Source organism: Pseudoduganella sp. jia 12 (assembly GCF_055502675.1).
In genome coordinates this window covers 398,476-443,264 of the sequence record NZ_JBUXKP010000007.1, presented here as the reverse complement: position 1 = coordinate 443,264, position 44,789 = coordinate 398,476, and the positions used below count along the sequence as shown (strand labels likewise).

Sequence of the window (44,789 nt, the reverse complement as noted above, 5' to 3'; positions counted from 1 at the left end):
GCCTACGACCAGATCGACGCTGCTCCGGAAGAAAAAGCACGCGGCATCACGATCAACACCGCGCACGTCGAGTACGAAACCGCTGCCCGTCACTACGCGCACGTTGACTGCCCAGGCCACGCCGACTACATCAAGAACATGATCACCGGCGCAGCGCAGATGGACGGCGCGATCCTGGTGTGCTCCGCAGCCGACGGCCCGATGCCGCAGACCCGCGAACACATCCTGCTGGCCCGTCAGGTTGGCGTGCCTTACATCATCGTGTTCCTGAACAAGTGCGACCTGGTCGACGACGCGGAGCTGCTGGAACTGGTGGAAATGGAAGTGCGCGAGCTGCTGTCCAAGTACGAGTTCCCTGGCGACGACCTGCCGATCATCAAAGGTTCGGCACGTATGGCCCTGGAAGGTGCAGCTGGCGAGATGGGCGAAGAGTGCATCATCCGCCTGGCCGACGCACTGGACACCTACATCCCGACGCCTGAGCGCGCTGTGGACGGCGCCTTCCTGATGCCTGTGGAAGACGTGTTCTCGATCTCCGGCCGCGGTACCGTGGTGACCGGCCGTGTCGAACGCGGCATCATCAAGGTCGGCGAAGAAATCGAAATCGTCGGCATCATCGACACCGTGAAGACGACCTGCACCGGCGTGGAAATGTTCCGCAAGCTGCTGGACCAGGGTCAAGCTGGCGACAACGTCGGCCTGCTGCTGCGCGGCACCAAGCGTGAAGACGTGCAGCGTGGCCAGGTTCTGGCCAAGCCGGGCTCGATCAAGCCGCACAACCACTTCACCGGCGAGATCTACGTGCTGTCGAAGGATGAGGGCGGCCGTCACACCCCGTTCTTCAACAACTACCGCCCTCAGTTCTACTTCCGTACGACGGACGTGACCGGCTCGATCGAGCTGCCAGCGGACAAAGAGATGGTCATGCCGGGCGACAACGTGTCGATCACCGTCAAGCTGATCTCCCCGATCGCCATGGAAGAAGGCCTGCGCTTTGCAATCCGTGAAGGCGGCCGTACCGTCGGCGCGGGTGTCGTAGCCAAGATCCTGGGCTAATCGGTTTAGCAGTTAGCAGTAAAGAGTCCGCCAAGTAATGCTGGCACCCAACATAGTTGGGTGCTAGAATTACGGATTCCATGTAAGTTTACGTAGGGGCGTAGCTCAATTGGCAGAGCGTCGGTCTCCAAAACCGAAGGTTGGGGGTTCGATGCCCTCCGCCCCTGCCACCGAATTCTGGTGCAGGGCACCGAAAGTAAAAACGAATGTCTAATCAATCCGTGCAAACCGTTGGCACGAGCGGCGACAAGCTGAAAGTCGTGCTCGCGGTGGTTGCAGCGATTGCAGGCGTAGTCGGGTTTTTCTACCTGGCAGGTCAACCAACCCTGGTGCGGGCAGCCGCGCTTGTGGTTGGTTTGCTTATTTCCGTCGGCATTGCCTACACCTCCACTTCTGGTCGTGACTTCATCAATTTCTCGAAAGAAGCTGTTCGCGAAACCAAGAAAGTCGTCTGGCCTACGCGCAAGGAAGCAACGCAGATCACACTGATCGTGTTTGCCTTCGTGGTGGTAATGGCGATGTTCCTGTGGGGAACGGATAAGTTGCTTGAGTTCGTATTGTACGACTTGATTCTGGGCTGGAAAAATTAAATGAGCGATAACGTGCAAGACGATGCAACCGATACTCCTGTGCCAGGCGACGCGCCGGCGCAGGAAGCGGCTGCTCCTGTCAGCGTGCCAGTCAGCAACAAGCGCTGGTATGTTGTGCATGCTTACTCCGGCATGGAAAAAAGCGTGCAGCGTGCACTGACCGAGCGCGTCGAGCGCGCCGGCATGCAAGACCAGTTCGGCCAGATCCTGGTGCCGACCGAAGAAGTTGTCGAAGTAAAGAACGGTCAGAAATCCGTGACCGAACGCCGTTTCTTCCCGGGCTACGTGCTGGTGGAAATGGAAATGACGGATGAAACGTGGCACCTGGTGAAGAACACTGCCAAGGTCACCGGTTTCATCGGCGGCAAGTCGAACAAGCCGACGCCGATTCCTGCGCGCGAGATCGAAAAGATCATGACGCAGATGCAGGAAGGTGTCGAAAAGCCGCGGCCGAAAGTGCTGTACGAAGTGGGCGAACAAGTCCGCATCAAGGATGGTCCGTTCACCGACTTCAACGGCAACGTCGAGGAAGTCAACTACGAGAAGTCCAAAGTGCGCGTTTCGGTCACCATCTTCGGCCGAGCCACCCCCGTCGAACTCGAATTCGGGCAGGTCGAGAAAGTCTGACCTGCTTCCCGCCTAACGGAGCGTTCAATCCGTACGAGGAGCCCTGCCAGTCAGTATCGGCGGGGCGCTACCACTCAAATCCAACGATAGGATAGCCATCATGGCAAAGAAAATCATTGGCTTTATCAAGCTGCAAGTACCAGCTGGTAAGGCAAACCCGTCTCCTCCGATCGGCCCGGCACTGGGTCAGCGCGGCCTGAACATCATGGAATTCTGCAAGGCGTTCAACGCCCAGACGCAAGGCCTCGAGCCAGGCATGCCGATTCCGGTGGTGATCACCGCCTTCGCCGACAAGTCCTTCACCTTCGTGATGAAGACCCCGCCGGCAACCTTCCTGATCAAGAAGCACTCGGGCGTGCAAAAAGGCTCTCCGAAGCCGCACACCGACAAGGTCGGCACGCTGACCCGCGCTCAAGCGGAAGAAATCGCAAAACTGAAGACCCCGGATCTGACCGCCGCCGACATGGAAGCCGCTGTGCGCACCATCGCTGGCTCGGCACGTTCGATGGGCATCACCGTTGAGGGCTTCTAATCATGGCAAAACTGTCCAAGCGCGCACAAGCCATCAAGGCTAAAGTAGACCGCACCAAAGTGTACCCGTTCGACAACGCCGTATCGCTGATCAAGGAACTGGCAACGGCCAAGTTCAATGAATCGATCGACGTGTCCGTCCAGCTGGGCGTGGATCCGAAGAAGTCGGACCAGGTCGTTCGCGGCTCCGTCGTGCTGCCAGCAGGCACCGGCAAGACCGTTCGCGTGGCCGTGTTCGCTTCCGGCGACAAGGCTGAAGCTGCCAAGGCAGCCGGCGCAGACGTGGTCGGCATGGAAGACCTGGCAGAACGCGTGAAGGCCGGCGACATGCCGTTCGACATCGTGATCGCCTCGCCGGACACCATGCGTATCGTCGGTACCCTGGGCCAGATCCTGGGCCCGCGCGGCCTGATGCCGAACCCGAAAGTCGGCACCGTGACGCCTGACGTCGCTACCGCCGTCAAGAACGCCAAAGCTGGTCAAGTGCAATACCGTACCGACAAGGCCGGTATCATCCACGCGACCATCGGCCGTAAATCGTTCAGCGATGCCGATCTGAAGACCAACCTGGTCGCTCTGATCGAAGCCCTGAACAAGGCCAAGCCGGCCTCGTCGAAAGGCGTGTACCTGCGCAAGGTCTCGCTGTCGTCGACGATGGGCGCAGGCGTCCGTGTTGATCACGGCACGCTGGCTGCTTAAGTCAAGTATTAAGTCCTCGTGCCGAGAGGCATGAGGCAGATCTTTGGGCTGTCCGGTGTGAACACGCCGGGCAGGCAATCAAAGACCGTTGGGCTGGAAGCAGCAGGCAGGTTTCCGGTTAATGATCAGTGATGATCCCCAACGCAGATGGTGTACCCGAACAAGTTTTGCAGTCCATTGGACTCCTAACCTCGGACGCCGTTGTTCGAAACCGATGTAGAAATTTTTCTGCATCTTTTAAGGAGATTGACCGTGGGTCTCAATCTGAATGACAAAAAGGCCGTTGTCGCCGAAGTTTCCGCAAAAGTAGCATCTGCGCAAACGATCGTCGTGGCTGAGTACCGTGGCATCCAGGTTGCTCACTTGACGAAACTCCGTGCAGCCGCACGTGCCCAGGGCGTGTACCTGCGTGTTCTGAAGAACACGCTGGCTCGTCGCGCTGTCGAAGGCACGCCGTTCGCCAACCTGTCCGACGCAATGACCGGTCCGCTGATCTACTCGATCTCGGATGATGCCGTGGCCGCCGCAAAAGTCATTTCCGACTTCGCGAAAACCAACGACAAACTGGTCATCAAGGCAGGTAACTTTGCAGGCAAACAGCTCGACGTAGCTGGCGTGTCCGCACTGGCGAACATTCCGAGCCGTGAAGTCCTGCTGGCCCAGCTGGCTGGCGTCTGGCTGGCTCCGGTTTCCGGCTTTGCACGTGGTCTGGCTGCTCTGGCAGCCAAGAACAGCGAGGGCACTGAAGCCCCTGCTGCTGAAGCTGCTCCTGCAGAAGAAGCACCGGCCGCTTAATAGCAGCCAGCTGTTCTTAGTCAAGTAATCAATCTGTAAGCATACAAATCAATTAGGAGTTTCAAATGGCAATTAGCAAAGAAGACATCCTGGAAGCGGTTGGCAACCTGACCGTCCTGGAACTGAATGACCTGGTCAAGGCTTTCGAAGAGAAGTTCGGCGTGTCGGCAGCTGCCCTGTCGGCTCCTGCAGCTGGCGGCGGCGCTGCTGCTGCTGCTGTTGAAGAGCAGACCGAGTTCAACCTGGTGCTGACCGAAGTCGGCGCGAACAAAGTCGGCGTCATCAAGGCAGTTCGTGAAATCACCGGTCTGGGCCTGAAAGAAGCCAAGGACGTGGTTGACGGTGCACCGAAGACCGTGAAAGAAGCCCTGTCGAAAGCTGACGCAGAAGCCGGCAAGAAGAAGCTGGAAGATGCTGGCGCCAAGGCCGACCTGAAGTAATCTAGTATCATAGGCGCCGGTACTACTTAGCGCCCGAGCCAAAGCCAAGGCCCTCCCTCTTGAAGGGGAAGGGCCGGCTTTGGCTCCTTTGTCGTCCCTGCTGTATTTAGCAATATACGTTTTAGCAATACATTTTTTAGCAATACATGTTTTGGCAATACATGTTTCAGCAATACCAGTTCCAGCAGCACCGTTTTAGAAACACTTTTAGCAGCATCCTCGTCCCAGTACCTAGTCCCGACACGAGATGGTAGTGCCTTGAGGTTTCGCCTGAATACCTGCTCCAGTCGCCGCTGATTGCAAGCATACAAGCCGAAACCTGAATTTTCTACCCTTTCCTGTCACTCACGGAGTGTCCATGCACTACTCATTTACTGAGAAGAAGCGCATCCGCAAATCATTCGCGAAGCGCGCCAACGTCCACAACGTTCCGTTCCTGCTGGCGACCCAGCTCGAGTCGTACGAAAACTTCTTGCAAGAGCACACTCCGGTGGCAAGCCGCAAGAACGAAGGCCTGCAATCGGCCTTTACTTCCATCTTCCCGATCGTTTCGCACAACGGCTTTGCACGCCTGGAGTTCCTGTCCTACGTGCTGGGCGATCCCGCCTTCGACGTGAAAGAGTGCCAGCTCCGTGGCCTGACCTTCGCTTCCCCGCTGCGCGCCAAGGTGCGCCTGGTGATCCTGGACAAGGAATCGCCGACCAAGCCGGTCGTGAAGGAAATGAAGGAGCAGGAAGTCTACATGGGCGAGCTGCCCCTGATGACGACCACCGGTTCTTTCGTGATCAACGGCACCGAGCGTGTCATCGTGTCGCAGCTGCACCGTTCCCCGGGCGTGTTCTTCGAACACGACCGCGGCAAAACGCACTCGTCCGGCAAGCTGCTGTTCTCGGCTCGTATCATTCCTTACCGCGGCTCGTGGCTGGACTTCGAGTTCGATCCGAAGGATATCCTGTACTTCCGCGTCGACCGCCGCCGCAAGATGCCGGTGTCGATCCTGCTGAAGGCCATCGGCATGACGCCGGAACAGATCCTGGCGAACTTCTTCGTGTTCGACAACTTCAACCTGCGCTCCGAAGGCGGCGAACTCGAGTTCGTGGCCGAACGCCTGCGCGGTGAAGTCGCGCGCTTCGATATCGTCAACCCGAAGGACGGCAAGACGATCGTCACGAAGGACAAGCGCATCAATGCCAAGCACGTGCGTGAAATCGAAGCCGCCGGTATCGCTCACATCTCCGTGCCGGAAGACTACCTGCTGGGCCGCGTGCTGGCCAAGAACATCGTCGATCCGGAAACGGGCGAAGTGGTCGCATCGGCCAACGACGAGCTGACCGAAGAGCTGCTGAACCGCCTGCGCGATGCCAACATCGCCGCGATCCAGACGCTGTACACCAACGACCTGGACCAGGGCGCCTACATCTCGCAGACGCTGCGCATCGACGACACGGCCGACCAGAACGCCGCCCGCGTCGCGATCTACCGCATGATGCGCCCAGGCGAGCCGCCGACCGAAGAGTCGGTGGAAGCGCTGTTCAACGGCCTGTTCTACAGCGCCGACCGTTACGACCTGTCCGCCGTCGGCCGCATGAAGTTCAACCGCCGCATCGGCCGTGACGAACTGACCGGCGCCATGACGCTGGCCAACGAAGACGTGCTGGCCGTGATCAAGATCCTCGTCGAGCTGCGCAATGGCCGCGGCGAAGTCGACGATATCGATCACCTGGGCAACCGTCGCGTGCGCTGCGTGGGCGAGCTGGCCGAAAACCAGTTCCGCGCCGGCCTCGTGCGCGTGGAACGCGCCGTCAAGGAACGCCTCGGCCAGGCCGAAGCGGACAACCTGATGCCGCATGACCTGATCAACAGCAAGCCGATTTCGGCCGCGATCCGTGAATTCTTCGGTTCGTCGCAGCTGTCGCAGTTCATGGACCAGACCAACCCGCTGTCCGAGATCACCCACAAGCGCCGTGTTTCCGCACTGGGCCCGGGCGGCCTGACGCGCGAACGCGCCGGCTTCGAGGTGCGCGACGTGCATCCGACCCACTACGGCCGCGTGTGCCCGATCGAAACGCCTGAAGGCCCGAACATCGGCCTGATCAACTCGCTGGCACTGTACGCCCGCCTGAACGAATACGGCTTCCTGGAAACCCCGTACCGCAAGGTCGAGAATTCCAAGGTCACCGACAAGATCGACTACCTGTCCGCCATCGAAGAAGGCCGCTACATCATTGCCCAGGCTAACGCCCGCATCAATGAAGAAGGCCAGCTGGACGACGAACTGGTGTCGGCCCGTGAAGCCGGCGAAACGATCCTGGTCTCCCCGGAGCGCATCCAGTACATGGACGTGGCACCGGGCCAGATCGTTTCCGTGGCAGCCTCGCTGATTCCGTTCCTGGAACACGATGACGCGAACCGTGCACTGATGGGCGCCAACATGCAGCGCCAGGCCGTGCCTTGCCTGCGTCCTGAAAAGGCGCTGGTCGGTACCGGTATCGAACGCACCGTTGCGGTCGACTCCGGCACCACCGTGCAGGCGCTGCGTGGCGGCGTGGTGGACTACATCGATGCAGGCCGCGTGGTGATCCGCGTCAACGACGAAGAGGCGCAAGCCGGCGAAGTTGGCGTGGACATCTACAACCTGATCAAGTACACCCGTTCGAACCAGAACACCAACATCAACCAGCGTCCGATCGTGCAAGTGGGCGACCGCGTGGCCAAGGGCGACGTGATCGCCGACGGCGCATCGACCGACCTGGGCGAGCTGGCACTGGGCCAGAACATGACCGTGGCCTTCATGCCATGGAACGGCCTGAACTTCGAAGACTCGATCCTGATCTCGGAAAACGTCGTCAAGGACGACCGTTACACGTCGATCCACATCGAAGAACTGTCCGTGGTGGCCCGCGACACGAAACTGGGCGCGGAAGAAATCACCCGCGACATTTCGAACCTGGCCGAAAACCAGCTGGCCCGCCTGGATGAATCGGGCATCGTGTACATCGGCGCCGAAGTGCAGGCCGGCGACACGCTGGTCGGTAAAGTGACGCCGAAAGGCGAAACGCAACTGACGCCGGAAGAAAAGCTGCTGCGCGCGATCTTCGGCGAAAAAGCGTCCGACGTGAAAGACACATCGCTGCGCGTGCCGTCGGGCATGGTCGGTACCGTGATCGACGTGCAGGTGTTCACCCGCGAAGGCATCCCGCGCGACAAGCGCGCCCAGCAGATCATCGACGACGAGCTGAAGCGCTACCGCCTGGACCTGAACGACCAGATGCGTATCGTGGAAGGCGATGCCTTCCAGCGTCTGGAGAAGATGCTGATCGGCAAGATCGTCAACGGCGGTCCGAAGAAGCTGGCGAAGGGTGCCGCGATCACCAAGGACTACCTGGCCGACCTGGACAAGTACCACTGGTTCGACATCCGCCCGGCGGACGACGACGCGGCGACCGCGCTGGAAGCGATCAAGGAATCGATCAACGAGAAGCGCCACCAGTTCGACCTGGCCTTCGAAGAGAAGCGCAAGAAGCTCACGCAAGGCGACGAGCTGCAGCCTGGCGTGCAAAAGATGGTCAAGGTGTACTTGGCCGTGAAGCGCCGCCTGCAGTCCGGCGACAAGATGGCAGGCCGCCACGGCAACAAGGGTGTGGTGTCCCGTATCGTGCCAGTGGAAGACATGCCTTACATGGCCGACGGTACGCCGGCGGACGTGGTGCTGAACCCGCTGGGCGTTCCGTCCCGCATGAACGTGGGCCAGATCCTCGAGACCCACCTGGGCTGGGCGGCGAAGGGCCTGGGCATCCGCATCGGCGAAATGCTGGCACAGCAGATCAAGGTCGAAGAGATGCGCAGCTACCTGACGACCGTGTACAACGAGTCCGGCGCCAAGGAAGACATCGCATCGCTGTCCGACGACGAGATCATGAAGCTGGCCAACAACCTGAAGAAGGGTGTGCCGTTCGCGACGCCGGTGTTCGACGGTGCGCACGAGTCGGAAATCCGCCGCATGCTGGACCTGGCGTATCCGGACGACATCGCCTCGAAGCTGGGCATGACCCCGTCCAAGAACCAGGTCACCATGTACGACGGCCGCACCGGCGAAGCTTTCGAGCGCAAGGTCACCGTGGGCGTGATGCACATGCTGAAGCTGCACCACCTGGTCGACGACAAGATGCACGCCCGCTCCACCGGCCCGTACTCGCTGGTGACGCAGCAGCCGCTGGGTGGTAAAGCCCAGTTCGGCGGCCAGCGCTTCGGTGAGATGGAAGTGTGGGCACTGGAAGCGTACGGCGCATCGTACGTGCTGCAGGAAATGCTGACCGTGAAGTCCGACGACGTGAATGGCCGTACCAAGGTGTACGAGAACCTCGTAAAGGGCGATCACGTGATCGAGGCCGGCATGCCGGAATCGTTCAACGTGCTGGTGAAGGAAATCCGTTCCCTGGGTATCGACATCGACCTGGAACGCACCTAAGCCGCACAAAGCCCGGCCAGCGTGCTGGCCGGGCAACTTCAAGAATTCATCACTACCTGGAGTGATACATGAAAGCCCTGCTCGATTTATTCAAGCAAGTACAGACGAACGAGACCTTCGACGCGATCAAGATCGGTCTCGCCTCGCCTGAAAAAATCCGTTCGTGGTCCTACGGCGAAGTCAAGAAGCCGGAAACCATCAACTACCGTACCTTCAAGCCCGAGCGCGATGGCCTGTTCTGCGCCAAGATCTTTGGCCCGATCAAGGACTACGAGTGCCTGTGCGGCAAGTACAAGCGCCTGAAGCACCGTGGCGTGATCTGCGAGAAGTGCGGCGTCGAAGTCACGCTGGCCAAGGTGCGCCGCGAGCGCATGGGCCACATCGAGCTGGCCTCGCCGGTCGCCCACATCTGGTTCCTGAAATCGCTGCCGTCGCGCCTGGGCATGGTCCTGGACATGACGCTGCGCGATATCGAACGCGTGCTGTACTTCGAAGCATATGTCGTGACCGATCCGGGCATGACGCCGCTGAAGAAGTGCCAGATCATGTCGGAAGACGACTACGCCGCCAAGTATGAAGAATACGGCGACGACTTCACCGCCTTCATGGGTGCCGAGGGCATCCGTGAACTGCTGCGCTCGATCGACATCCACCGCGATGCCGAAACGCTGCGCGTGGAACTGAAGGAATCGAAGTCCGAAGCCAAGATCAAGAAATACGCCAAGCGCCTGAAAGTGCTGGAAGCGTTCCAGCGTTCCGGCATCAAGCCGGACTGGATGATCATGGAAGTGCTGCCGGTGCTGCCGCCGGAACTGCGCCCGCTCGTCCCGCTGGATGGCGGCCGTTTCGCCACGTCCGACCTGAACGACCTGTATCGCCGCGTCATCAACCGTAATAACCGCCTGAAGCGCCTGATGGAACTGCGCGCGCCGGAAATCATTACGCGTAACGAAAAGCGCATGCTGCAGGAAGCGGTGGACTCGCTGCTGGACAACGGCCGTCGCGGCAAGGCGATGACCGGCGCCAACAAGCGTCCGCTGAAGTCGCTGGCTGAAATGATCAAGGGCAAGGGCGGCCGTTTCCGCCAGAACTTGCTGGGCAAGCGCGTCGACTACTCGGGCCGTTCGGTCATCGTGGTGGGTCCGCAGCTGAAACTGCACCAGTGCGGCCTGCCGAAGCTGATGGCCCTCGAGCTGTTCAAGCCGTTCATCTTCAACAAGCTGGAACTGATGGGTCTCGCCACGACCATCAAGGCCGCCAAGAAGCTGGTCGAGCAGCAGGAACCGGTCGTCTGGGACATCCTGGAAGACGTGATCCGCGAACACCCGATCATGCTGAACCGTGCGCCGACGCTGCACCGCCTGGGTATCCAGGCGTTCGAGCCGGTGCTGATCGAAGGCAAGGCGATCCAGCTGCACCCGCTGGTCTGCGCGGCGTTCAACGCCGACTTCGACGGTGACCAGATGGCCGTCCACGTGCCGCTGTCGATCGAGGCACAGATGGAAGCGCGCACGCTGATGCTGGCGTCGAACAACATCCTGTTCCCGTCGAACGGCGAACCGTCGATCGTGCCGTCCCAGGATATCGTGCTGGGCCTGTACTATGCGACTCGCGAGGCGATCAACGCCAAGGGCGAGGGCATGCTGTTCCCGGACGTGTCGGAAGTGATCCGCGCGTACGACAACAAGGAAGTGGAACTGGCGACCCGCGTCACCGTGCGTATCGTCGAGAACCCACGCGATCCGGCAACGGGCGAATTCGTCCGCACGCTGACCCGTTATGAAACGACGGTCGGCCGCGCGATCCTGTCCGAGATCCTGCCGAAAGGCCTGCCATTCAGCGTGCTGAACCGCCCGCTGAAGAAGAAAGAGATCTCGAAGCTGATCAACACGTCGTTCCGCAAGTGCGGCCTGCGTGCCACCGTGGTGTTTGCCGACCAGCTGATGCAGTCGGGCTTCCGCCTGGCGACGCGCGCCGGTATTTCCATCTGCGTGGACGACATGCTGGTGCCGGACGTGAAGAAATCGCTGATCGCCACCGCCGAATCGGAAGTCAAGCAGATCGAGCAGCAGTACGCTTCCGGTCTCGTGACCGCGGGCGAGCGCTACAACAAGGTCGTCGACATCTGGGGCAAGACCTCCGATGAAGTAGGCAAGGCGATGATGGACCAGCTGAAAGTGGAAGACGTCGTCAAGCGCGACGGCACCCAGTCGACGCAGGAATCGTTCAACGCGATTTACATGATGGCCGACTCGGGCGCCCGCGGTTCCGCAGCGCAGATTCGCCAGCTGGCCGGTATGCGCGGCCTGATGGCGAAACCGGACGGTTCGATCATCGAAACGCCGATTACCGCGAACTTCCGCGAAGGCCTGAACGTTCTGCAGTACTTCATCTCGACCCACGGCGCTCGTAAAGGTCTGGCGGATACGGCACTGAAGACGGCAAACTCGGGTTACCTGACGCGCCGCCTGGTCGACGTGACGCAGGATCTGGTCGTGATCGAAGACGATTGCGGCACCTCCAACGGCGCGCTGATGAAGGCGATGGTCGAAGGCGGTGAAGTCATCGAGGCACTGCGCGACCGTATCCTGGGCCGCGTGTCCAACAACGACGTGGTCAATCCTGAAACCCAGGAAACCGTGTACGAAGCCGGCACGCTGCTGGACGAAGACATGGTCGAACACATCGAACGGATGGGCATCGACGAAGTCAAGGTGCGCACGCCGCTGACCTGCGACACGCGTTATGGCCTGTGCGCGAAGTGCTATGGCCGCGACCTGGGCCGTGGCCAGCTGGTCAACACCGGTGAAGCCGTCGGTGTGGTGGCGGCACAGTCGATCGGTGAGCCGGGTACCCAGCTGACGATGCGTACGTTCCACATCGGTGGTGCGGCATCGCGTGCGGCGGTGGCATCGTCGGTCGAAGCCAAGTCGAACGGCACCGTGCGCTTTACCGCCACGATGCGTTACGTCACCAACGGCAAGGGCGCGCAGATCGTCATTTCCCGTTCGGGCGAAGTGCTGATCACGGACGATCATGGCCGTGAACGCGAACGCCACAAGGTGCCGTATGGCGCCACGCTGATCGTCAAGGATGGCATGACCATCAAGGCCGGCGTGCCGCTGGCGACGTGGGATCCGCTGACCCGTCCGATCATCACCGAGTACGCCGGTACGGTGCGTTTCGAGAACGTCGAAGAAGGCGTGACCGTGGCCCGCCAGGTGGACGAAGTGACCGGCCTGGCAACCCTCGTCGTGATCGACGCGAAGCGCCGCGGTTCGCTGACGAAGACCGTTCGTCCGCAGGTGAAACTGCTGAACGAAGAAGGCGCGGAAGTGAAGATCGCCGGCACCGAACACGCCGTGGCAATCGGCTTCCAGGTCGGCGCGCTGATCATGGTGAAGGATGGCCAGCAGGTATCGGTGGGTGAAGTGCTGGCACGTATCCCGACCGAATCGCAGAAGACTCGCGACATTACCGGTGGTCTGCCGCGCGTTGCCGAACTGTTCGAAGCACGTTCGCCGAAGGATGCCGGCATGCTGGCGGAAGTCACCGGTACGGTGGCGTTCGGTAAAGAGACGAAGGGCAAGCAGCGCCTGGAAATCACCGACATGGACGGCAACAAGCACGAGTTCCTGATCACGAAGGACAAGCAGGTGCTGGTGCACGACGGCCAGGTGGTGAACAAGGGCGAGATGATCGTGGACGGTCCGGCCGATCCGCAGGACATCCTGCGCCTGCTGGGTATCGAAGCGCTGGCCCGCTACATCGTCGACGAAGTGCAGGACGTGTACCGTCTGCAGGGCGTGAAGATCAACGACAAGCACATCGAGGTGATCGTTCGCCAGATGCTGCGCCGCGTCCAGATCAGCAATGCCGGCGACACCGACTACATCGTCGGCGAGCAGGTGGAGCGTTCGGAACTGCTGGAACAGAACGACAAGATGAACGCCATGGCGAAGCTGCCGGCGATCTACGAAAACGTTCTGCTGGGTATTACCAAGGCATCGCTGTCGACCGACTCGTTCATCTCGGCCGCATCGTTCCAGGAAACCACCCGCGTGCTGACCGAAGCCGCGATCATGGGCAAGCGCGATGGCCTGCGCGGCCTGAAGGAAAACGTGATCGTCGGCCGCCTGATCCCGGGCGGTACGGGTCTGGCGTTCCACCGCGCCCGCCGCGAGAAGGAAGTGTGGGAAGCGGAAGAGCGCAACGCCCTGCTGCAAGCCGAGCGCGCAGCGCAAGCGAGCACGGAGCTGGAAGCGCTGGAAACCCCGGCCGAACAGCACCACGAGGGCGGCGAAGGCTGATCCCTACCGTAGCCTTCGGGCTGCACATGAAAACGGCACCGCGAGGTGCCGTTTTTTTTTGCGCATGCGTTCGATGCGTCATGCCTTTGCCCCAACGGCGAACGACTGGGTCAGACCCGGCGGGTCTGACCCCGGCAGTTGCGTTCGGGTTTACATAAAAATATCAAGCCCTCCGCAGTGACCGGTACGCCCGGCCCTGCGATGACCAGGTAATTCCCGGCACTCGCCGGTTCCCAGCGCCACTGGGCGCTGAGGAAAGTGATTGCCACGGTGGCCAGCAAGATCCCTATGGCTTGCAGGAAGATTCTGTTCATGATGTCCTCTGATGGTGAACGAATCCTGCGACGCAAGCGCTTGTCTCAACTGATGCCCACAGGAAATGCCATCGTACGCACCATGGTTCGCGTCATTTTGATCTGGCGCAAACCTTGCCATAGGTCATGAACGGCTACCACACTGGATCAGCGCACCCGCTTGCCATCATTGTCGAGCACGACCACTTCCCCCCAGCCCAGTTCGCGGATACGCGGCTCGATCTTCTTCAGGTCGCCCACGACCAGCCAGGTCACCTCATCCGGCCGGATGAACTTGCCCGCGGCATTGCCAAGCTGTGGCGCGGACAGCCCGCGCATCTTGCCGGCGTAATGCGCCCAGTAATCTTCCGGCAATCCCAGGTTGATCGTCTCCAGCGCGGCCGATTCCAGCGCGTTGATCGTCTCGAACCGTCCGGCCAGGCGCGACGTCATGTTGCGCATGATGCTCGTGAACTCTGGTCCTTCGATCGGCCGCCTGCCGGCGATGTCGCGGATTTCCTTGTCCACCTCGACCAGCGATTCCTTGGTCTTGTCGGATTGCACGGCGATCAGCGTGAAGAAATTGCGTGGTCCGCGCACGCTGGTGAGCCGGCCCACGCCGCCATAGCTCCAGTGCTTGTCGAGCCGCAGGTTGCGGTTCAGCCGCGAGGTGGCCATGCCGCCGAAGTTCTGCATCACCGGTTCCATCGCCAGGTCTTCCGGCTGGCCGGGCGGCAGCGACAGGTGGCCGGCCAGGATCGTCGACTGCTGCGCGTCGGGCTTGTCGATCAGGTAGATGCGCTTCGCCGGCGCGGGGGCGGGCGAGGGAGCCGATGCGGTCACCGCCGCCTTGGCGGGTGCCCGCCCGGCCTGCCATTTGCCGAACGCTGCCTCCAGCAGCGGCAATGCCTGCGCCAGCGTGGTGTCGCCGGTGACGACGATCGTCGCGCTGTCCGGCTTGAACCAGTCGCCATGCCAGCGCACGAGGTCTTCGCGCGACAGGCTCGCCACCGAGGCTTCGAAGCCGGAAGCGGGCAGGGCGTAGCTGCTGCCGGCCCCGTACAGGATCGCCGGCAGCGTACGCAGCGCCAGCGCGTTCGGTTGCGCCTTTTCCTGGGCGATGCCGGCCAGCCGGCGCTGCTTCGCGAGCGCGAACTGGTCGGCGGGGAAGGCCGGTGCCAGCGCGGCGTCGGCCAGCAGCGCCAGCGATGGCGCCAGGTTCGCCGACGTGGCTTGCAGGCGCACGAGCGACATGTCCGGTCCGGTGCCCGTGGTCAGGCGCGCGCCCAGCGATTCGAGCGCGTCGGACATCTGGTACGCGTCCCTTGACTTCGTTCCCTTGTCCAGCAGCTCCAGGGTCAGCGACGCCAGGCCCGCCTTGTCCGCCGTGTCGGCTGCCGTGCCGGCATCGATCGCCAGCGCCACGTTGACGATGGGCGCCGAATGGCGTTCCAGCAGCACGACTTTCAGGCCGTTCGCCAGCGTGGCTTTTTGCATTGCCGGGAACTTCACGTCCGGCGCATCGCCCAGCGCGGGCAGGACCTTGCGGTCGACGGCTGCGGCGGCGGCGGACACCTTCGCGAACGGCTTCACCGTCATCGCGTAGTAGGGCGCGCGCAGCCATTGCGCGGCCGTGGCCTTGAGCGCCGCCGGCTGGGCGGCGGACAGCGTGTCGAGCTGCTTCAGGTAGGCATCCGGCGTGCCGCCATAGGTCATGCTTTCCGCCAGCACGTCCGAGCGGCCGCCGAAGCCACCGAGGCGCTCGATGTTGCGCGCGAACCCTGCCAGCGTGCTGGCTTTCACCCGCGCCACTTCCTGCGCCGTCGGTCCCTTGTCCAGTAGGTCGGCCAGCACGGCATCGAGTTCCTTTTCCACCAGCGCGGAATCGACACCGGGGCGCACGGTGACGGCGATGTCGAAGGTGCTCGATAGTTCGCTGCTATCGACGCCGGCCGATACCCCGGTGGCCAGCTGCTTCTCGTCGATCAGCCGGCGATTGAGCCGCGCGTTCTTCGAATTGGCCAGCACGTCGGAGAACATGCCGAGCTTGACCGTGTCCATGTCCCGCCACCCCGGCACGTGCCAGCTGCGGTAGATGCGCACCTGCGGCACCTGGTCTTCCATTTCATCGCGCACCGTGCGTTCGAGCTGCGGAATCCACGCTGCCGTGCGTGGCAGCGGCGGCCCTGGCGGGATCGATTCGAAATATTTTTTCACGAGCTCCAGCGCGCGTTCCGGCGTGATGTCGCCGGCCAGCGCGATCACGGCATTGTTCGGGCCGTAATACGTGCGGTACCACTCGCGGATATCGTCCAGCGACGCTGCCGCCAGGTCTTCCATGCTGCCGATCACCGGCCACGAATACGGGTGCGAATACGGGTACATCTTTGCCGACTTTTCCAGGTGCACCCGGCCATAGGGCTGGTTCTCGCCCTGGCGCTTTTCGTTCTGCACCACGCCCCGTTCCCGCTCCAGCATTTCCTTTGAAATGTAATTGCCGAGGAAGCCCATGCGGTCCGCTTCCAGGTAGAGCGTGCGCTCCAGGGCCGACACGGGGACGTCCTCGAAGAAATTGGTACGGTCGGTGTTCGTGGTGCCGTTGCGGTTGTTGGCGCCCAGGTCGTCCATCGCTTCGCGAAAGCCGTGCGGATGGTTTTCCGAACCGTTGAAGAAGAAGTGTTCGAACAGGTGCGCAAAGCCCGTCTTGCCGCGTTTCTCGTTGCGCGAGCCCACGTGGTACCAGATGTTCACGCCCACCACCGGCACGCTGTGGTCTTCGTGCACGATCAGCGTCAGGCCGTTCTGCAGCGTGAACTGTTTATAAGGAATGACGTAAGCCTGGCGCTGGTAGGGCGCCGCGGCGGAGGCGTTCGGCGCCGGCCCCTTGGGTGCGGCCTGTACGGCAAGGGTTCCAGTGCTGATGCAGGCCAGTGCGATGGCGAGGGCGATCGTGCGTTTCATGGGGCTCCCGAGGATGAACGGACCGGGCCATTGTAGCGTGCAGAAACAGCCATGCATCATGCTAAGATTTGGTCCATGATTCCATCAGCCCTGTTTACGCCCGCCCAGCAAAAACTGCTGGGTTTGCTGTTCGTGCAGGTGAACGAAGGCTTCCACCTGAACGAGATCATGCGCCTGACGGGGCTCGGCAGCGCGTCCGCGCAGCGCGAGCTGAAACGGTTGCATGAGTCGGGGCTGATCCTGTCGGAACGGATCGGTAACGTGCGCCAGTTCCGCCCGAACAAGGACAGCCCTGTCTACGAGGAATTGACGAGCATCGTCAAAAAAACGTTCGGGTTGCTCAGCGTGCTGCATTCCACGCTGGTGCCGCTGCGCAAGTCGCTGAACGTGGCTTTCGTCTACGGGAAAACCGCCAGGGAAGGCGAGGCGTCGTCGGATGCCGTCGAGCTGCTGCTGATCGGCGATGACACCACGTATGGGGAATTGCTGAGCCGCACACCGGTGGCGGAACGGCTGCTGCGCCGCAAGATCAATCCCAACCTCTATTCGTTATCCGACTTCAAGCGGCGCGTGCGCGAGCAGCAGGGGTTCATCCTGACTATGCTGGAAGAGCGCAAGATGTTCGTGCTGGGCGATGAAACGGACCTGGACCGCATCGTGCAGGACGCGCAGGCAGGCGTCTAGCGGGTTACTTGGCTTGGTGGGGGAGCGGGAAATCGTCCGCCAGGTGCCGGCCGGTCGCCTGCGCCGGCAACGCGCGCTCGTGCGGGAACCCCAGCGCGAAGCGGGTATAGCTGCCCACTTCGGATTCGCATGCGATCGTGCCGCCGAAAGCCGTAACGACCTTGTGGCAGAACGCCAGCCCCATGCCGGTGCCGCCGCCCGTCTTGCGGGTCGTGTAGAAGGGCTCGAACACGTGCGGCAACACGTCGGCGGCAATGCCGTGGCCCGTATCGGTCACCACGACCATGTTCTGGTCGAAGTCCTTGTAGCATTCGATCACCACCGCGCCCGTGCCCTTGGTCTTGACCGCGTGCAGCGCATTCTTCAGCAGGTTGTACAGCACGTAGACGAGCAGTGTGTCCGAACCAAAGAAGCGAAAATCGTCGCTCAGGCGCACGGTCACCTTGTCGCGTTCCCGTTCCGTGAACGGATAGCAGGCCAGCGCTTCGTCGACCACTTTCTTGACCGAATGCAGCGAGAAACTGTCGCGTTCGAGCGAACCCACGCGGGCCGATGCCAGCAGCATGTCGACGATGAAGTTCGAGCGCGAGACTTCGGCTTCGATGTGGCGCGCGATCTCGCTCAGGTATTCCAGCTGTTCGTCGTTCAGGCCGGGCGCTTGCGAGCGGCGGTAACCGGCGATCAGTTCCGGCAGGTTGCGCGCGAGCACGCGCGACTGGCTGCGGATCGTGGCCAGCGGCGTGCGCACTTCATGCGCGATGCTGGCCGCGGTGGCCAGCGGATCGGCCAGCAGGTTATGGCGCACCATGGCTTGCGCGATCAGGCCCAGGCTTGCGGCGATGAACAGCACGCCCGGCGGATAGAACTCCACGCCGTAATTGCACAGGTAATCGATGGATGCCACGGCATAGATCAGGATGCTGACGAAGCAGTAGCGCAGCCGCGCTTTTTCGGTGGACAACGCCACCTGCTGGCGGCGATACAGCAGGTACAGCCCGCGCAGGATCACGGCAGCCGTCTGCATCAAGTGCACGGGGTGCAGCCACCCCGCCTTGGGATAGTAGCCGTAGAAATAGGAATACAGGCCGGACAACAACCAGTCGGTGGTCGGTACCAGCAGCGCCAGCACGCCCGCCAGCGCATAGCTGGCTTGCACGAAAGGACGCTCGGTGCGGCGGCCCGTCAGTTCCGCGATGAAGTGATACAGCGTGGTCGGCAGGAACAGGATCGGCAGGTAGCCAAGGTGGACCAGCAACAGCGCGGTATCGGCATTGGTGACCTGGAACATCAACGCCCAGGCAGCTTGCCAGCTGAACGTGGTGATGCAGATCAGGAAGAAGGTGAGACTGGCACGGTTCGCTCCGCGTGAATTCAGCACGTATACGCCGTAGCTGATAAACACCAGCGACACCAGGCCCGGCAAAATCGAATACATGCGCGCTCCCTCTTGGAGATTACATTGAACAGGCAAGCGATGTTAGCAACAGAAAACGGCGAAGTGCATACCAAGTTCCGCGAATCCACGTAAACGTTGCGTTTAGTCAAAAGCAAATAGTGCTTTAAGGCAAAAAGTAGAGGTATTCGGAATCTTGCCGAAAATCATGCCGGGGGGAGTCGGCATCCACTTTTGAGGGGAATAAAAATGTTTATGCACGCCAACGTAGCGAACGATGCCGATATCAATGCTGAACTGACTTTCCATCACCAGCTGTCGATCTACCTTAAAGACTCGAACGCTTATGGCAATACGTATTTTGCGCGTTATTTCGAATGGCAGGGTATTTGCCGCGAAAAATGGTTTTACGAGTGCATTTCACGCGACATGTTGCAGCAAGAAGGGGTGTTCATCACCAAGCATGCCCAGCAGGATTTCCTGCAGGAGACCTTCCCGTTCCAGGACATTACTTGCGAGGTCAACAGCTATGACGTCAAACGTTGCTCGTTCTGGCTGGAATTCCGCTTTTACGCGAACGGCCAACTCGTTGCCATGGGGCGCCAGCAGCTGGTTTTCGCCAGCCACACGAAACAGATCAAGGCGCTGCCTGAGCTGGTCCTGAAACGCATCGGGCGTTATGCACTGAAGAAGTAAAGCGGGAGAAGGAGTGCGGAGGGCAGCAAATCAGAAAGCAGTAAGCACGGAGCAGTAAGCAGGGAGCAGTAAAGCAGGGAGCAGTAAAGCAGGGAGCAGTAAGCAGGGAGCAGTAAAGCAAGGAGCAGTAAAGCAGGGGGAAGTTGCAGGGAAAAGTCATGCGGGACTGGCAGTCGTCCCGGCGCGGAACATCCCGCGTCCAGGTCGATGCCCGCCGGGAACGACACGCGCCCAAACAATGCAGCGTATCGTCCAGGCAGCCTCAGGTACTCAATAAACAGTCAATAAGCAGCCAATAAGCCGCCAATGAGCAGTCAATGAGCGTCAGGGTACGCGCTGCTGCGCGATCCAGCCGTCGATCTTCGCTTCCAGCAAACTCAGCGGCAACGTGCCGTCACCCAGCACCTGTTCGTGGAACGCTGGCAGGCTGAACTTTTCGCCCAGCGCTTCCTGCGCCCGCTGGCGCAATGCCACGATCTTCAGCGCGCCGATCTTGTAGGCCAGTGCCTGGCCCGGCCACGCCATGTAGCGCTCCGTCTCGCTGCGCGCCACCGCGTCATAACCCAGCGTGTCCTTCATGTACTGGATCGTCCGTTCGCGCGTCCAGCCTTTCGCATGCATTCCCGTGTCCACGACCAGGCGCGTCGCCCGCAGCAGTTCGTCGTTCAGGTGGCCAAAGTATTGCGCCGGATCGTCGAACAGGCGCATCTCGCGGCCCAGCGTTTCCGCATACAGCGCCCAGCCTTCGGTAAAGGCCGTGTTGCCGCCGAACTTGCGGAAATTCGGCAAGCCCAGTTCCTGCATCAGCGCGATATGGAAGTGGTGGCCCGGCTTGCCTTCGTGCAGGAACAGCGTGGTCATGCCCGTGCTGCCGTATTTCGCCGGATCGGTAACGACGGACCAGAACACGCCCGGCCGTGAACCGTCCGCCGCGGGCGCCGTGTAATGGTCCGATGCCGTGTCACGCGACAGTTCAGGTTCCAGCCGCAGGTCGAGCTTTGCCTTCGGCAGCAGCGTGAACATGGACGGCAGCTTTTCATCCAGCACGCCATCGAGCTTGCGGTACACGGCCTGCACTTCCTCTTCCGTCTTGAACGGGAAGAAGCGCGGCTGCTGCGATACCCACACCGGCAGGCCGGCTGGCGGGCCGTCATACCCCAGCTGCGGGCCCAGCTTGGCGAACTCGGCCTGGATGCGCGCCACTTCCTTCAGGCCGATCTCGTGGATAGCTTCCGGTGTCAGGTCGGTGGTGGTGGATTCCGCCACGCGCACCGCATACCAGGCGCGGCCATTCGGCACGTCGGAAAAACCGGTCGATGTACGGCAGGCCGGAATGTAGTCGTTCTCGATGAACGCGGCCAGCCGTGCCAGTGCCGGCTGCAGCTTTGCGACCGCGGCACGGTATTCGGTGCCAAGGCTGGCCTTGTCCGCGGCGGCGAAGCCGGCTGGCATGCGGTTGACGGGCGTGTAATAAATGCTCTGTTCCGGCGTCGTGCTGACGAGCTTCTTGAACTGCGGCAGCGCCGAGACCATGATCGCCTTCGGCTGCGTCACGCCGGTGCGCATGCCTTCTCGCATGTTGGCGATCGCCTGGTCGATCCAGGCCGGCAACTGGTTCAACCGGTTCAGGTAGGCGCGGTATTGCTTGACGGTGGTAAGCGGTTGCGATGCCTCGCCGCTGGCGAAGTTCGCAAGCGTCACGGGCAGGCTGTCCATCTGGCTGACCGGCAGCAGGTGGCCCGGATACGGTTCGTAGGACAGCAGCGTTTTCAGCTCGAACGCCAGCACGTCATGGTTGATGCGGTCGCGGTGGGTCAGCTTGCGGCGGTCGATGGCGGCAAGGCGGCGCGTGTAGTCGCGGTAGCGGGCGAACTGCCTTGCCCGTTCGGCCGGCGCGATCGCCATGCCGATCTGGTCGTCGAAGCGGTTGTCGCCGTTGTCGGTGGCATATACCGGTTCGAACCGGGCGATGGCGTCGTAATACTCGTCCGCCAGTGCCAGGAATTTTTTGCTCTCGGCGGTGGAGACGGCGGCCGCGACCTTGCCGGTGGCCTCGTGGGCTGCCGGTGGCGCGGCATGCGCTGCCGGGCCGAATGCCAGCAGCAGGGCGGCGGTCAGCGCGCCCAGGTTGATACGGTAGCTCATGCGTGATTTTCCGATGGGTGTAATGAACGACGGCCGCAAGCATAAGCGATCCGTTGCCGCGCGGGCAGGGATTTTGCCACCCCGGGTGTTTGCCGGTCAGGCTGGCTGGGCTTCCGCGAGCCGGTGCTCGTACAGGGCGGCCACCACGTCCGACTGGGTGACGAAGCCGGCAAAGCGTTCTTCGGCGTCGACAACGGGAATGTGATGCAGGCCGGCATCGGCCATCAGCGGCACCAGGTCCACGATCGGCGTATCGATCCGCGCCACGCGCGGGCGCGGCGTCATGATCTGCCCCACCACTTCGGCCTTTTCCGTGTGGGACAGGCCTGTCGGCTTCAGGAATTCCTTCAGTTTTTCACGCATGCCGCGGTAGTCGTCCAGCCCGCTGTGTTTCAGGAAATCGCTTTGCGTGACGATGCCGATCACGCGCCGCGCGGGATTGAGCACCGGCAGCGCCGCGATATGGCGGCCCCGCATCGCCTGCCATGCCTCCGTCAGTGGCGTGGCGAATTCCGCCGTCACCACGTCGCGCGACATGATGTCGCCGCAGCTGATCACGCCGAAGCGGCGCTGGTAGGCGCGCAACTCCGTCTGCAGGAACAGCGCTTCCAGGTCGTCGCGGCTGATGTCGAGCACCTGGCCATAGCGCTGCAGCACCGCGTCCAGGTCTTCCGGCTTGAAGCCCAGCCGCACGGTCGGCACGTCGTCCTTCGTGGCGTGGGGATTCGGATGCGTGAGTGTCTGCGCGTGCGGATAGCGCCGCCCGGTCAGGTTGTTGTAGACGATGGCTGCCGTCACCAGCAGCAGCGAGTCGACCAATACCGGGCCCAGCGCGAACGAGAATCCGGCCGCATGCACGGCGGGGCCGCCGATGACGGCCGTCAGTCCCGCCGCGCCGCCCGGCGGGTGCAGGCAGCGCATGAAGAACATGGCGGCAATGGCCAAGGCCGTGCCCACGGCGGCCAGCGCCGGCAGGGGCATCAGGTGGCCAAGCCAGCGCACGCAGGCAGCGGCGACCAGCGCGGAAATGACGTTGCCGCCGATGACCGACCATGGTTGCGCAAGCGGGCTGGCGGGCAGGCAGAACAGCAACACCGACGAAGCACCCATCGGTGCCACGAGCCAGATCGCATCGGGGCCCAGCATCAGGTGGGCAACGGTACCGGTGACGAGCAGTCCCAGCAAGGCGCCGGCGCTGGCACGCAGGCGTTCGGTCATGCTGGCCGTACTGGGGGCGGGCAGCAAAACGCTAAACAAAGATCTTACACGCATCTTTCGATTATCCCACGGCGAGCCCATGCGCGACCAGATCCAGCGGCAGCGCGGTCGTGTATTTCAGCTGCTCCATCGAGAACGCCGACGACACACCGGTCAGGTTGGCCGCGCGGATCAGTTTCTTGTAGAAGCGGTCATAGCCGTCGATATCCGTCGTCGCCACCTTCAGCAGGTAGTCGACGTCGCCGCTCATCCGGTGGAATTCCATCACTTCGGGCAGCGCGATGACGGCGGCGGCAAACTTCGCTAGCCACTGTTCGTCGTGCTGGCTGGTGCGCACGCTGACGAACACCGTGACGGGCAGGCCCGCCTTGCGGCGGTTGACCAGCGCCACGCGGCGGTCCAGGTAGCCGTCTTCCTGCAGGCGTTTCAGGCGCTTCCAGCAGGGAGTGCTGGTCAGCCCCACCTTGTCCGCCAGGTCGGCCACGGACAGGGTACCGTCCACCTGGAGCGCGCCCAGGATCGCATAATCGAATTTATCGAGATCGCTCATGCTGCATTTCACAATATATAAGGATGAATATTCTCATTATGCCGATTTTATAAGCATCATTGGCATGGCTGCTCCGCCGTTCTCCGTTAATCTGAATGGATGAACAAGGAAATCTACCTCGACGGCAACGCCACGACGGCCGTCCTGCCCGCCGCGCTGCGGGCTGCCACCGATGCGATGGAAGAACGCTACGGCAATCCCAGCAGCACTCATGCCACCGGGTTGAAGGCAAAGGCGGTGCTGGACGCGGCCCGCGCCCGTGCCTGCCGCCTGCTCGGCGTTGGCGCCGGACAGTTGATGTTCAACAGTGGCGCCACCGAAGGCATCCAGACGGCCGTGCTGTCCGCCCTGTGCGCGGTGCGGGCACGCCGTGCCGCCGGGGAGCGCGCCGGCACGCTGCTGGTCTATGGCGCCACCGAGCACAAGGCGGTGCCGGAAAGCCTCGCGCACTGGAATGCGCTGCTCGGCCTTGACCTGGATCTCGTGCCCCTGCCGGTCGGCCCCGACGGGCGCCACGACCTGGCGGTGTTGCGCCGGCTGGCGCCGGATGCCGCACTGGTCTGCACGATGGCCGCCAACAACGAAACCGGCGTGATCTCGGACCTGGCCGGCATTGCCGCCGCGCTCGAAGGCGGTACTGCGCTGTGGATGGTCGACTGCGTACAGGCGCTGGGCAAGCTGCCGCTCGACCTGGCCGCCACGCGCATCGACTACGCGCCCTTTTCCGGCCACAAGCTGTACGCGCCGAAGGGCATCGGCATGCTGTATGTGCGCGCCGGTGCGCCATTTACCCCGCTGATGAAGGGCGGTGGCCAGGAAACGGGCTGGCGCTCCGGCACCGAGAACATGGCCGGCATCGCCGCGCTGGGCGCCGTGCTGGCGGCACTGGAGGATGGCGAGACGTTCCGCAGTCATGCCGAGCTGACGGCCTGCCGCGACCGGCTGGCCGATGCCTTGCGCGCCGCGCTGCCGGGCATCGTCTTCAACGTACCGTTCGACCAGGCCCTGCCGACCACGCTGAATTTTTCCGTGCCGGGCCTGTCCAGCAAGGAGTTGCTGGACCTGTTCGATGCCGCCGCCGTGCGCGTGTCGGCCGGCAGCGCCTGTTCGGCCGCCAAGGCGCAGCCATCCTATGTGCTGGACGCGATGGGCCTGCCCGAATGGCGCAGCAGCAGTGCCGTGCGCCTGTCGTTCGGCCCGCTGGTGGATGCCGCCACCGTCGCCGAAGCCTGCGCGCGGATCGCCCGCTGCGGTGACGCACTGCGCCGCGCGGGGCTGCTCGGTAGCCCCACCGCAGCACGCCCGGACGGCCTGCTGCAATGGACCGCCGGCGGCCGCCACACATGGCTGGTGCTCGATGCCGCGAGCGGCACTTGCGCCGTGATCGACCCGCAACCCGCGCTGGCCGAGCGCATCGAGACCTTACTGCGCGCCCACGATTACCGCATAGTCGCACGCCTGCTCACGCACGATGGCACCACTTGGCCGGCAACCGGCGACTGCCTTTACATCGGCAGCCAATGCCTGCGCCGCGCGATCATGGGCAAGGGCATTGCCTGCTACCTGCTGGGGCCGCAAGGCGAATCGGCCCGGCACGCCTTCATCGGCAGCGCCGATCCGGCCGGCCTGGCCGGCATGCTGCCGGACGATATCCTCGTGTGCCCGGCGACAGAAGCACAGTCCTTGCTGTGCACCACGCTGCAGGCAGGCGCCGCCAACGATTTGTCCGCCGGGATGCACCTCGATACCGTTACCCTGGAAACGCTGCTGCGCGCCCATCCCGCTGCGCTGCTGGTCGACGTACGCGAATCCTACGAGCACGCGGCGGCCGTGCCGTTCTTCGGCCCCCAGGCGGTCAGCATCCCGCTGAGCCGGCTGGCCGGAGCGCTGCCCGCCTGGCTGGCGCAAGCGCAGCGGGTGCCGCTGGTGTTTTTCTGTCGCAGCGGTAATCGCAGCGCCCGTGCCGCCGGATGCCTGCGCAGCCTTGGCTATGCCGAGGCTTACCATTTGCAAGGGGGTGTCGCGCTGGCCTGAGCGACTTCCGGATGCGGCGCAGAGGCGGCCAAGTGGCCGCCTCTGCCATTTCTGATGGCCGGCAAATCGGTAACGGCAGATTATTTTGCATCGCACCATAACTATGTTCGCTAGCGAACAGTAGCGTGACGTGCGCCGGAATAATATTTCCTGCAACATACTCCAGCCGTGGCGGGCCTTCTGCCAGTCACCCCAAAGCGAGGCCCCCTTGAAAGAACTCCTCAAATTGTGGCCCGGCTTTGCCGCCGGATTCCAGGAAGCCGCGCCCGGTTCCGCCGCACCCGATTCCGAAGAAGACCTGCCATTCCGTGCCGAGCTCTACAGTGCTCAGCAGATGGCGCACCATGGCCGCACGCTGGCGGAAACGCACGTGCTGAGCAAGCGTGGCGGTCCCGACCGGCTGCTGGCCCGCCTCACCGACAACGCCCGCGTATTGCGCACCACGGCCGAGGAATTGACGATCGCCGTCAAGAGCGGTCGCCAGGTTACCCCGGCCTCCGAATGGCTGCTCGATAACTACTACCTGATCGAAGAACAGATCCGCATCGCCCGGCGCCACCTGCCGAAGGACTACAGCAAGGAACTTCCGCGCCTGGAAAAAACGGACGGCACGCCGCGCGTCTACCGGCTGGCGCTGGAAGTGATCGCGCATGGCGACGGCCGCGTCGATCCGGAAAGCCTGTGCCGTTTCGTCGAGGCCTACCAGGAGGTGGCGCCGCTCACGCTGGGCGAACTGTGGGCGATCCCCATCATGCTGCGCCTGGCGCTGCTGGAAAACCTGCGGCGGGTCGCCGCACGCGTGGCCGAAAATCGCTACCAGCGCGACCTGGCCAACAACTGGGCCGACGGGATGGTGGAAATCGCCGACAGGAATCCCTCCGGCCTGATCCTGCTGGTGGCCGACATGGCGCGGTCGAATCCGCCGATCACGAGCGCCTTCGTGGCCGAGCTGGCACGCCGCCTCCAGGGCCAGAGTCCGGCGCTGACATTGGCGCTCACGTGGGTCACCTACCGGCTGGCCGAAGCAGGGCAGACAATCGAGCAGCAGATCCAGGCCGAGATCGGCCAGCAGGCCGCCGAGCAGGTGTCGATGGCGAACACGATCGGCAGCCTGCGTTTCCTGGGCACGATGGACTGGCAGGAATTCGTCGAAACCATGAGTACCGTCGAACGGGCGCTGCGCGAAGACCCGTCCGGCATCTATGGCGCGATGGATTTCTCTACCCGCGACCAGTACCGCCACGTGGTGGAAAAGATCGCGCGCGGCTGCGCACTGTCCGAGGCGCAGGTGGCGCACGAAGCGGTGGAACTGGCGCGCACCCATGGTGGCAGCGACGATCCCCGCCATGGCCACGTGGGTTTCTACCTGGTCGACAAGGGCGTGCTGCTGCTGGAAAAGAAGGTGGTGCGCCGGCGCTCGCCGCGCGAATCGCTGCGCGCTACCGTGCGGGCAGCGCCGCTCACGTCGTACCTGGGGGCGATCGCCGCGCTGTCGGTGATCGCCACCGCGCTGATGGTCGAGCGCGCGATGCGCGATGGCGTGGCCGGATGGGAAACCGTCGTGCTGGCCGTGCTGGGCCTGATGGGCAGCAGCCAGCTGGCGCTGGCGCTGGTGAACTGGGTCGCCACCCTCGTCACGCATCCGAGCCCGCTGCCGCGGATGGAATTCAAGGAAGGCATCCCCTCCGATGCGCGCGCGATCGTCGTCGTGCCGTCGCTGTTCTACAGCCTGGAAAACGTCGACGAGCTGTGTGAACAGCTCGAGGTGCGCTTCCTTGCCAACCGCGACCCGAACCTGCATTTCTGCCTGCTGTCCGACTTCGCCGATGCGCAGGCCGAAACGCTGCCCACCGACGCGGTTTTGCTGGAGCGGGCGCGCGGCCATATCGAAGACCTGAACCGCAAGTACGGGCGGGAAGAGAATCCCGGCCCGTTCGTGCTGCTGCACCGGCCGCGCCTGTGGAACCTTGCCGAGCGCGCATGGATGGGCCATGAGCGCAAGCGCGGCAAGCTGGCGGACCTGAACCGCTTCCTGCGCGGCGGCGCGCGCGACCGCTTCATGCTGGTCGTCGGCGAGAGCGGCCAGCTGCACACCGTGAAATACGTGATCACGCTCGATGCCGACACGCAGCTGGCGCGCGATTCGGCGCGCCAGTTCATCGCCACGATGAAGCACCCGCTGAACCAGCCCAGGATCGATGCAGGCAGCAACCACGTGGTGTCCGGCTACGGCATCCTGCAACCGCGCGTGGCCGTCAGCCTGCCCAGCCCGGACGCTTCGCTGTACGAGCGGCTGTGCGGCGGGGAACCGGGCATCGACCCGTACACGCGCACCGTGTCGGATGTCTACCAGGACGTGTTCGCCGAAGGATCGTTCATCGGCAAGGGCATCTACGACCTGGACGTGTTCGAGAAAGTGCTGGGCGAGCGTTTCCCGGAAAACCGCATCCTGTCGCACGACCTGCTGGAAGGCTGCTACCTGCGCGCCGGGCTGCTGTCCGACGCCCAGCTGTACGAGCAGTACCCGCAGCGCTACCGCGACGACGTGAACCGCCGCCACCGCTGGATCCGCGGCGACTGGCAACTGGCGGGCTGGCTGGCCGGCCGGGTGCGCACGGCGGTCGGCGGGCGCGAGAAGAACCCGCTGTCGGCGCTGTCGCGCTGGAAGCTGTTCGACAACCTGCGCCGCAGCCTGGTGGCACCGGCGCTGACGCTGTCGCTGCTGTTTGCCTTCGCGGTACTGCCGCACCCGTGGTTCTACACGAGCATGGTGCTGGCCATTATCTTCGTGCCCGCCATCGCCGCCGCGCTGTACGACCTGGCGCACAAGTCGCCGGACACGCTGTGGCGGCAGCACCTGTCGAACTCGCTGCGCCGCAGCCGGCTGCAGTTCGCCCATGGCGTGCTGTCGCTGGCATTCCTGCCGTACGAGGCCTACATCAGCGTTGATGCGATCGTACGCACGGCCTGGCGCATGCTGGTAAGCAAAAAGCACCTGCTGCAGTGGCGCCCGTCGGCGCTGTCGCAGGCGAACGGCGGCCTGCGTGCCAGCTGGCAGGCGATGTGGATCTCGCCCGTGCTGGCGCTGGCGACCGGCACGGCGCTGGTACTGTGGCGCGGGAAGGCATTCGAGGCCGCCGCGATCTTCCTCGCCGCCTGGCTGGTCGCGCCCGTGGTCGCGTGGTGGATCAGCCGCCCGGTCGAGCGCCTGGAAGCGCAGCTGGACGACGACCAGCGCCGCTTCCTGCACACGGTGGCCCGCAAGACCTGGGCCTGGTTCGATACCTACGTGGGGCCGGACGACAACTGGCTGCCGCCGGATAACGTGCAGGAGCATCCGGCTACCGTCATCGCGCATCGCACGTCGCCCACCAATATCGGCATGGCCCTGCTGGCCAACGTCAGCGCCTGGGACTTTGGCTACGTGACGCTGGCGCAGCTGCTGCAGCGCACCCGCAACACGCTCGACACGATGGGCGAACTGGAGCGCCACCAAGGCCATTTCTACAACTGGTACGACACCCAATCGAAAAAGCCGCTGCATCCGATGTACGTGTCGACCGTCGATAGCGGCAACCTGGCCGGCCACCTGCTGGTGCTGCAGGCGGCACTGCTGAACGCGGTGGATGCACCGATACTGGGGGCGCAAATGCTGGCCGGGCTGGAAACCACGCTGGACGTGCTGCAGGAATCGCTGGCGGGTGCCGAGGCGGCCGATGGCGCCGATGCCGCGGCACTGGCGGCGCTACGCGAAGCGGTGGCACTGCGGGCGCCGCTGTATCCGTCGAATCTGCCGGAGCTGCGTGCGTACCTGGAACGCGCTACCGCCGCTGCCGGGGCCTTTGCCGCTACCCCGGCATTGGCGAACCACGCCATGGCAGGCACGTGGGCCGGGGCGCTGGCCGCGCAATGCCGCGCCGCCCTCGACGAGCTGACATTGCTGGCGCCATGGGTCACGGGCGACACCGGGGCCGTGCTGGATACCGGCTCGCTGAGGATCCCGACGCTGCGCGAGCTGGCGGCGTATCCGCCGGCCGGGGCGCCACTGTCGGATCTGGCGCCGGGCGAACGCGAACGCCGCGAACAGCTCGGCGTGCTGATGGAACGGGGCGCCGCCGTGGCGCGCGAACGCATCGAACACCTGCAGGAACTGGCGGCGCGGGCGTGCGGGTTCGCGCAGGTCGACTACGGTTTCCTCTACAACCGCACCACCAGGCTGCTGGCGATCGGCTACAACGTCAGCGAACGGCGGCTCGACGCCAGCTACTACGACCTGCTTGCCTCCGAGGTGCGGCTGGCCAGCTACGTGGCCGTGGCGCAGGGCCAGCTGCCGCAGGAGCACTGGTTCGCGCTGGGCCGGCAGCTCGCCATCGTGCATGGGCAGCCGGTGCTCATGTCGTGGAGCGGTTCCATGTTCGAGTACCTGATGCCGCTGCTGGTGATGCCGACCTACCCGAGCACGCTGCTGGACCAGACCTACCATTCGGTGGTGGCGGCGCAGATCGAATACGCGCGCCAGCGCAACGTGCCGTGGGGTGTATCCGAGTCCGGCTACAGCACGGTGGATGCGGCGATGAACTACCAGTACCGCGCGTTCGGCGTGCCGGGCCTGGGCATGAAGCGGGGCCTGGCGGACGACCTGGTGGTCGCACCCTATGCATCGATGATGGCGTTGATGGTGGAACCGGAAGCGGCATGCCAGAACCTGCAGAAGATGGCTGGCCTGGGCTTCATGGGCCGCTATGGTTTCTACGAGGCGATCGACTACACGCCGGCGCGGCTGCCGCGGGGGCAGTCATTCGCCGTGGTGAAATCGTTCATGGTGCACCATCAGGGCATGGGCTTCCTGGCGCTGTCGTACCTGCTGCACGACCGGCCGATGCAGCGCCGCTTCGAATCCGACCCGATGCTGCAATCGGCGCTGCTGATGCTGCAGGAGCGCAGTCCGCGCATCGGCGCGTTCTTCTCCACCGCCTCCGAGCAGGCTGCCGCGGCGCGCTCGACATCGCACGACCAGGCCGCCCCGGTACGCGTGCTGGCGCAGCCGAACACACCCGTGCCCGAAGTGCAATTGCTGTCGAACGGGCGCTACCACGTGATGGTCACGGCGGCCGGCGGCAGTCACAGCCGCTGGCGCGACCTGACGGTCACGCGCTGGCGCGAGGATGCCACACGCGACAACTGGGGGCAGTTCTGCTACGTGCGCGACGAGGATGGCCATTTCTGGTCCAACACCTACCAGCCCACGCTGGCCGAGCCGGAACACCAGGAGGTGATTTTTTCCGAGGGCCGCGCCGAATTCCGGCGCACCGACCGGGGCATCGACCTGTACACCGAAATCGTCGTTTCCCCGGAAGACGATATCGAGATGCGCCGGCTGCGCGTGACGAACAATTCGAACCGCCCGCGCACGCTCGAACTGACCAGCTTTGCGGAAGTGGTGATGGCGCCGGCCGCGGCCGACGCGGCGCATCCGGCCTTCTCGAAGCTGTTCGTGCAGACCGAGATCCTGGGCGACGAAAAGGCCATCCTGTGCACGCGGCGGCCGCGTGGCAAGGGCGAGCAGCCGCCGTTCATGCTGCACGTGATGACGGTGCACGATGCCGAGGTGCTCGAGATATCGTATGAAACGGACCGGGCGCACTTCATCGGCCGCGGCAACAGCACGCGTGAGCCGCGCGCGCTGATCGACCCGGGCCCGTTGGGCGGCGGCCACGGATCCGTGCTGGACCCGGCCGTGGCGATCCGCTACCGCATCACGCTGCAACCGGACCAGATGGCGACGGTCGACATCGCCACCGGCATGACCGAAACGCGCGAGGCGGCGCGGCATCTGATCGACAAATACCAGGACCGCCACATGGCCGACCGCGTGTTCGAGCTGGCCTGGACGCACAGCCAGGTGGTGCTGCGCCAGCTGAACGCCACCGAGGCCGATGGCCAGCTGTACAGCCGCCTCGCCAACCACGTGATCTACCCGAACGCCGCGCTGCGCGCCGATCCTTCGGTGCTGATCAAGAATGGGCGCGGACAGTCGAACCTGTGGCCGTACGCGATTTCCGGCGACCTGCCGATCGTGCTGCTGCAGGTGAAGGATTCGGCCAATATCGAGGTGGCGCGGCAGATGGTGCAGGCGCACGCATACTGGCGCCTGAAAGGCCTGGTGGTGGACCTGGTGATCTGGTTCGAGGACACATCGGGCTACCGCCAGGCGCTGTATGACCAGATCATCGGCATGATCGCCTCAGGCATCGATGCGCAGGCGATCGACCGGCCGGGCGGCATCTTCGTGCGGCCGCTGGAACAGATCTCCACCGAAGACCGCATCCTGCTGCAGACGGTGGCGCGGGTGATCATCAACGACGCCCGCGGTCCGCTGGCCGAGCAGATCAAGCGCTCCGGCCCGCCGGCGCTGCGCATGCCGCCCTTGCTGGCCGACGCGCGCGGCGAGTACGACGATGCCGGACCGGCCACGCATTTGCCGCATGACCTGATCCTGTGGAACGGCTTCGGCGGCTTCACGCCGGACGGCCGCGAGTACGTGATCGTCACCGCGCATGGGGAAAACGAAGGCCGGGTCACGCCGGCGCCCTGGTCGAACGTGCTGGCCAACGCGCAATTCGGCAGCGTGATCTCGGAAAGCGGGCAAGCCTACACGTGGCACGAGAACGCGCATGAATTCCGGCTTACGCCATGGCACAACGACCCGGTGACCGATGCCGCCGGCGAGGCGTTCTACCTGCGCGACGATGCCAGCGGCCACTTCTGGTCGCCCACGCCATTGCCGGCACGCGGCAGTGGCGACTACGTGACGCGTCACGGCTTCGGCTACAGCACGTTCGCGCATACCGAGGCAGGCATCACCTCGGCCCTCACGACGTACGTGGCCAACGACGCACCGGTGCGCTACACGGTGCTGAAGGTGCGCAACGATTCGCCGGTGGCGCGCAAGCTGTCGGCAACCGGCTACGTGGAATGGGTGCTGGGCGAAATGCGCGCGAAGTCGGGCATGCACATCGTGACGGAACTCGACGCGGTCAGCGGTGCGCTGTTCGCGCGCAACCCCTACAACACGGAATTCTCGGGCCGGGTGGCGTTCTTCCATGTCGACGCGACGACCCGCACGGCAACGGCGGACCGCACCGAATTCCTGGGGCGTAACGGCACGCTGGCCAGCCCGGCCGCGCTGCGGCGGCAGCGGCTGTCCGGCAAGGTCGGCACGGGACTCGATGCCTGCGCTGCGCTGCAGGTGCCGTTCGAGCTGCTGCCGGGAGAAGAGCGGGAGCTGGTGTTCGTGCTGGGCATGGGCGGGCGCCGCAACGCCGATGCGAGCACGATGGTGCAGAAGCACGGTGGCGCCGGCGCTGCACGCGATGCCCTGGCCGCCGTGCATGCGCACTGGCATGCCACGCTGGGCGCCGTGCGCATCGCCACGCCGGATCCGGCGCTGGACGTGATCGCCAACGGTTGGCTGATGTACCAGACCATCGCCTGCCGGCTGTGGGCGCGCAGCGGCTACTACCAGTCCGGCGGCGCGTTCGGCTACCGCGACCAGCTGCAGGATGCGATGGCGATGGTGCACACCGAGCCGCACCTGCTGCGCGAGCACCTGGTGCTGTGCGCGGCGCACCAGTTCGCGGAGGGCGACGTGCAGCACTGGTGGCATCCCCCATCCGACCGCGGCGTGCGCACGCACTGTTCGGACGATTACCTGTGGCTGCCGTTGGCCACCGCACGCTACGTGCAGGTGACCGGCGACCTGTCGGTGCTCGACGAAGAGGCACACTACCTGGAAGGCCGACCGGTGAAGCCGGACGAGGATTCGTACTACGACATGCCGGGCCGTTCGCCATTGGCGGAAAACCTGTACCAGCACTGCGTGCGCGCGATCCGCCACGGCCTGCGCTTCGGTGCGCACGGCCTGCCGCTGATCGGGTCCTGCGACTGGAACGACGGCATGGACAAGGTCGGCGCGGAAGGCAAGGGCGAAAGTGTATGGCTGGCGTGGTTCCTGGTCGACGTGCTGCGCCAGTTCGCCGTGGTGGCCGAGCGGCGCGGCGATGCGGGCTTTGCCGAGGAATGCCGGTCCGAGGCTGTCAAGCTGGCCGCGAACGTGGAGCAGAACGCGTGGGATGGCCAGTGGTACCGCCGCGCCTACTTCGACGACGGCACGCCACTCGGCTCGCACGAGAACGAGGAATGCCAGATCGACTCGATTTCGCAAAGCTGGGGCGTGCTCTCCGGCGCCGCCGATCCGGAACGCGTGCGCGGCGCGATGGCGCAGGTGGACGCGCGGCTGGTGCGGCGCGACGGCGGCTTCATCCAGCTGCTCGACCCGCCGTTCGACAAGGCCGATCCGAACCCCGGCTATATCCAGGGCTACGTGCCGGGCGTGCGGGAGAACGGCGGCCAGTACACGCATGCCGCCGTGTGGACCGTGATGGCGTTCGCCGCGCTGGGCGACACCGCCAAGGCCTGGGAGCTGATGCGCCTGATTAACCCGGTACAGCACGCGTCCAGCGCGGACAACGTGGCCGTCTACAAGGTGGAACCGTACGTGGTCACTGCCGATATCTACGCCGTCGAGCCGCACGTGGGCCGTGGCGGCTGGAGCTGGTACACCGGATCGTCCGGCTGGATGTACCGGCTGATCCTCGAATCGCTGCTGGGCGTGACGCGCAACGGCGACCGGCTGTCGCTCGCCCCGCGCATGCCGGACGAGTGGAATGAATTCAGCTTGTCCTACCGCTACGGATCATCGGCCTACGCGATCCACGTGGTGCGCGGCGGGGCTTCCCTCACCGTCGATGGCGTCGCGCAGGACGGCAACGAGATCGCACTGGCCGACGACGGCCGCGAGCACGCTGTGGAATTGCGCATATCCTGATTTTCCCGAAAACAGGGGACGGACCCTGGTTTTAAGGAAATTCCTGGCCGCGAGTCGGGCGGCCCGTCCGGCATCTCCCGGATATTGCTTCAAAACGAAGCGGTCCAGCGATCCGGTACGTCTTGCCTTAAAACCAGGGTACGTCCCCAGTTTTGCTTTACAGACCTACCGCGGTGCCGGCGCCCATCAGCGTGGCCACGCCCAGCACGACGAAGATGACGGCGGCGATGCCGTGCACCACCTTCAGGTTGACGGCGGTGGCAGCGCGCTTGCCGAGGTAGACGGCGGGCACGTTCGCCAGCATCATGCCCAGCGTGGTGCCGACGACCACGGGGATCAGCGCGTCGAAGCGGGCGGCCAGCGCCACGGTGGCGATCTGCGTCTTATCGCCCATTTCGGCGAGGAAGAAGGCGACCAGCGTGGCGGTGAACACGCCATAGCGGCTGGCCGGCGCGTCGTCCTCGTCGATCTCGTCGGGCACCATGATCCATGCCGCCATCGCAATGAAACCCAGGCCCAGGATCCAGCGCAGCGCGTTCGGGCCGAGCAGGTCGGTCAGCCATGTGCCGACGGCGGCGGCGCAGAAGTGGTTGACGATCGTGGCGACGAAGATGCCGCCGACGATGGGCAACGGGCGCCGGAACTGGGTGGCGAGCACGAAGGCGAGCAGCTGGGTCTTGTCGCCGATTTCGGCGAGGGCAACGATGCCCGTGGAGACGAGGAAGGCTTCCATATGGGTGGCTGGGGGCCGGAGGTTAACCAAGGATCCATGGGCGGTCCCGGCCCCTTGATGTATGCGGCCCCCCGTGGATCATTGGTCTCGCCAGGCCGCGCGCGATGCACTATCCGCGCCGGCCACCTGCGCCACGGCCTGCCGGCCGATCGTGTTGACGCAGGTACTTCCCGCACAGCGCAGGGGCTGTCGCGGGCAAGGAGGCTACTCCCCAAAGAACGGGCGCCATGATAGCAGAGTCGCCGACGGGGGAGGGTGAAAATGACGTGTCATATGCTATTCTGCACCGCGCCCGCGCCGGCGATCCCGGTGCCAGCCTGACTCTTTCAAAGGAAGCACATGCGAAAAACTTCTCTGCGCCTGGCACTATTGGCCGCGCTGGCACTGCTCGCACAAGCGGCCCATGCCCAGGACCCGCTCAGCTACGCCCGCTACAACGAGGTGCGAACGACCGACCTGTATCTCGACCTCAAGGCGGACTTCTCCCGAAAGACGCTGACCGGTTACGCCGAGCTGACCCTGAACTGGCTGGACAAGAACGTGCGCACGCTGGTGCTCGATACACGCCAGCTGAAGATCGCACGGGTGCAGGTGCAGAACGACGATGGCCGCTGGGTTCCCGCTTCCTACATGCTGGACCGCCCCGATCCGAAGAAGGGCCAGGCGCTGCGCATCGCGTTGCGCAGCCAGCCGAAGAAAGTGCGCGTGTACTACCACACGGCGCCCACCGCGGGGGCCTTGCAGTGGCTGACACCTGTGCAAACGCTGTCCGGCAAGCGGCCGTTCATGTTCAGCCAGTCGCAGGCGATCGAGGCGCGTTCGTGGGCGCCGGTGCAGGATACGCCGGCCGTGCGCTTCACCTACGGTGCGCGCATCGAGGCGCCAGCCGGCATGCGCGTGGTGATGAGTGCCGAGAACGATCCGCAGTCGACCGGCAAGGGCGGCTGGAAGTTCCGCATGCCGCAGCCGGTGCCGTCGTACCTGCTGGCGATCGCGATCGGCGAGATCGACGTGCGCAATGTGGGCCCGCGCTCGGCCGTGTACGCGGAACCGGGCCGCATCGAGGCGGCAGCGTTCGAGCTGGCCGATACGGAGAAGATGATCGCCGCGGCCGAATCGCTGTATGGCCCCTACCGGTGGGGGCGCTACGACATGATCGTGCTGCCGCCGTCGTTCCCGATCGGCGGCATGGAAAACCCGCGCATGACATTCCTGACGCCGACGATGATCGCCGGCGATCGCAGCCTGAACGACCTGATCGCGCACGAGCTGGCCCATTCGTGGTCGGGCAATCTCGTCACCAACGCATCGTGGAAACACTGGTGGCTCAACGAAGGCTTCACCACCTACGTGACGACCCGGATCCTCGAAATCCTGTATGGCATCGAAGCGGCCGAGATGAACCTGCAGGTGGAACAGGACGAGGCGCTGGCGTCGCTGAAGGATATCCCGGCGGCGAAACAGGCCCTGTTGACGCGCGATCCGGACGTCAATCCGGAAACCTATACGGACGAGGGCCTGGCCTATCCGAAAGGCGCATGGCTCCTCCGCACGCTCGAGCAGCGCGCCGGCCGTGAAGTGTTCGATCCGTTCCTGCGCGGCTGGTTCGACCAGCACGCCTTCCAGTCGGCTACCACAGAGCAGTTCCTGGCCTACCTGCGTGCCAACCTGCTGGACAAGCATCCGAACGTGATGACCCAGGCGGAACTCGACGAGTGGCTGTATGGCGCGGGCATTCCAGCCAGCGCGCAGCGCGTGGTGTCGCAGCGCCTGCAGGCCGTCGATGCCCAACGTGCCGCCTGGCTGAAGGGTGAGCAGCCAACGGCCGACCTGACCGCGCGCAGCTGGAGCGCCGCCGAGTGGATGCACTTCCTGAACGCCATCGACAACAAGGCCAGCGCACAGCAGTTGCGGGAACTCGACCAGATCTTCGCACTGAAGACCAGCAAGAACAACGAGATCGCCTACCGCTTCTATCTCGCCGCCGTGCATGCGGGCTACGACGTGCGCGAGCAGCTCGACACCTTCCTGATGAACGTGGGCCGCCAGAAGTTCGTGGTGCCGCTGTACACCGCGCTGCTGGCCAATCCAAAGGATGCCGCATGGGCGAAGGGCGTATTCGCCAAGGCACGCCCCCGCTATCACCCTGAAACGCAGAAGTCCGTCGACCGGCTGTTGAAAAAGTAATGGAGCAAGGATGTCGCTGAAAAAAACCACTGCCGCGCTGGCGCTAAGCGCCTGCGCGTTTTCCCCCGTATTCTTTTCCAGCCCCGCGCTGGCTTTCGATTCCAGCGCTGCCGCCGCCACCGCCCCGGCGTTCGACCTGGCGCGCGACGTGAACCTCGCGTTGAAGACCTTCGACGTGCCGGGCATCGCGATCGCGATCGTCAAGGATGGCAAGGTCGTGGCCGCGCAGGGCTTCGGCGTGCGCAGGCTGGGCGACCCGGCGCCGGTCACGTCGAAGACGTTGTTCGAGATCGCATCGAATTCCAAGGCATTCACCGCCGTGGCGCTGGCGAAGCTGGTCGACGAGGGTAAGCTGGAATGGGATGACCCGGTCATCAAGCACCTGCCCGATTTCCGCATGCACGACGCCTACGTCACCCAGGAGATGACCGTGCGCGACCTGCTGACGCACCGCAGCGGCCTGGGCCTGGGCGCCGGCGACCTGCTGTGGTGGCCGACGACGACGTTTTCCACCGACGAGATCATTCACAACCTGCGCCACGTGAAGCCGGCCACCAGCTTCCGCGCCAACTACGCCTACGACAACCTGCTGTATATCGTGGCCGGCCGCATCATCGCGCAAAAGAGCGGCAAGAGCTGGGGCGACACGGTGCAGGCGCAGATCCTGGGCCCTCTGGGCATGGCGGACACCACCACCAGTGTGGCCGCCATGGTGAGGGCGGCCGATTACTCGGCGCCGCACAGCCGGATCAACGGCCGGCAGTCGGTCGTCAAGCCGATGCCGGTCGATAACGCCGTGGGCGCGGTCGGCATCAACACGAACGCCGAAGACATCGCGAAGTGGATGAACGCGCTGCTGGCCGGCGGCGAACTGCCGGGCGGGCAGCGGCTGTTCTCCGCCACGCAGTCGAAGGAGATCTGGACGCCGGTGACGCCGATGAAGATCGCCGAACCGGCAGGGGCGCTGGCCGCCACGCGCGCCAACTTCAATGCCTACGGCCTGGGCTTCAACATCCGCGACTACCGCGGCAAGAAGCTCGTGCTGCACGGCGGTGCGCTGCAGGGCTTTTACTCGCGCGTGCTGATGGTGCCAGAGGAAAAGCTGGGCATCGCCATCTTCACGAATGCGGAAAACAGCGGCTCGATGACGTCGCTGCAATGGCGCATCCTCGACCACTACCTGGGCGCCGCACCGACGGACTGGATCGGCATCATCGCCGCCGAAGAGCAGGAACGGCTGCGCAAGGACCGGGAAAAGACCGGCAAGGCCGCCGCGGCCCGCGCGGCCGGCTCGAAGCCATCGCTGCCGCGCCGCGCCTACGATGGCGAGTACAGCGACCCGTGGTATGGCAAGGTCGTGATCCGGCACGAAGGGAAAAAGCAGGTCATGGCCTTCACGCGCACGCCGGACCTGGTGGGCGAGATGGAGCACTTCCAGCACGACACGTTCATCGTGCGCTGGAAGGAACGCAACTTCAACGCCGACGCCTACGTGACGTTCGCGCTGAACCCGGACGGCTCGATCGAACGCGCAAAGATGTCCGCGATCTCCGACGAAACCGACTTCAGCTACGACTTCCACGACCTGGCGCTGACACCCGTGAAGGCGAAAAAAGCCGAATAAGGCTGCCTCCCGCAAATGTTGCCAAAAGTTGGGGACTGACCCTAATGCCGTTAAGTTAGTGCTTGGCTGGCCTATTGATCCGCATGTAGACACCCCAAAAGCGAAGGGCTGGGGTCAGGGAGGAGTGTGAGCCTGCAGGCTCACACCGTGCCACAGGCGCGGAGCATGCTCCGCGAAACCCCTGTGGCACCCCGGCGGGGCTTTGCCGGGATTTCAAGGAGCACCGCTCCTTGCCGGCAAAGCGGTGCTGGCCTGCAGGCCAGCGCTCCTCCCTGACCCCGGAATCTGCCTCTGGGTTTGGCTTATCTGAACGGCATTAGGGACTGTCCCCGATTTTTGGCAACGGTTTCTGGGGTCATCCGGCCACGTTGCTGCGCCGCCGCACAAATGCCCCCACCACCACCAGGCCGCCGAACAGCATGGCGTAGGTCGATGGCTCCGGTACCGGTGCCGTCACATAGCGCAGGTTCGTGAAGAACATGCCGTTGTTCTCCCATTCGCCCGAGACCGTGATCGACGTGACCGGCTTGTCGAACAGGATGCCCGCGAAGACCGGTACCGAGATGTTGTAGTTGTGGACGTAATCCTCGAAGAACACGTGCGAACCGTCGTCGAACGTCACCTTCATCGGCGTGGGCTGCAGGGAGCCGCCAGGGGAGTACTGGCCGCCGCCGATGCCATAGACGTCCATGCCCAATGCGATGATCGGGTTGGCAAACGTGAAGGTAGCGCTATCTGGTGGGGCATAATAAACAAAATTGCCTTCGACAAAATTGAAGTGGTCGTGATAGCCACCGAATTCGAAACTGTCGTTGTTGCACCACTGGACGGCATTGCAGGTGAAGGTCACGTCACCCCAGCTCCATGAATAACCGGTGCGCGTGTAGGAGCCGGAAAAGTCCTGGTGCTGGGCGTTGCTGCCGATAAGGGTATCGAACGGCGCTGCGTCTTCGGTGAAGTAACCGCTGGCCTGCGAGGTCAGGGCGGTTGCCGCGAGCATCAGCCCGATGAGTGCTTTACGCATGATGAGCTCCTGGAGAGAGGGAAATGTCGTACCGCGATGGCGGTCCACCAATGCTAGCGCTAACACCCGAGCTCATGGATAAGCTTATTGAATTATTTTAAATAGTATAAAAATATACAACACTCGGCATTGTCCTGCGGGCATGCGGAGAGGTAAGCTAGCAAGCTGAGGCCCGCTGCGACCTTCGGTAGCCGCGAAAAAATTGTGGTTGTAACAGTGAGTTTCAGTGAGACTGTTTCATGTGCAAATGCAGCATAATCACGCGGTTGTCATAAAGTGAAAGTTTTTTCGCATGAATGAGCTGATGTTGTCGGTTGCCGCCGTGTGCGGTTCCATGGTGGTAGGCTTCGTGGTCTTTTGCAGCTTCATGAGCCGCCTCCAGCGCAGGTAGGATTCGACAGCCGCCGGCCGGCATCTCCGGCGGCTGCGCAGGTCAGGCTTCCCGATCTGCTGCCTTGCCGGCTGCCGTCATGGCTTGACGAACTTCAGTGTCATCCGGTCGCTCTCGCCGATCGCCGCATATTTTTCCCGGTCCACATCCTTGTTCCCGTAGGTCGGCGGCAGTGCCCACACGCCGCCCTGGTGGTCGGCCGTATCCTTCGGGTTCGCGTTCACGTCCGATTTCGCCGCCAGCTTGAAGCCGGCCGCTTCGGCCAGGCGGATCACATAGGCTTCGTGCACGTAGCCGCTCGATGCCGTCGCATCCTGCGTTTTCGCCGCGGGCAGGCGATGTTCGACGACGCCGAATACGCCCCCGGGCTTCAGCGCGTCGTACGCGCTTTTCAGCACGGCCTTCAGTCGCGCATCGCCTTCATCCTTCCAGTTGTGCACATTGCGGAAAGTGAGGACCATGTCGGCACCGCCCTTTGGCGCATAGTTGAATACGCCGTTGCTCGGCTCGAACGCGCCCATTTGCACCTTGCCGAATGCGCCCGGATTGGCGTCCAGCTTTTGCTTGAAGCGCTCGCCGGACCGCGCCACGATCGCGGTCTTCGATTCCGGGGTCGCGCCGGCCACGATCAGCTTGCCCCGCTCGCGCAGGTAGGGCGCCAGGATCTCCGTGTACCAGCCGCCGCCGGGCGACAGTTCCACCACCGTCATGTCGGGCCGGATGCCGAAGAAGGTCAGTGTCTCGAAGGGATGGCGATAGGTGTCCCGTTTCATGTTCTCCGGGCTGCGTTGGCTGCCGTTGACGGCGGCCTTCAGCGCATCGTCGGCCAGCGCCGGCGTGCTGCAGGTCGCTGCCAGGATGGCGGCGGCGAGGATTCGTTTCATGCGATCTCCTTGTGGGCATATGCGTGGCGCGAATTGGCCACGACCCGGCGATGATGTGCAATAAAGACAAGCCGGTCAAGTACTGACCGGCTTGTCTGCACCGTCAATCCGCCCAGCGCTGCACATAGTCCGGTGCCGCCACGGCGCACGCCGGATCCGGCACCGCGGCGCCACGCGCCTCGCGCAGCGGCAGCACGCCGGCCCAGGCGCGCACGCCCATGTCTTCCTCGTCGTCTTCCGGCGGTCCGCTGCGGACCTTGCAGGCCGCCTCGGCCAGCCCGATGCGCAGCACGGTGGTCGCGGCATATTCCTTGTCGTTGCCTGGCCTGATCTCGCCCTGCCGGCCAGGGACCAGGTGTTCCATGAACGCTTCCATTGCCTGCCTCTTGCCGGTTCCGGCGGCGCCTTCCTCCACCGGCTCGAAGCGGCCATAGATGACGGCGCTGCGGTAATTCATCGAATGGTTGAACGCCGAGCGCGCCAGCACCAGGCCATCGACGTGCGTGATCGTCACGCAGCAGTCGTCTTCCATCAGCCGCCTGACCATGCGGCTGCCGTTCGAGCCGTGGATGTACAGGTGCGCGCCGATGCGCCAGCAGGCGGTGGGAATGCAATGCACGCCATGTTCGTCGCGAAAGGCCACATGGCAGACCCAGGCGGCATCGATGATTGCGTGCAGCACGGCGGGATCGTGGGTGGCGCGGTTGGCGGAACGTTTTACCTGCCTGCGAGGGGATGGCGAAGTGTTCATGGGCTCCATTCGGTGGGTTGAGAGGGCACTATAATCGCGCTGCTGGCTCCCGGAACAGGTCCACGAGCGGGCATTTTCGAGGAACCACGATGGACTACGCATTGCTGCTGTCGAACTTCGACCGCAACCACGGGCACCGCAGCTGGCCGCGCCAGCGGCTGCTGCACGAATGCCTGCGCCACGCGATTCGCGCCGGCACGCTGGCGGCCGGTACCCGGCTGGTGGCCACGCGCACACTGGCGGCCGAGCTGGGCGTGGCGCGCAATACCGTGCTGTATGCGTACGAGCAGCTGGCCAGCGAAGGGTTCGTGGTGCCGGATCGCCGTGGCACCATGGTGGCGCGCGTTGCGCCGGAACCGGCGTCCGAACGCGGCAGCCGTCAGCCGGCGGCGCATGCCGGCCTGGCGCGCCGCGCGATGAACCTGCGCGCGATATCGAACGCCGCCAGCGACGGCCAGGCCTTCGTGCCGGGCGTGCCGGACCTGCACGCATTTCCGCTGGTGCTGTGGCGGCGCCTGCTGGACCGCGCCTGGCGCGGCCTCGATCCTGCGCAGCTGAACTATGGCGACCCCGCGGGCGAATGGCCGTTGCGGACCGCGATCGCGGACTACCTGCGCGCTTCGCGTGGCGTCATCTGCGAGGCGCGACAGGTGTTCATCACCGATGGCAGCCAGGGCACGCTGGACCTGTGCGCCCGTGCCTGCGCCGACGAAGGCGACACGGTATGGCACGAGAACCCCGGCTATGGCGGCGCGCTGGCGGCGTTCCGGCACGCCGGCCTGGCGGTGCAAGGCATTGCCGTGGACGAGGAAGGCATGGCGCCATCGGCACGGGACTGGAAGACGAGAAAGCCCAGGTTGATCTACACGACGCCGTCGCACCAGTACCCGGTGGGCACCGTGCTGTCGCTGGCACGGCGGCTGGCGCTGATCGACGGCGCCCGCCGCGCCGGCGCACTGATCATCGAGGACGACTACGACAGCGAGTTCCGCCACGACGGGCCGCCGCTGGCGGCGATGCAGGGCCTGGTGCCGGATGCGCCGGTGCTGTACTGCGGCACGTTCAGCAAGACGATGTTCCCCGGCTTGCGCATCGGCTACCTGGTGGTGCCGCCCGCCCTGGCGCCGCAACTGGCGCTGCTGCGCGCGCAGTCGGCGGCCGCGGGAAGGGTGGCCGAACAGCTGGCGCTGGCGGAATTCGTCACCAGCGGGCAATTCCTGCTGCACCTGCGCCGCATGCGGCGGCTGTACCGCGAACGGCGCGACGCACTGGTGGCCGCACTGGAAAAACACCTGGGCCGTATCGCCACCGTGCACGGCGCCTCGGCGGGCATGCACCTGTCGTTGCGCTTGCCGGCCTGGCTGGCGGACGAAGCGATCCGCGCCAGGGCGCGGGAGGAGGGGATCGTGGTGAACGCATTGTCGACACACGCACTACAGCCCGGGCCGGCCTGGAATGGACCGACATGGAACGGCTTGATGCTGGGCTATGCGCAGGTGCCGGCCGAAGAGATGGAAGGCCTCGTGAAGCGGCTGGCGGTGGTGATTCACCTGGCTGCGTACAACGCCGCGCGCGTTGCCGCCGTGCCGAAAAAAAACCGGCGCCAGGCACCCGAAAAAACTGCGTGACGCCGGTTGCGCTGGGCGGTTACGTCAGAACGCGTAGTCGGCGCGCACGTACATGGTACGGCCGTTGATGCCGAACGGGCAGGTTTCCCAGCAGCGCGTGAAGCCCAGTTGCGGGAACGGCGCGGCGCGGGTCTTGTCCCACTCCGTCGGGTAGGTGTCGAACACGTTGTTCACGCCCAGCTGCAGGCCGAGTTTCTTCGTGAAGTTGTAGCGCAGCGTCATGTCGGCGATCCACTTGCCTTCCCACGTCTGGATGAAGCCCGGCGTGAAGCCCTGGCCCTGCACCTCGCCGTAGTAATTGGCACGCACGTTGCCGTTCCACTTGCCCATCGTGTAGTCGGCCGACAGCACGTGGTGCTTGCGCGGCTGGCCATGCTCGATCAGCGTGACCTGCGACTCGTCGAACAGCTGTTCGCCGGTCAGGATCGACGACGTGGAGTGGCGACCGGTGACTTCCGTCTTGTTGAAGCCCAGCTGGCCGGACAGCACCAGCGTGGAACCCGGCCAGCGCGACGTGTGCTCGGCCACGATGTCGATGCCCTTCGTCTTGGTGTCGACGGCATTCGTGAAGAACTGCGCCTGGCCCACTTTCAGCGGGGTCAGCACGTTGGCGATCGGGCCGCCACCCGCTTCCGGCGCGATCGTGCTGGAGAACACGATGCGGTCCTTGATCTTGATCTGGTACACGTCCGCCGTCAGCGAGAAGTTCGGCACCGGACGCAGCACCAGGCCGAAGCTTGCATTGCGCGACGTTTCCTCCTTCAGCGGCGCGATGCCCAGCGCGCGGGTCACGGGGCTGTCCTGCCGCGCGGTCAGCGTTTCGGTCAGCACGCCTTCCGCGTTCAGGTTGGTCGACACGGAGCTGTAGAACGCCTGCTGCACGCCGGGTGCGCGGAAGCCGGAAGAGAAGCTGCCGCGCACGCCAACCTGCTTGCTCGGGTCCCAGCGCGCCGTGACCTTGCCGGTGGTGGTGTTGCCGAAGTCCGAGTATTTCTCGTAGCGCACCGCGCCGGTGAGCAGCAGCGTGTCGAGCGCGCGCCACTCCACATCGCCGTACAGCGCGATGTTGTGGCGGCCTTCGTCGACCTCGGTGGAGGGCGTGTAGCCCGGGAAGCCCTGCGTGCCGGAGGCGGCCACGGTGCCGGCCGGCGTGAGGATCTGGATCGCCGGGTTGTTCGTGCGGCCATACT

27 protein-coding genes, 1 tRNA gene and 1 riboswitch (1 of these 29 running past the window's edge) are annotated in these 44,789 nt (G+C 64.0%); of the genes, 17 read left to right on the top strand and 11 right to left on the bottom strand.

The features are described from left to right. The 10 genes from tuf to rpoC all read left to right on the top strand — a co-directional run. Positions 1-1,056 (top strand): elongation factor Tu (tuf, locus tag ACY65G_RS18225; RefSeq protein WP_464998706.1); only part of this gene is annotated, 1,056 nt, incomplete at its 5' end. A 94-nt stretch (positions 1,057-1,150) separates the two neighbouring features. Continuing rightward, positions 1,151-1,226: transfer RNA gene (locus tag ACY65G_RS18220), tRNA-Trp, on the top strand. A gap of 36 nt (positions 1,227-1,262) precedes the next feature. Continuing rightward, positions 1,263-1,646 carry a preprotein translocase subunit SecE gene (secE, locus tag ACY65G_RS18215; RefSeq protein WP_464998705.1) on the top strand — a complete coding sequence of 128 codons (384 nt, stop codon included), beginning with the start codon at positions 1,263-1,265 and terminating at the stop codon, positions 1,644-1,646. Beyond that, the gene (nusG, locus tag ACY65G_RS18210) at positions 1,647-2,273 is read left to right on the top strand and encodes a transcription termination/antitermination protein NusG (RefSeq protein WP_464998704.1); all 627 of its coding nucleotides are present in this window, start codon (positions 1,647-1,649) and stop codon (positions 2,271-2,273) included. A gap of 100 nt (positions 2,274-2,373) precedes the next feature. After that, positions 2,374-2,805, top strand: a complete 432-nt coding sequence (rplK, locus tag ACY65G_RS18205; protein WP_130186598.1) for a 50S ribosomal protein L11 — start codon at positions 2,374-2,376, stop codon at positions 2,803-2,805. 2 nt (positions 2,806-2,807) lie between these two features. After that, on the top strand, positions 2,808-3,503 hold the full coding sequence (gene rplA / locus ACY65G_RS18200; protein ID WP_130186597.1) for a 50S ribosomal protein L1: 696 nt from the start codon (positions 2,808-2,810) through the stop codon (positions 3,501-3,503). Between the two features lie 252 nt (positions 3,504-3,755). Then, complete coding sequence (rplJ, locus tag ACY65G_RS18195; RefSeq protein ID WP_464998716.1) at positions 3,756-4,298, top strand: 50S ribosomal protein L10; 543 nt, start codon at positions 3,756-3,758, stop codon at positions 4,296-4,298. A gap of 65 nt (positions 4,299-4,363) precedes the next feature. Then, the gene (rplL, locus tag ACY65G_RS18190; RefSeq protein WP_464998703.1) at positions 4,364-4,738 is read left to right on the top strand and encodes a 50S ribosomal protein L7/L12; all 375 of its coding nucleotides are present in this window, start codon (positions 4,364-4,366) and stop codon (positions 4,736-4,738) included. Positions 4,739-5,096: 358 nt separating this feature from the next. After that, positions 5,097-9,206: a DNA-directed RNA polymerase subunit beta gene (gene rpoB / locus ACY65G_RS18185; RefSeq protein ID WP_464998702.1), complete on the top strand. Its 4,110-nt coding sequence runs from the start codon at positions 5,097-5,099 to the stop codon at positions 9,204-9,206. A gap of 68 nt (positions 9,207-9,274) precedes the next feature. After that, the gene (gene rpoC / locus ACY65G_RS18180; RefSeq protein WP_464998701.1) at positions 9,275-13,516 is read left to right on the top strand and encodes a DNA-directed RNA polymerase subunit beta'; all 4,242 of its coding nucleotides are present in this window, start codon (positions 9,275-9,277) and stop codon (positions 13,514-13,516) included. A gap of 110 nt (positions 13,517-13,626) precedes the next feature. Here the strand turns inward: rpoC and ACY65G_RS18175 are convergent, their stop codons facing one another. Together ACY65G_RS18175 and ACY65G_RS18170 are read right to left on the bottom strand one after the other, a co-directional pair. Beyond that, positions 13,627-13,830 carry a hypothetical protein gene (locus ACY65G_RS18175; RefSeq protein WP_464998700.1) on the bottom strand — a complete coding sequence of 68 codons (204 nt, stop codon included), beginning with the start codon at positions 13,828-13,830 and terminating at the stop codon, positions 13,627-13,629. Positions 13,831-13,977: 147 nt separating this feature from the next. After that, positions 13,978-16,770: a M16 family metallopeptidase gene (locus ACY65G_RS18170; RefSeq protein WP_464998699.1), complete on the bottom strand. Its 2,793-nt coding sequence runs from the start codon at positions 16,768-16,770 to the stop codon at positions 13,978-13,980. A 75-nt stretch (positions 16,771-16,845) separates the two neighbouring features. Between ACY65G_RS18170 and ACY65G_RS18165 the strand changes: the two genes are divergently transcribed. After that, the gene (locus ACY65G_RS18165; RefSeq protein ID WP_464998698.1) at positions 16,846-17,454 is read left to right on the top strand and encodes an ArsR family transcriptional regulator; all 609 of its coding nucleotides are present in this window, start codon (positions 16,846-16,848) and stop codon (positions 17,452-17,454) included. 4 nt (positions 17,455-17,458) lie between these two features. Here ACY65G_RS18165 and ACY65G_RS18160 read toward each other — a convergent pair whose 3' ends face one another. Further along, on the bottom strand, positions 17,459-18,889 hold the full coding sequence (locus tag ACY65G_RS18160) for a sensor histidine kinase (protein WP_464998697.1): 1,431 nt from the start codon (positions 18,887-18,889) through the stop codon (positions 17,459-17,461). Between the two features lie 207 nt (positions 18,890-19,096). Here ACY65G_RS18160 and ACY65G_RS18155 point away from each other — a divergent pair, with 207 nt between their 5' ends. After that, positions 19,097-19,543, top strand: a complete 447-nt coding sequence (locus ACY65G_RS18155) for an acyl-CoA thioesterase (RefSeq protein ID WP_464998696.1) — start codon at positions 19,097-19,099, stop codon at positions 19,541-19,543. A gap of 324 nt (positions 19,544-19,867) precedes the next feature. Here the strand turns inward: ACY65G_RS18155 and ACY65G_RS18150 are convergent, their stop codons facing one another. From ACY65G_RS18150 to ACY65G_RS18140, 3 genes are all read right to left on the bottom strand, one after another. Next, positions 19,868-21,688, bottom strand: coding sequence for a DUF885 domain-containing protein (locus tag ACY65G_RS18150; protein WP_464998695.1), 1,821 nt, complete (start codon positions 21,686-21,688; stop codon positions 19,868-19,870). 96 nt (positions 21,689-21,784) lie between these two features. Further along, on the bottom strand, positions 21,785-22,906 hold the full coding sequence (locus tag ACY65G_RS18145) for an HPP family protein (RefSeq protein WP_464998694.1): 1,122 nt from the start codon (positions 22,904-22,906) through the stop codon (positions 21,785-21,787). Between the two features lie 61 nt (positions 22,907-22,967). Next, positions 22,968-23,456: an Lrp/AsnC family transcriptional regulator gene (locus tag ACY65G_RS18140; RefSeq protein ID WP_464998693.1), complete on the bottom strand. Its 489-nt coding sequence runs from the start codon at positions 23,454-23,456 to the stop codon at positions 22,968-22,970. A gap of 99 nt (positions 23,457-23,555) precedes the next feature. On the opposite strand from ACY65G_RS18140, the gene ACY65G_RS18135 reads away from it, so the two are divergent. Both ACY65G_RS18135 and ACY65G_RS18130 read left to right on the top strand, forming a co-directional pair. After that, positions 23,556-25,490, top strand: a complete 1,935-nt coding sequence (locus ACY65G_RS18135; RefSeq protein WP_464998692.1) for an aminotransferase class V-fold PLP-dependent enzyme — start codon at positions 23,556-23,558, stop codon at positions 25,488-25,490. Positions 25,491-25,698: 208 nt separating this feature from the next. After that, positions 25,699-34,377 (top strand): GH36-type glycosyl hydrolase domain-containing protein, encoded by an 8,679-nt coding sequence (locus tag ACY65G_RS18130; protein WP_464998691.1) that lies wholly within the window; start codon positions 25,699-25,701, stop codon positions 34,375-34,377. 157 nt (positions 34,378-34,534) lie between these two features. Here ACY65G_RS18130 and ACY65G_RS18125 read toward each other — a convergent pair whose 3' ends face one another. After that, a complete protein-coding gene (locus ACY65G_RS18125; RefSeq protein ID WP_464998690.1) occupies positions 34,535-35,110 on the bottom strand; it encodes a TMEM165/GDT1 family protein in 576 nt (191 codons plus the stop codon). A gap of 111 nt (positions 35,111-35,221) precedes the next feature. Further along, positions 35,222-35,335, bottom strand: a riboswitch (yybP-ykoY riboswitch). A 114-nt stretch (positions 35,336-35,449) separates the two neighbouring features. Between ACY65G_RS18125 and ACY65G_RS18120 the strand changes: the two genes are divergently transcribed. Continuing rightward, the gene (locus ACY65G_RS18120; protein WP_464998689.1) at positions 35,450-37,297 is read left to right on the top strand and encodes a M1 family metallopeptidase; all 1,848 of its coding nucleotides are present in this window, start codon (positions 35,450-35,452) and stop codon (positions 37,295-37,297) included. Between the two features lie 10 nt (positions 37,298-37,307). Next, the gene (locus tag ACY65G_RS18115; RefSeq protein WP_464998688.1) at positions 37,308-38,921 is read left to right on the top strand and encodes a serine hydrolase; all 1,614 of its coding nucleotides are present in this window, start codon (positions 37,308-37,310) and stop codon (positions 38,919-38,921) included. A 355-nt stretch (positions 38,922-39,276) separates the two neighbouring features. On the opposite strand, the gene ACY65G_RS18110 is transcribed toward ACY65G_RS18115, so the two are convergent. From ACY65G_RS18110 to ACY65G_RS18100, 3 genes are all read right to left on the bottom strand, one after another. Then, positions 39,277-39,945, bottom strand: a complete 669-nt coding sequence (locus ACY65G_RS18110; protein WP_464998687.1) for a PEP-CTERM sorting domain-containing protein — start codon at positions 39,943-39,945, stop codon at positions 39,277-39,279. Positions 39,946-40,413: 468 nt separating this feature from the next. Then, the gene (locus ACY65G_RS18105; RefSeq protein ID WP_464998686.1) at positions 40,414-41,220 is read right to left on the bottom strand and encodes a class I SAM-dependent methyltransferase; all 807 of its coding nucleotides are present in this window, start codon (positions 41,218-41,220) and stop codon (positions 40,414-40,416) included. Between the two features lie 103 nt (positions 41,221-41,323). Next, a complete protein-coding gene (locus ACY65G_RS18100) occupies positions 41,324-41,980 on the bottom strand; it encodes a pyridoxamine 5'-phosphate oxidase family protein (RefSeq protein ID WP_464998685.1) in 657 nt (218 codons plus the stop codon). Positions 41,981-42,060: 80 nt separating this feature from the next. Here ACY65G_RS18100 and pdxR point away from each other — a divergent pair, with 80 nt between their 5' ends. After that, positions 42,061-43,599 (top strand): MocR-like pyridoxine biosynthesis transcription factor PdxR, encoded by a 1,539-nt coding sequence (pdxR, locus tag ACY65G_RS18095; protein WP_464998684.1) that lies wholly within the window; start codon positions 42,061-42,063, stop codon positions 43,597-43,599. 24 nt (positions 43,600-43,623) lie between these two features. On the opposite strand, the gene ACY65G_RS18090 is transcribed toward pdxR, so the two are convergent. Continuing rightward, a protein-coding gene (locus ACY65G_RS18090) for a TonB-dependent receptor plug domain-containing protein (protein ID WP_464998683.1) crosses the window boundary here: on the bottom strand, positions 43,624-44,789 show its end. Its footprint extends 1,282 nt past the window's final position; the window shows 1,166 of its 2,448 coding nt (coding positions 1,283-2,448); its start codon lies off the right edge, out of view; it ends in the stop codon at positions 43,624-43,626.

Coding starts and splice junctions, on each gene's coding strand:
- ACY65G_RS18105 (WP_464998686.1), bottom strand. CDS start 41,220: ATGAAACGAATCCTCGCCGCCGCCATCCTGGCAGCGACCTGCAGCACG.
- ACY65G_RS18165 (WP_464998698.1), top strand. CDS start 16,846: ATGATTCCATCAGCCCTGTTTACGCCCGCCCAGCAAAAACTGCTGGGT.
- ACY65G_RS18145 (WP_464998694.1), bottom strand. CDS start 22,906: ATGACCGAACGCCTGCGTGCCAGCGCCGGCGCCTTGCTGGGACTGCTC.
- ACY65G_RS18160 (WP_464998697.1), bottom strand. CDS start 18,889: ATGTATTCGATTTTGCCGGGCCTGGTGTCGCTGGTGTTTATCAGCTAC.
- ACY65G_RS18150 (WP_464998695.1), bottom strand. CDS start 21,688: ATGAGCTACCGTATCAACCTGGGCGCGCTGACCGCCGCCCTGCTGCTG.
- rpoC (WP_464998701.1), top strand. CDS start 9,275: ATGAAAGCCCTGCTCGATTTATTCAAGCAAGTACAGACGAACGAGACC.
- nusG (WP_464998704.1), top strand. CDS start 1,647: ATGAGCGATAACGTGCAAGACGATGCAACCGATACTCCTGTGCCAGGC.
- ACY65G_RS18170 (WP_464998699.1), bottom strand. CDS start 16,770: ATGAAACGCACGATCGCCCTCGCCATCGCACTGGCCTGCATCAGCACT.
- ACY65G_RS18140 (WP_464998693.1), bottom strand. CDS start 23,456: ATGAGCGATCTCGATAAATTCGATTATGCGATCCTGGGCGCGCTCCAG.
- rplA (WP_130186597.1), top strand. CDS start 2,808: ATGGCAAAACTGTCCAAGCGCGCACAAGCCATCAAGGCTAAAGTAGAC.
- rplL (WP_464998703.1), top strand. CDS start 4,364: ATGGCAATTAGCAAAGAAGACATCCTGGAAGCGGTTGGCAACCTGACC.
- ACY65G_RS18110 (WP_464998687.1), bottom strand. CDS start 39,945: ATGCGTAAAGCACTCATCGGGCTGATGCTCGCGGCAACCGCCCTGACC.
- ACY65G_RS18115 (WP_464998688.1), top strand. CDS start 37,308: ATGTCGCTGAAAAAAACCACTGCCGCGCTGGCGCTAAGCGCCTGCGCG.
- rpoB (WP_464998702.1), top strand. CDS start 5,097: ATGCACTACTCATTTACTGAGAAGAAGCGCATCCGCAAATCATTCGCG.
- pdxR (WP_464998684.1), top strand. CDS start 42,061: ATGGACTACGCATTGCTGCTGTCGAACTTCGACCGCAACCACGGGCAC.
- ACY65G_RS18175 (WP_464998700.1), bottom strand. CDS start 13,830: ATGAACAGAATCTTCCTGCAAGCCATAGGGATCTTGCTGGCCACCGTG.
- ACY65G_RS18135 (WP_464998692.1), top strand. CDS start 23,556: ATGAACAAGGAAATCTACCTCGACGGCAACGCCACGACGGCCGTCCTG.
- secE (WP_464998705.1), top strand. CDS start 1,263: ATGTCTAATCAATCCGTGCAAACCGTTGGCACGAGCGGCGACAAGCTG.
- ACY65G_RS18120 (WP_464998689.1), top strand. CDS start 35,450: ATGCGAAAAACTTCTCTGCGCCTGGCACTATTGGCCGCGCTGGCACTG.
- rplK (WP_130186598.1), top strand. CDS start 2,374: ATGGCAAAGAAAATCATTGGCTTTATCAAGCTGCAAGTACCAGCTGGT.
- ACY65G_RS18125 (WP_464998690.1), bottom strand. CDS start 35,110: ATGGAAGCCTTCCTCGTCTCCACGGGCATCGTTGCCCTCGCCGAAATC.
- ACY65G_RS18100 (WP_464998685.1), bottom strand. CDS start 41,980: ATGGAGCCCATGAACACTTCGCCATCCCCTCGCAGGCAGGTAAAACGT.
- ACY65G_RS18155 (WP_464998696.1), top strand. CDS start 19,097: ATGTTTATGCACGCCAACGTAGCGAACGATGCCGATATCAATGCTGAA.